The organism is Acidovorax sp. (assembly GCF_047607405.1).
In the GTDB taxonomy this organism is placed as follows: Bacteria; Pseudomonadota; Gammaproteobacteria; order Burkholderiales; family Burkholderiaceae_C; genus Acidovorax.
Genome location: NZ_JASGDA010000061.1, coordinates 1 through 42,311, shown reverse-complemented (window position 1 = coordinate 42,311; position 42,311 = coordinate 1). Strand labels below are relative to the sequence as shown.

Below are 42,311 nucleotides of genomic sequence, written 5' to 3'. Positions count from 1 at the left end.
GTCTTCATGGGCGTGCCCACGCTCTACGTGCGCATGCTGGCCGAGCCCGCGCTCACCAAAGCCGCCGCGAGCCACATGCGCCTGTTCATCGCCGGATCGGCGCCGCTGCTCATCGAGACCTTCAAGGAATGGCAGGACCGCACCGGCCACACCATCCTGGAGCGCTACGGCATGAGCGAAACCATCATGCTCACCAGCAACCCCTACGCGGCCGATGCGCGCTACGGCGGGCAGAGCGAGCGGCGCGGCAGCACCGTAGGCTTTCCGCTGCCGGGCGTGGGCCTGCGCGTGGTTCAGGATGAGGGCAAGGAAGTGCCCGCGGGCGAGATCGGCGGCATCCAGGTGCGCGGCCCCAACGTGTTCAAGGGCTACTGGCGCATGCCCGAGAAGACGGCAGAAGAATTTACCGCCGACGGCTGGTTCAAGACCGGCGACGTGGGCAAGATCGACGAGCGCGGCTACGTGAGCATCGTGGGCCGCAGCAAGGACCTCATCATCAGCGGCGGCTACAACGTCTATCCCGCCGAGATCGAGGGCTACATCAACGAGATGCCCGGCGTGGCCGAAAGCGCCCTGGTGGGAGTGCCCCACCCCGACTTCGGCGAGGTGGGCGTGGCCGTGGTCATCCCCAAGCCCGGCGCACAGATTGACGGCGACGCGATCGTCGCCACCCTCAAGAGCCAGCTTGCCAACTTCAAGATCCCCAAGCGCTGTTTCGTCACCGCCGAGCTGCCGCGCAACACCATGGGCAAGGTGCAGAAGAACCTGCTGCGGGATCAGTACAAGGGGTTGTTCACCGCTTGAAGCCAGCAGGGGCGCTTCATTGCTCCTGCGGTACGGGGTTGTTGCCCACCTTGTCCCACGCGGCCTGCGCCTTGGCCGGATCCGCCGTGGCGGCGCGGCGCTCGAAGAAAGCGGCGGTTTCCAGCGCGCTCACTTTTTCTGCGATGGCGGTGACGAAAAACTGGTTCATGGTGGTGCTGTCCTCGGCCGCCAACCGGCGCGCGGCTTCCTTCAGCGATTCGGGCAGGCGCAGGGCGTAGTGGCTCATGGGGTGCTCCTTTCAGGATTTGTGCGCGCGGATTCGTTCCAGCGCCTCGGGCGGCGCCAGCACCGGCAGGCCGAAGCGGGCGGCTGGCGAGAAGTCGCGCCGGTTGTAGGTAACCAGCGCATCGGCAGCGGCGTTGACGGCCGCTTCCAGCACCATTTCGTCGACCGGGTCGCTCAACTGGGGGCGCCAGCGGTAGTGCAGGTTGACGGGCTCCAGCAGCCCCGCCAGTTCAGCCAGCACGGCGTCCACGTCCGCCGCCGACCAGCCGGACACCGCCCGCTGCTCGGGGCGCTTGAGCACGGCTTCGTATTCCAGGAACAGCGGCGGGCTGCAGCACATGTGAGCCTGCCCTTGCCGAATGGCCTGCATCAGCGCAAAAGCGCTGCCGCCTCGGTTGCGCGAAGCCGCCACGAGCACGTTCGTGTCGAGAACGAAGCGCGGGATGTATCGCATATCACTGATGATATATCCATCCTCGCCATGGCGCAGCATGTGTGGATGGAAAAAGTTGGGGCGAAATCCGTATCCAGCGCTTGTCCAATCGGCGCAAATAGCTACATTTTTGATAGTTAATTTGCTTCCCGCGCCATCAACCACCGGCTCGCCACCCCCGCCAGCAGCGCTGCCGCTCCGGCGCACACAAACACCGCCTGCAGCCCGTGCGCCATCGCAGTGCGCACGGCGTCCGGCGCGCCGTGCCCGGCCAGGCCCGCCAGCTCGTCAGTCATGCGCTGCGCCAGCAGCGCCGCCATCAGCGCCACGCCCGCGCTGCCGCCCAGGCTGCGCAGCATGACGGGCGTGGCCGTGGCGATGCCCATGAGCTGCGGCGGCGCGGCGCGCTGCGACACCACGGTGACGATGGGGAACAGCAACCCCAGCCCCACGCCCGCGGGCAGCAGGCAGGCCGACAGCAGCACGGCCGAATCCGGCGCCCATGCCAGCACCATGCTCAGCGCCGCGAACGACAGCGCCAGCAGCCCGCTGCCCACGCCCGCCAGCCGCCGCGCGGGCACCTGCGCACGCAGCAGCTTGCCGCTGGCGATGGCTGCGAAGGTGATGCCCGCCATCAGCGGCAGCAGGTGCCAGGCCGATGCCGTGGGCGACAGGTGCAGCATGGTCTGCAGGTACTGCGGCACGAACACCACGGCCGCATACATCGCCACCCCCGAACACAGCCCGATGGTGGCCGCCGCCACGTAGGCCGGGTGGCCGAACAGGCGCGGCGGCACCAGCGGGTGCGCGGCGCGCAGCTGGCGCCAGACGAAGGCGATGGCCGCCTTGGCGGCGATGAGCAGCAGCATGCCCAGGGTGAGCGCGGCGGGCAGTTGCAGCTTGCCGTGCTGCGTGGCCAGCAGCGCGGCCACCAGCGCCACGGCCAGGGCCGCCGCGCCCCACCAGTCGATGGGCGCGGCCTGGCGCACCGGCAGCGGCAGCGTGCGCGCCAGTACGCCCCAGGCCAGCAGGGCCAGGGGCGCGTTGATCCAGAACGCCCAATGCCATGACAGGTGTTCCACCAGCCAGCCGCCCAGCAGCGGGCCGAACATGGTGGCGATGCCGTAGCTCGCGCCCAGCAGCGACTGGAAGCGGGGGCGCTGGGCTTGGGGGAACAGGCTGGCCACCGTCAGCATGGTCAGCGTCAGCAGCCCGCCGCCGCCCGCGCCCTGCAGTGCCCGGGCCATGACCAGTTGCGCCCGGCTCTGGCTCGCGCCGCAGGCCAGCGAGCCCAGCAGGAACAGGCCGATTGCCAGCAGCAGCATGGGCTTGCGGCCCCACACGTCGGCCAGGCGGCCGTAGAGCGCGACCACCACCGTGGCCGCCAGCAGGTAGGCCGAGAACACCCAGGCCAGCGGTGTGCCGCCTGGCAGGTCGTGCGCGATGGCGGGCAGGGCGGTGGACAGGATGGTCTGGTCCAGCGCGGCCAGCACCAGCATCAAGGCCAGCATGGCGAAGGCGTACAGGGGTTGGCGGGAAAAAGGGGAGGAGGGGGTTGAGGTGGTCATGTCCGGCAGTGTTGGCCGGACTTATCTATCTGTACAGTGCAATGTTTGGAAGCCAAACTTGCACGTGATGAAACAATACGACCTGAACCTGCTGCGCGCGCTGGATGCCTTGCTCGCCACCGGCAGCGTGACGGCAGCCGCCGAGCGCATGCACCTGAGCACGCCCGCCATGAGCCACACGCTGGCCCGCCTGCGCGAGGTGTTCGGCGACCCGCTGCTGGTGCGCGCGGGCCGCCGCCTGGCCGCCACGCCGCGTGCCCAAGAGCTGGCCGAGCCGGTGCGCCAGTTGCTGGCGCAGGCCGATGCGCTGCGTGCGCAGGCCGATCCGAACGACCTGACCGCCGTGCAGCGGCGCTTCGTGATCCGGGCGGCCGAGGGCGTGCTGCTGGGCTACGGCGTGGAGATTGCCAGGCAATTGGCGCAGCGCATGCCGCTGTCCAGCCTGCAAGTGCTGCCCGAGAACCACCATGACCCCGCGGGCCTGCGCGAAGGCCGCATCGACCTGGATCTGGGATCGGGGCACCGGCAGGACCCGGAGCTGGTGGTGCGTCCGCTCCCCGACCGCAATCTGCTGGGCGTGGTGGCGGCTGGCCATGCGCTGGCGCGCGGGCGGGTGACGGCGCAGCGCTTCGCCGCCGCCCGCCACGTGGAAGTGGCGACGCTGCCGGGCGAGGAACTGGCCGTGGACGCGGCGCTGGCGGCGCGCGGCCTGCGCCGCCACATCGCCCTGGTGGTGCCTAGCGCCGTCGCGGCGCTGCTGGTCTGCGCCCGCCTGGACCTGGTGGCCTGCGCGCCCGAGCGCACCGCGCGCGCCATGGGCGCCGCCCTGGGGCTGCACGTCTTCGCGCTACCGCTGCCCTTGCCCGCCGTGCCGCTGCGGCTGGCCTGGCACCCGCGCCAGGACGCCGACCCCGCGCACCGCTGGCTGCGCGAGACGCTGCTGGCGGTGATGGAGGAGCGCGGTTGAGGAATATGAGTCAAATTGGCCTTTAGCGCTTATTGGATAAGCGCTGATAGCTATCAAAACAAGAGTAATTGCAGCACCGGCACGGGCGCTTGATTTAGGTCAAGGCAGGGGGCGGTTTCGGGGAATAGGCTCGAACCATGTCAATGAACACCCCCGCCACGCTGCTGGACGACCCCGAGGAATGGCCGTCTTTTGGCCGCCCCTGCGGCGGCGCGGGCGCGCAGGCGGTGGCCTGGGACTCGCAGATCGTCCTGGAAGGCATGCACTGCGCGGCCTGCGCCCTCACCATCGAAGACGCCCTGCGCGCCGTACCCGGCGTGGAGCGGGCCGAGGTCAGCGCCGCCACGCGCCGCGCCCGCGTGGTGTGGCGCCCGGGCCAGGTGTACCCGTCGCAGTGGATGGACGCCGTGCGCCGCGCGGGCTACCGCGCCATGCCTGCGATGGACGCCCTGGCCCGCGCGCAGCGCCAGCGCGAGAGCCGCCGCGCCCTGTGGCGCTGGCTGGTGGCGGGCTTTTGCATGATGCAGGTGATGATGTACGCATGGCCCGCCTACGTGGCCCTGCCGGGCGACCTGAGCGGCGAGATGGAGCGGCTGCTGCGCTGGGCCTCGTGGGTCATCACGCTGCCGGTCATGATCTTCTCGTGCGGGCCGTTCTTCAGCAGCGCGCTGCGCGACGTGTACCTGGCCCGCGTCAGCATGGACCTGCCCGTGGCTCTGGGCATGGCGATCACCTTCGTGGTCAGCACGGCGGGCACCTTCGACCCCACGGGCATCTTCGGCAAGGAGGTCTATTACGACTCGCTGACCATGTTCGTGTTCTTTTTGCTCACCGGGCGCTGGCTGGAACTGCGCCTGCGCGACCGCACCGCAGGCGCGCTGGAAGCGGTGATGAACCGCCTGCCCGACAGCGTGGAGCGGCGCGGCGCCGATGGCCGCTTCACCCGCGTGGCGACGCGCCGCCTGGTGGCGGGCGACACCATCCGCGTGCTGCCGGGCGAGGCGTTCCCGGCGGACGGGCGCATCACCCAGGGCGGCACGCATGCCGACGAGGCGCTGCTCACCGGCGAATCCACCCCCGTGGCGCGCCCCGAGGGCAGCCGCGTCACGGCGGGCAGCTACAACCTGCAGTCGCCGGTGGAGGTGCAGGTGGAAGGCACGGGCGCCGAAACCCGCTTCGCGCAGATCGTCGCGCTGATGGAAAGCGCCTCGCTGCAAAAGCCCCGCCTCGCGCAACTGGCGGACCGCATGGCCCGGCCCTTCCTGGTGGCCGTGCTGCTGGCCGCCGTGCTGGCCGCCGCATGGTGGTGGCCCACCGACCCGGGGCACGCGCTGATGGTGGGCGTGGCCGTGCTCATCGTCACCTGCCCCTGCGCGCTGTCGCTGGCCACGCCCGTCGCCATGCTCACGGCTGCGGGCACGCTGGCGCGCCACGGCGTGCTGGTGCGCAACCTGCAGGGGCTGGAGGTGCTGGCCGCCGTGGACACGGTGGTGTTCGACAAGACCGGCACGCTGACGCGCGACGGCATGGCGCTGAAGGCCGTCCATGGGGCGGACAGGGACGCCTTGTCCCTCGCGGCGGCGCTGGCGCGCCATTCCATGCACCCCGCCTCGCGCGCGCTGGCGGCGGCCTATGCGGACGACGGGCGCTGGGCCGTGAGCGATCTGCGGGAGGAAGTCGGGCAGGGCCTGAGCGCCACCGCGCGGAAAGGCTGCGGCGCAGCGCGGCGCGTGCGCCTGGGCTCCGCCGCGCACGCGGGCGTGGCGGCGCCGAGCGGTGCCTCGGACGACGCGTCGGTATTGCAAGTGGCGCTGTCCGAGCAACTGCCCGGCGGGCGCAGCGTGGAGCTGGCCCGGTTCGACCTGACGGAAGACCTGCGCGCCGAGGCCCCGGCCACGGTGCGGGCGCTGCAGCGGCAGGGCGTGGCTGTGCAACTGCTCTCGGGCGACCGCACCGGCGCCGTGCGGCGCGTGGCCGCGCAGGCGGGCATTGCCGACGCGCGCGGCGAATGCACGCCCCAGGGCAAGCTGGCCGCGCTGCAGGCGCTGCAATCCACGGGGCGCCGCGTCGCCATGGTGGGCGACGGCCTGAACGACGGGCCGGTGCTGGCGGGCGCTCACGTGTCCTTCGCCTTGGGCCGCGCCGTGCCCCTGGCGCAGTCGCGCGCCGACTTCGTGGTGCTGGGCGACAGCCTGGCGCTGGTGCCGCAGACGCTGCTGCTGGCGCGCCGCACGCTGCGCGTGGTGCGCCAGAACCTCTGCTGGGCGGCGCTCTACAACGCGCTGTGCGTGCCGCTGGCCGTCGCGGGTTGGATGCCCGCCTGGCTGGCGGGGCTGGGCATGGCGCTCAGCTCGCTGCTGGTGGTGCTCAACGCCGCCCGGCTGGCGCGCGGCCTGCCCGCACCCGCTGCGGAGGCCGCCTGATGGACATCCTGTACCTGCTGATCCCGCTGTCCGTGGTGCTGGTGCTGATGATCCTGGCGGGCCTGTGGTGGGCCGTGTACAGCGGCCAGTTCGAGAGCGTCGAACAGGAAGGCGAGCGAATTCTCAGGGACGATTGACTTGCGTCAATGACCTGCACCGCGCCTTGAAACAAACTGCGCCCAGTCTATAAAAAGAGGTGCCCGATGGATTCTGCAAAAACAGTGGCTGCGCACTACAACGACACGGTGGTGCGGCAGTTTTCGATCATGGCCGTGGTCTGGGGGGTGGTTGGCATGCTGGTGGGTGTGTTCATCGCCGCCCAACTGGCGTGGCCCGAGCTGAACTTCGGCATTCCCTGGCTCGGCTACGGGCGCCTGCGGCCGCTGCACACCAACGCGGTGATCTTCGCCTTCGGCGGCTGCGCGCTGTTCGGCACCAGCTATTACGTGGTGCAGCGCACCTGCCAGACGCCCCTGTTCGCCGGGCCGCTGGCGGCGTTCACGTTCTGGGGCTGGCAGCTGGTCATCGTGGCGGCGGCCATCAGCCTGCCGCTGGGCTATACCTCTGGCAAGGAATACGCCGAGCTGGAATGGCCCATCGACATCCTGATCACGCTGGTATGGGTGTCCTACGCCGTCGTGTTCTTCGGCACCATAGCCCAGCGCAAGGTGCGGCACATCTATGTGGCCAACTGGTTCTTCGGCGCCTTCATCCTGGCCGTGGCGCTGCTGCACCTGGTCAACAGCGCGGCGGTTCCGGCGGGCCTGATGAAGAGCTATTCGGCCTACGCGGGCGTGCAGGACGCCATGGTGCAGTGGTGGTACGGCCACAACGCCGTGGGGTTCTTTTTGACGGCGGGCTTCCTGGGCATGATGTACTACTTCATCCCCAAGCAGGCAGGCCGCCCGGTCTATAGCTACCGCCTGTCCATCGTCCACTTCTGGGCGTTGATCTTCACGTACATGTGGGCGGGCCCGCACCACCTGCACTACACGGCGCTGCCCGACTGGACGCAGTCCGTGGGCATGGTGTTCTCGCTGATCCTGCTGGCGCCGAGCTGGGGCGGCATGATCAACGGCATCATGACCCTGTCGGGTGCATGGCACAAGCTGCGCGACGACCCCATCCTGCGCTTTTTGATCGTGTCGCTGTCGTTCTACGGCATGTCCACGTTCGAGGGTCCGATGATGTCCATCAAGACCGTCAACGCCCTGAGCCACTACACCGACTGGACCGTGGGCCACGTGCATTCGGGCGCCCTGGGCTGGGTGGGCCTGATCACCATGGGCTCGCTGTACTACCTGATCCCGCGCCTGTTCGACCGCGAAAAGATGCATTCGGTCAAGGCCATCGAGCTGCACTTCTGGCTCGCCACCCTTGGCATCGTGCTGTACATCGCCGCGATGTGGATTGCCGGGGTGATGCAGGGCCTGATGTGGCGCGCGGTCAACCCCGACGGAACGCTGACCTACACCTTCGCCGAGAGCGTGAAGGCGACCTACCCGTTCTACATGGTCCGCGTGGCGGGCGGACTGCTGTACCTGGGCGGCATGGTGCTGATGGCCTGGAACGTCTGGATGACCGCCATCGCGGGCCGCTCGATCAAGGTTCAGATCCCCGCCGCGCGTCCCGCACACGCCTGAGGTTCAAGGATTTTCCATGTCTGACCACAACACCACATCCACCGGTTTCACCCACGAGAAGGTGGAAACCAACAACTTCCTGATGATCGTGCTGATCGTGCTGGTCGTCGCCGTGGGCGGGCTGGCCGAGATCGTGCCGCTGTACTTCCAGCGCTCCACGACCGAGCCGGTCAAGGGCCTGCAGCCCTACACGGCGCTGCAATTGATGGGCCGCGACATCTATCTGCGCGAGGGCTGCTACGGCTGCCACTCGCAGATGATCCGCCCCTTCCGCGCCGAGACGCTGCGCTACGGCCACTACTCGGTGGCGGGCGAGTTCGTCTATGACCACCCCTTCCAGTGGGGCAGCAAGCGCACCGGCCCCGACCTGCACCGCGTGGGCGGCAAGTACAGCGACGAGTGGCACCGCATCCACCTGAACAACCCGCGCGACGTGGTGCCCGAGTCCAACATGCCCGCCTACCCCTGGCTGGAGAAGACCCCGGTGGACCCCGCCGACGTGGCGCCCCGCATGAAAGCCCTGCGCACCGTGGGCGTGCCCTACACCGAAGCGCAGATCGCGGGCGGGGCCGACGAGGTCAGGGGCAAGACCGAGATGGACGCCCTGGTCGCCTACCTGCAGGTCATGGGCCGCGCGCTCAAGTAAACGAGAGGAGCCGATCATGGACATCACCACCCTGCGCATCGCCGTCACGCTGCTGTCGATGGCGATCTTCGTGGGCATCTGCATCTGGGCCTGCGCGGGCCGCAACCAGCACCGCTTCGACGAGGCGGCCCGGCTGCCCTTCGAAGAAAACTGAACCCCACCACAACGAGAACAACCCATGAGTGATTTCACCAGCCAATTCTGGTCGCTCTACGTCATCGCCATCACCCTTGCGGGCATCGTCGGCTGCGCCGTCCTGCTGTGGGTGACGGCGCGCAAGAAAGTGGTGGCGACGAGCGAGAACACCACCGGCCACGTCTGGGACGAGGACCTGGTGGAGCTGAACAACCCCCTGCCGCGCTGGTGGATGTGGCTGTTCGTCATCACCCTCGTCTTCGCCCTGGGCTACCTGGCTGTGTATCCCGGCCTGGGGGCCTACCAGGGCAGGCTGGGCTGGTCGCAGCAAGCCGCCTACCAGGCCGAGGTGGCCAAGGCCCAGGCCGAGCTGGAGCCGCTGTACGCGCGTTTTGCCGCGATGACGGTGCAGCAGCGCGCCGCCGACCCGCAGGCCATGGCCATCGGCGAGCGCCTGTTCATGAACAACTGCGCGCAGTGCCACGGCTCCGACGCGCGCGGCAGCAAGGGCTTTCCCAACCTGGCCGACGGCGACTGGCTGCACGGCGGCACGCCCGAGAAGATCCACGAGACCATCGAGAAGGGCCGCATCGGCACCATGCCGCCCATGGCGGCGGCCGTGGGCTCGCCCGAGGACGTGCGCAACCTGTCGCACTACGTGCTGAGCCTGTCGGGCAGCCCGCACGACTCGCTGCGCGCGTCGCTGGGCAAGCCCAAGTTCGGTGCCTGCGCGGCCTGCCACGGCATGGACGGCAAGGGCAACCCGGCCCTGGGCGCGCCCAACCTGACGGACGACATCTGGCTGCATGGCTGGGGCGAGGCCGCCATCACCGCCATGATCAACAACGGCAAGACCAACGAAATGCCGGCCCAGTCCGAGAAGCTGACCGAGGCGCAGATCGGCGTGCTGACGGCCTACGTCTGGGGCCTGTCACAGCCCCGAGGGGCCCAGTAGCGCCGCAGATGGAGCCTCGCCATGCAGCCACGCGCAGAGATGCCCGCCAACAAAGTCATCCCGATCGCCCCGGTCGGGGAGACCTCGCAGGGCGAAATCGTCTCGATGTACGAGGCGCACAAAAAGATTTATCCGCGCTCCATCAGCGGTGTTTTCGCGCGCTGGCGCTGGGGGATGGTGGCCTTCACGCAACTGGTGTTCTACGGCCTGCCCTGGCTGGAATGGGGCCAGCGCCAGGCGCTGCTGTTCGACCTGGACGCGCGGCGCTTCTACATCTTCGGGCTGGTGCTGTACCCGCAGGACTTCATCTACCTCACGGGGCTGCTCATCGTCTCGGCCATGTCGCTGTTCCTGTTCACGGCGGTGGCGGGGCGGCTGTGGTGCGGGTTCTCGTGCCCGCAGACGGTCTATACCGAGATCTTCATGTGGATCGAGCACAGGATCGAGGGCGAGCGCAGCGCCCGCATCCGCCTGGACAAAGGGCCCTGGACGTTCGAGAAGCTCCGCAAGAAGTCGCTCAAGCAGCTCGTGTGGATAGCGGTCGCGCTGTGGACGGGCTTCACCTTCGTGGGCTACTTCGTGCCGATCCGCACGCTGGGCGGCGAGCTGCTGGCGCTGCACGGCGGCTGGCAGATTTTCTGGGTGCTGTTCTACGGCTTGGCCACCTACGGCAACGCGGGCTACATGCGCGAGCAGGTGTGCCTGCACATGTGCCCCTATGCGCGCTTCCAGAGCGCGATGTTCGACAGGGACACGCTCATCGTCACCTACGACCCCGAGCGCGGCGAGCAGCGCGGCCCGCGCAAGAAAGGCGTGGACTACAAGGCCGACGGCCTGGGCGACTGCATCGACTGCGGCCTGTGTGTGCAGGTCTGCCCCACGGGCATCGACATACGCGACGGCCTGCAGTACCAGTGCATAGGCTGCGGCCTGTGCGTGGACGCCTGCAACACCGTCATGGACAAGATGAAGTACCCCCGGGGGCTGATTCGTTTTTCCACCCAGAACGCGGTGGCCCGGCACTGGTCGCCCGCGCAGATGATGCGCCGCGTGGCGCGAGCGCGCGTGCTCATCTACGGCGCCGTGCTGGTGGCGCTGGCCGCCGCCATGGGGGCCAGCCTGTTCCTGCGCACGCCGTTCAAGGTGGACGTGGTGCGCGACCGCGCGGCACTCTCGCGCATCGTGGCCGGCGGCAGGCTGGAGAACGTCTATCGCCTGCAGATCATGAACGCCACCGAGTCCACCCAGCACTACCGCATCTCCGCCGAGGGTCTGGACGGGCTGGAGGTCGCGTCCGAGCCCGGCGTGGAGATCGGCGCGACCGACGCCCGCTGGGTGGCCGTGCGCCTGCAGATCCCCTATGGCTCCAGCCCGCCCGGCTCGCATGCGGTGCAGTTCCGCATCCAGTCGCTCGACCAGGGCAGCGAGGTGCGCGAGAAGTCCGTGTTCCTCGTGCCGCGCTGAACCATCCACGACCTGCCTTCCATCCAAGGAGCAAGAACCATGTCCTCTCCCGCCCCGGCCCCAGATGCCATTCGCCCCACACCCTGGTGGAAATTCGGCCACGTGTGGCTGGTGATCGCCGGGCCGGTCATCGTCATCGTCGCGGGGTTCGTGACCTTCGCCATTGCGGCACGCCAGAGCGACCCGGTGATCGCGCAAGACTATTACCGCCAGGGCATGGAGATCAACCAGAGCCTGCAGCACGCGCAACGCGGCATGGCGCCTGCGCTCAAGGCGCGCAACCACGCCGCCACGCCCGCCGGGGACCAGCCCCGTTGAACCAGACGGCAACAACAGGAAAGAAGACAGGAGACCCGCGATGTGGACCCGACGCCTGATGTGGATTGCCTGGCCCGCCTTTCTGGCAGCGGGCGTCATGGAGATGCTGGTTTTCGCCCTGGTGGACCCGCAGGACCTGCACTGGTTCGGCCAGCCGCTGGCGCTGTCGCGCAAAGGCGTCTATACGCTGGCGTTCTTCGCGTTCTGGGGCGTCACCATGGCGTCGAGCGCGCTGACCACGCTGCTGTCGCTGTCGCCGTTCGAGCTGAACCGCTGCCCCGTACACGAGGACGAGCTCGGCGGCTGCCGCAAGACCACGTGCTGCTGAAGGAGCGGGCTCAGTGGCACTGCTGGCTGTTGACGATGCGCTTGAGCGCGTCGGTATCGAGGATGCGCACGTGGCGCTGCCTGACCTCGACGATGCCGTCCTCGACGAACTTCGAGAACGTGCGGCTCACCGTTTCGAGCTTGAGGCCCAGGTAGCTGCCGATCTCCTCGCGCGTCATGCGCAGCACCAGCTCGGACTGCGAGAAGCCCCGCGCATGCAGGCGCTGCACCAGGTTCAGCAGGAAGGCGGCCAGGCGCTCCTCGGCGCGCATGCTGCCCAGCAGCAGCATCACGCCGTGCTCGCGCACGATCTCGCGGCTCATGATCTTGTGGACGTGGTGCTGCAGCGCGGTCACCTCGCGCGACAGCTCCTCGATGCGGTCGAAGGGCATGACGCAGACCTCGGCGTCCTCCAGCGCCACGGCGTCGCAGGTGTGGTGGTCGTTGACGATGCCGTCCAGGCCGATGATCTCGCCCGCCATCTGAAAGCCCGTGACCTGGTCGCGCCCGTCCTCGGTCGCCACGCAGGTCTTGAAGAAGCCCGTGCGGATGGCGTAGAGCGAGGTGAACGTCTCGCCGTTGCGAAACAGCGCGCCGCCGCGCTGGACCTTGCGGCGCGTGGCCACCACGTCGTCGATGCGCTGCAACTGCTCCGCATTCAGGCCGACGGGCATGCACAGCTCCCGCAGGTTGCAGTTGGAGCAGGCGACTTTCATGGTGAGCGGGTTCATAGGCATTCGAGGTAGGTGAGGGGCCATGCGGCTGACATGCGTCAAATTGTCGCTGCCCGGCCCGTTTCATTGCTTGACGTAGATCAAGGACGCGGGCGGCGGCCTGCGGCAAAGTCTAGACGCAAGCACCTGCCCCGCCCACCATGACCGCTGTTTCACCCGAGCTTCTGCGCCGTTTCGACGTGCCGGGGCCCCGCTATACCTCCTACCCCACGGCAGACCGCTTCGTCGAAGCCTTTGGCCTTGAAGACTACGTCCTCGCCCTGCAGCAGCGCCGCAGGGGCGCGGCTTTCAGGGCGCTGCCCCTTTCGCTGTACGTACACGTGCCGTTCTGTGCGTCGCTGTGCTACTACTGTGCCTGCAACAAGATCATCACCCGGCACCACGACAAGGCCGACACCTACCTGCGCTACCTCCAACGCGAGATCGACCTGCACACAGCCCACTGCGGTACCGGCCAGGTGGTGAGCCAGCTGCACCTGGGCGGCGGCACGCCCACCTTTCTGTCGGACGAGGGCCTGCGCGCGCTGATGGCGATGCTCAAGCGCAGCTTCACGCTGGCGCCGGGCGGCGAATACTCCATCGAGGTGGACCCGCGCACCGTCACGCCCGAACGCCTGGCCGTGCTGGCCGAGCTGGGCTTCAACCGCCTGAGCTTCGGCGTGCAGGACTTCGATGCCGAGGTGCAGAAGGCCGTACACCGCATCCAGCCCGCAAACCAAGTGTTCGCGCTGGTCGAAGCGGCCCGCGCCTTGGGCTTCGAGTCGGTCAACGTGGACCTGATCTACGGCCTGCCGCGCCAGACGCCCGAGTCCTTCGACCGCACGCTGGCCCAGGTGGCCGCGCTGCGGCCCGACCGCATCGCGCTGTACGCCTACGCCCATCTGCCCGAGCGCTTCAAGCCCCAGCGCCGCATCGCCGCCGCCGAGCTGCCGGGTGCCAGCGCCAAGCTGGCGATGCTCTCGCGCTCGCTGGACGCCTTCATGGGCGCGGGCTACGTCTATGTGGGCATGGACCACTTCGCCCTGCCCGGCGACGCCCTTGCCGTTGCCAAGCGCCAGGGGCGGCTGCACCGCAACTTCCAGGGCTACAGCACGCAGCCCGACTGCGACCTGATCGGCCTGGGCGTGTCGGCCATAGGCCGCGTGGGCGCCACCTACAGCCAGAACGCCAAGACGCTGGACGAGTACTACGACCTCCTGGACCAGGGCCGCCTGCCCGTGGTGCGGGGGCTGGCGCTCACGCGCGACGACCTCGTGCGCCGCGCTGCCATCATGGCGCTGATGTGCCAGGGCGAACTGCTGTTCGAGCCCATGGAGCAAGCCTGGCTGATCGACTTTCGGCACTACTTCGCGGCCGAGATCGGGCAGCTCGAAGGCATGGCCGCGCAGGGCCTGGTGCGCATGCGGCCCGACGGCATCGAGGTCACCGCCAGCGGCTGGTTCTTCGTGCGTGGCATTGCCATGGTGTTCGACCGGTACCTGCAGGCCGACCGCAACCGGGCGCGCTTCTCGCGCATCATTTGATGTATGCTATTAGAAATATAGCTGCTCGTGCTTGATGGATAAGCGCTGGAGGCCAATTTGATGCTTGTTTCTGATGCTTGACGCCACGTCCCTCGCCGTCGCCTGGAGCGCCTTGCTGATGGGCCTTGCGGGCGGCGCCCATTGCCTGGCCATGTGTGCCGCGCCCTGTGGCGCGCTGGTGGGGCAGGGTGGCGGCGAGGGTGGCGGGGTGCAGCCCGTACGCTGGGCGCCCCGGGGCGGCGTCGCGCGGCGTGCAGTGGCCTTTCATGCGGGGCGGCTCGGGGGCTATTCGGCGGCGGGCGCCTTGGCGGCCATCGCCATGGACGGCCTGGCCTGGCTCACCCGGCAGGCCACGGCACTGCACCCGGTCTGGACGCTGATGCACGTGGCCGTCATGGCCTGGGGGCTGATGCTGCTGGTGCAGGCGCGCCAGCCCGCCTGGGTGGAAGGCGCGGGCCGCGCCGTGTGGGGCCGCGTGCGCCCGCTGGTGGGCGCGCCGGGCGGGGTGCTGGCGGCGGGATTCCTGTGGGCGCTGATGCCCTGCGGCCTGCTGTACTCGGCCCTGCTCGTGGCGGCCTTGAGCGGCGGGCCGCTGCAGGGCGCGCTGGCCATGGCCCTGTTCGGCATCGGCAGCGGCACGTGGCTGGTGGGCGGGCGCTGGGCCTGGAGCCGCATCCGCCGTCGCCTCGACGGCTGGCGCGCCGAATGGGGTACCCGCGTGGCGGGCGGCCTGCTGTGCGGCGTGGCCGTGTGGGCGCTGTGGGTGGACCTCATCTACAAGCCCTCGCTCTGGTGCCGCTGAAGCACTTGCAGCGCCCGGCGATAATCTGCGGCATCGGCGCGTCCGCATTGCCCGCATCCTGAACGTGACCTCCTCCATCCTCATCGACATCAGCCAACTGCGGGTCGGCATGTACATCCAGCTCGACGTGGGCTGGATGCGCCACCCGTTTCCGGTGAGCAGCTTCCGTGTGGCGTCTGCGGAGCAGATCGCCACGCTGCGCCAACTGGGGCTGACCGAGGTGCGTTACGTCCCCCACAAAAGCGACCCCGGCCAGCGTGAGCTGGTCCCGTCCGCCTGGAGCGTGCCCGCGATGGAATCGGCCCCGTCCAACGGGCTGGACGCGGGCGGCGCCCTGCCGTCGGCAGACAGGGCCGCCCAGCGCCGCCGCGAATTGCTGGAGATGCAGAACCGCACCCTGGCCGTCTGCAACCAGCGCTTTGGCGAGGCCACGCGGCAGTACCAGTCGCTGGAGCGGGTGGTGTCCGACAACCCGCTGCAGGCGCGCGCCACCAGCGAGGAACTGGTCAACGGCTGTGTCGATGAGCTGCTGGAGAACGGCGACTCCGTCATCCGCCTGCTGTCCGAGGGCGTGGGCGAGCGCAACGCGCAGCACCCGGTCAACGTCATGGTGATCTCCCTGCTGCTGGGCCGCACGCTGGGCATGAAGAGCACCGAACTGCACGACCTGGGCGTGGCCGCGCTGCTGCACGACCTGGGCAAGATCAAGCTGCCGCCCAACCTGCGCCAGCCCACGCCGTCCCTGATCCCCATGGAGCGCACGCGCTACGAAAGCCACGTGGCCGAGTCCGTCGCCCTGGCAAAGCGCATGGAGCTGCCCGAGGCCGTGGTCACCGCCATCGCGCGCCACCACGAGATGGCCGACGGCAGCGGCTTCCCGCTGCGCCTGTACGGCCCCGACCTGGACCGGGCGAGCCAGGTGCTGGCCCTGGTCAACCACTACGACCGCATGTGCAACCCCGCCGCCGGGGTGGACGCGCTCACCCCGCACGAGGCGCTGTCCATCATCTTCGCGCAGCTCAAGGCGCGCTTCGGTTCGGTGGTGCTGGGCGCCTTCATCCGCATGATGGGCGTCTATCCGCCGGGCTCCGTCGTCCAACTGGTCAACGACCGCTACGCCATCGTCGCGTCGGTCAACTCGTCCCGCCCGCTGCGGCCCAAGGTCATCGTGTACGACCCGAGCGTGCCCAAGGACGAGGCCCCGATCCTCGACCTGGAGGCGGTGCCCGAGCTGGGCATACGGCGCTGCATCAAGCCCGCGCAACTGCCGCGCGACGCGCTGGACTACCTGTCGCCCCGGCAGCGCATCTGCTACTTCTTCGAACGTGCGGTCAGCCCCGACCCCGACGACGCCGACGAGGCCGACGCGTGACGGCGCCGCCATCCCACGGCTGGCTCGACGCCCTGCAGGAAGCCGTCTGGCTGGTCGATGAAACCACCCTGCTGATCCTGCACGCCAACGCCGCTGCCGAGCGGCTCGCGGGCATGCCCGCAGCCGCCATGGTGGGCACGCCCGTGCTGCGCCTGGCCAGCACGCCGCAGGACATCGCCTTCTGGGGCGAGTCCGCGCAGGCCGTGGCGGACGGCATCCATTCGCACACCCATTTGCTGCGCGCCGACGGTAGCCTGGTACACGTGGAGCGCAAGGTGGCGCGCGTGCCCTGGGGCGCCGAGGGCGGCACCGCCATCATGGTGACCATGCTCGACCGCAGCGGGCAGGAGGCCACCGAGCGCGAGCTGGAGACCCTGCTGTCCGAGCTGCGCGCCACGCTGGACTCGGCCGCCGACGGCATGCTGGTATGCAGCCTGGACGGGCGGGTGCGCGCCTTCAACCAGCGCCTGGCCCAGCTCTGGAACATTCCGCGCGAGCTGCTGCTCACGCGCAACGACGCTGCCCTGCAGGCCCACATGGCCGCCCAGGTGCAGGACGGCGCCGCCTACGCCGCGCGCCTGGCCGCCATCGCCCGCGAGCCGCTGCAGGAGAGCACCGACATCATCCGGCTGCGCAGCGGCGCGGTGCTGGAGCAGCGCTCCACCCCGCAGCTCAGCCAGGGGCGCGCGGCGGGCCGCGTCTTTTCGTACCGCGACATCACGCAACTGACCGAGAACCAGGCCAACCAGCGCCTGGCGGCCCGGGCGTTCGAGTCCAGCCTGGACGCCATCTTCATCGCCGACAGCCAGCACCGCATCCTGCGCATGAACCCAGGCTGTGCGCGCCTTCTGGGGCCGTCGGTCAGCACGTTCCAGGGCAGCATGGTGGCCTCGTTGTTCGGCAGCGGGGCCGCACCGGCCTTGATGGAGCAGGTGCAGCAGGCGTGGGACGCAGAAGGCTTCTGGGAAGGCGAGCTTTGGCTGCCCCGCGACGGCGGCGCCTACTGCGCCGTGCAGCTGTCATGGGTGGCGCTGCGCGACGATGAGGGGCGGCTGGTGCAGAGCATAGGCTTCATGCGCGACCTGACCGAGCAGCACGCGGCGCAAAAGCGCATCGAGGAGCTGGCCTACAGCGACGTGCTCACGGGGCTGCCCAACCGCCTGCTGCTGTCGCAGCGCGTGGACACGGCCATTCAGGGCGCTCTCCAGAGCGGCACGGGCTTTGCCATCCTGTTCCTGGACCTGGACCGTTTCAAGATCATCAACGACTCGCTGGGCCATGCCTTCGGCGACCGTGTGCTGCAGCTCGTGGCCGAGCGCCTGCAGGCCTGCCTGCGCCAGACCGACATGCTGTGCCGCCTGGGCGGCGACGAGTTCGTCATCTACCTGCACGGCGGCGACGTCACGGTGGCCGAGAGCGTCGCGCGGCGCATCCTGGACGACATGCGGGGCGCCTTCATGCTCGACGGCGTGGGCTTTTCCATCCAGTGCAGCATCGGCATGGCGCTGTACCCGCAGGACGGCGCCACGCTGGACGACCTGATCAAGCAGGCCGACACCGCCATGTACCGTGTCAAGGAGCGGGGCCGGGGCAGCTACGGCTTCTACCAGCCGCAGATGAACGCCGACCTGCTCTCGCGCATGCGGCTGGAGCATGCTATGCGGCAGGCGCTGGGCCTGCAGCGCATGGAGGTGCATTACCAGCCGCAGGTCAACATGGCGACGGGGCGCATCACCGGCGCCGAGGCCCTCATCCGTTGGACGGACCCGGAGTTCGGCGCCGTTGCGCCCTCGCAGTTCATCCCGCTGGCCGAGGAGTCTGGCTACATCGTCACGCTGGGCGCCTGGGTGATGGAGCAGGCAGTGCGCGAGGCGGCGGCGTGGATGCACGGCGGCACGCCGGTCATGATCTCGGTGAACGTGTCGGCGCTGGAGTTCCGCCAGCCCGACTTCGTGGACCGCATCACGCGCCTGCTGGCGGTACACCAGCTGCCGCCCACCCTGCTGGAGCTGGAGCTGACCGAAACCATCCTGCTGCAGGACGCGCCGGAGATGGAGCAGCGCCTGCGCGAGCTGGCCGACCTGGGGCTGGGCCTGGCGATCGATGACTTCGGCACCGGCTATTCCAGCCTGGCCTACCTCAAGAAGCTGCCGATCCACAAGCTCAAGATCGACCAGTCCTTCGTGCGCGGGCTGCCCGACGACGATGGCGACCGGGCCATCGTGGGCGCCATCATCAGCATGGGCCGCGCCCTGCACATCGACGTGGTGGCGGAGGGCGTGGAGACCGAGACCCAGCAGGCCGTGCTGCAGCAGATGCAGTGCGACCACTACCAGGGCTTTCTCTGCGCGCCGGGCCTGCCCGCGCACGAGTTCCGCGCCCTGCTGGCGCGGCCCCAGCATCAGGCCATCAGGCCCTTCCACAGCATATAGGCCGCCAGCCCGAACAGCAGCGACGCGAACACGCGCTTGAGCTGCTTGACCGGCAGGCCGTGCGCCGCCTTGGCACCCAGCGGGGCCGTGAGAACGCTGCAGGTGGCGATCACCGCCAGCGCGGGCAGCCAGATGTAGCCCAGCGAGGCCGGGGGCAGGTTGGGTACGTTCTGCCCGCCGATGGCGTAGCCCACCACGTTGGCCAGCGCGATGGGGAAGCCCAGCGCGGCGCTGGTCGCCACCGCGTTGTGGATGGGTACGTTGCACCAGGTCATGAACGGTACGCTGACGAAGCCGCCGCCCGCGCCCACCAGGCCCGACAGGAAGCCGATCACGCCGCCCGCAGCCACCTGGCCCGCAGCGCCGGGCATCTGGCGCGACGGCGCGGGCTTCTTGTCCAGGAACATCTGCGTGGCCGAGAAGCTCACGAACAGCGCGAAGAAGATGGCCAGGAACGAACCCTTGAGCAGCGCGAACACGCCCAGGCTGGCCGCGAAGCCACCCAGCACGATGCCCGGTGCCAGGCGCTGGACGATGTCCCAGCGCACCGCGCCGCGCTGGTGGTGGGCGCGCACGCTGGAGACCGACGTGAACATGATGGTCGCCATCGACGTGGCGATGGCCATCTTCACCGCCAGGTCCGGCGCCACCTGCCGCGCGCCCAGGATGTAGGTCAGGAAGGGCACGAGCAGCATGCCGCCGCCAATGCCCAGCAGGCCCGCCAGAAAGCCGGTGGCCAGGCCCAGCACGCCAAGTTCAACGATCAGGAGAGGGTCCAGCATGGGCGAGAGAGCAGGGGGAGGGGGAAAAGAAAGAGGGTGTCTGCGATGGCCACCGGACCCTCATCCTGAACCGGGGGTTCAGGTGGGCGAGGGCAGCCAGGCGTTGGGTTCATCTGACGCGAGATGATCACGCTCACCGGGCGATGTACCAGGCCCGAGCTCGTTGAGCATTGGTTCAAGGAAATATAAAGCCCGGCGGCATCGCAGACAGGGCCGATTGTAGGCGCTTGGGCGCCCGCGTTCAGAGCAGGCGGCCGTCGCTGCCCAGGGTCTCGTCCAGGCGCTGCAGCAGCGCCGCGAGGCGCTCTTGCTCGCCTTCGGCCAGCGGGGCTGCGGCCTGCGCCGGGGCGGGTGCGGCGGGGCGCGCCAGGTCTGCCGCCTCGCGGTCGGCGATCTCGAAGGCCAGGTTCAGCGCGGCCAGCACCGCGATGCGCTCGCGGGCGCGCACCTTGCCCGCGTCGCGGATGCGGGTCATGGCCGTGTCCACACGCTCCACGGCGTCCAGCAGGCGGCTCTCGCGGCCCTCGGGGCAGGTCAGCAGGTAGCTTTGTTGCAGGATCTGCACCTCGATCTGCTTCATTCTTCGGACTCTTTCGTGGCGGGGGCCGCAGCGGGCAGGCGCTCCAGCAGGGCATCGACCCGGGCGCGCGCCGCAGAGAGGCGGGACTTGAGCGAATCGCGCTCCTGCGTGAGGGCGGCCACCTGTTCGGCGAGCAGGGCGTTGGTGCGCTGCAGCTCGGCGTGGCGCAGCAGCAGGCGTTCGACGCGCTCGGCGATCTGGTCGGTGGTGGACGGTGTGGCCATACGGACTTCGAGTGTAGCGTTGCAGTTTGTAAACGGTCGTAAAATCCCTGCCGTTGGTGCTCGCGGTGTGGTTCGCATGCCGCAGTTCAACGGGAAGCAGGGAGGTGTCCCGCCAGGGAAATGCACCGAGCCTGCGCTGCCCCCGCAACGGTCAGCGGACGAATCGTTTCCACGCGATTCCCTCTCCATCACCACGCCACTGCGCGCCTTGAACAAGCGCGTGGGAAGGCTTTGGAGAGCGCTCCGCCAGCCCGGATACCGGCCAACACGGTGGCTGCATGCCTGCCCTGGCGTACGGTCGTTTTCACCCATATGTCGGCGGGGAAGCCGATGCGGGTTGTTTGATGATGTTGAGTTCCCCATGAAAAACCGTACCTCCCGTGCGCGCCTGCGCCCCTGCGCATTTGCCGCCCTGTCCCTGGTTGCCGCGCTGGCGCATGCCCAGGCGCCCGCGCTGCAAGAGACCGTGGTCACCGCCACGCGCACCGCGCAGCCGCTGACCGACATCGTGGCCGACGTGTCCGTCGTGGACCGTGAAACCATCGAAGCCGCAGGCGCCAATGGCCTGGTGGACCTGCTGGCGCGCCTGCCCGGCGTCGAGATCACCCGCAACGGCGGCGTGGGCAACTCGTCCAACGTGTTCCTGCGCGGCGCCGAGGGGCGCTTCGCCGCCGTCTATATCGACGGCGTGCGCGTGGACTCGCAGTCCGTCGGCGGCGCGGTGTGGGAGCAGATCCCGCTGTCGCAGATCGACCGGATCGAAGTGCTGCGCGGCCCCGCCGCCGCCGTGTACGGCTCGGACGCCATCGGCGGCGTGATCCAGCTCTTCACCAAAAAGGGCGAGGGCACAGCGGCGCCGTACGTGGGCGTCGGCCTGGGCACGCACAATCTGCGCAGGATCGAGGCGGGCGTGAGCGGCGCGTCGGGCGCATTCGACTATGCCCTGGGCCTGGCCCGCGAGCAGAGCGACGGTTACGACATCCGCGACAGCGCGGGCCACAACCCCGACAGGGACGGCTACCGCTCCACCGCAGGCAATGCGCGCCTGGGGCTGCAGATCAACGCCGCCCACCGGCTCGATGCCACGCTGCTGGCCAACCAGATGGAGTCGGGCTACGACGGCTTCACCTACACCCCAGCCAGCCCCGAGAACGACCAGAACGACAACCGCATGCACACGGCGGGCCTCACCTGGTCGGCCAAATGGACGGATGCCTTCAGCTCGCGCGTCTCGGTTACCGATTCGGTCAGCCGCTACGAAACCACGCCCTCGTACTACCTCACACGCACGCACCTGCGCGGCTACCTGTGGCAGAACGAATACCGCCTGGGCGCGCACCTGTTCACCGCCGCGCTGGAGCGCCGCGAGGACGGGTTGACCAACGCCCCCATCGACCGCGAACGCTCGCAGGACGCGCTGGCGCTGGGCTGGGGCTACCACGCGAACGGCCACACGCTGCAGGTCAACCTGCGCCACGACTCCGACAGCGAGTTCGGCGGCAAGGACACGGGCAGCATCGCCTACGGCTACGCCCTCACGCCCACGCTGCGCGCCACGGCATCGGCGGGCACGGCCTTTCGCGCGCCCACGCTGTACCAGCGCTTCAGCGCCTACGGCGACGCCAGCCTGAAGCCCGAGGAAGGCCGCAACGTCGAAGTGGGCCTGCGCTACGCCAGCGGCGCCACCACTGCCAGCGTGGTGGCCTACCGCAACCGCGTGAACAACCTCATCATCTTCGACGGCACCGCCACGGCCTGCGGCGCGCTGTACGGCTGCTACAACAGCGTGGGCCGGGCCGAGTACAAGGGCGTGACGCTGGCAGCGGGCCACCGCATCGCGGGCGTCACGCTGCGCGGCTCCATCGACTTCCAGAACCCCAGGGACCTGACCACGGGCAAGCTGCTGCAGCGCCGCGCCAGGCGGCATGCCAGCTTTGGCGCCGACACGGTGCTGGCGGGCTGGACGCTGGGCGCCGAGGTGCAGGCGTCGGGCCGCCGCTTCGAGAACGCCGCCAACACGCAGGTGCTGAGCGGCTACGCCCTCGTCAACCTCTACGCCAGCACGCGCATCGCGCGCGACTTCACGCTGCTGGCGCGCGTGGACAACCTGAGCGACAAGGACTACCAGGTGGCGCGCACCTACGTGGCGCCGGGGCGCACGCTCTACGTCGGCCTGAAGTGGGCGCCGCGCTGAACGGCGCACGCTGCCCCGCCGTGCTCGTCACGGCGGCGGCGTCCGGCCAGGGCAAGACCACCGTCACCGCCGCCCTGGCCCGCCTGCATGCGCGCCAGGGTCGGCGCGTGTACGTGTTCAAGTGCGGGCCGGACTTCCTCGACCCGCAGTGGCACCAGATTGCCAGCGGCACGCCTGCGCACCCGCTCGACCTGTGGATGACCGGCGAGCAGGACACCCGCGCGCGCCTGCATGCCGCAGCACTTGAGGCCGACCTGATCCTCGTCGAAGGCGCCATGGGCCTGTTCGACGGCACGCCCAGCGCCGCCGACCTGGCCGAGCGGCTGGGCCTGCCCGTGCTGGCCGTCGTGGACGCATCGGCCATGGCGGCCACCTTTGGCGCGCTGGCGCTGGGCCTGCAGCACTACCGGCCCGGCCTGCGCTGGGCGGGCGTGCTGGCGAACCGCGTGGCGAGCGAGCGGCACGCGCAACTGCTGCAGGGCGGCCTGCGCACGCCGGAGCACTGGCTGGGTGCAATCCACCGCGTTTCGGTGCGTGTCGGCGATCAGAGTTTGCTGCCCGAGCGCCACCTGGGCCTCGTCAGCGCGCCGGAGCTGGCCGACCGCATGCAGCGCCTGGACGCCGCCGCCGATGCGCTGGCCGCCACGCCGCTGGGCCGGATGACGCTGCAGGACTGGCAGCGCTGGGCCGTGGACTTTGCGCCGCCCGATGCCGAACAAGAGACCCCGCCGCTGCTCGCGGGCCGTACCGTGGCCGTGGCGCGGGATGCCGCCTTTTGCTTTATCTACCAGGCCAACATCGACTGCCTGCGCCGCCTGGGCGCGCAGGTGGTGTTCTTCTCGCCACTGCAGGATGCCGCGCTGCCGCCCTGCGACGCGCTGTGGCTGCCCGGCGGCTATCCCGAGCTGCACGCCGAGCGCCTGGCCGCCAACCAGGCGCTGCGCGACAGCCTCGCCGCCCACGTCGCGCAGGGCAGGCCCGTGTGGGCCGAGTGCGGCGGCATGATGGCCCTGTGCGATGCGATCACGCTCGCCGACGGCACGCGCCACGCCGCCTGGGGCCTGCTGCCGGGCGCGGTGCGCATGCAGCGGCGCCTGGCGGCGCTGGGGCCGCAGCAGCTCGACCTGGACGGCGACGTTCTGCGCGGCCACACCTTCCACTACTCCACGCTGGAGAGCAGTGCCCCCATCCTCACCCGCACCACGCGCCCGGCGGGCGTACACGGCGCGGGCGAGGCCGTGTATCGCCACGGTAGCATCCACGCCAGCTACTTCCACGCCTGGTTCCCCTCCAGCCCCGCCGCCATCGCCCGCCTGCTGACATGACCCTTGTCCTTGCCAAGAGCGAACTCATCCTGGGCGGCCAGAAAAGCGGCAAGTCCCGCCGGGCCGAACTGCTGGCCCGCGACTGGCTGGCCCAGTCCCCCGCGCACCGCGCCCTGCTCATCGCCACCGGCGAGCCGCACGACGACGAGATGCGCGCGCGCATCGCCCGCCACCAGCGCGAGCGCGCCGAGCGCGTGCCGGGCCTGGCCACCGTGGAAGAGCCGCGCGACCTGGCGGCGGCCATCACCCGGCATGGGGCGGAACATACCCTGATCGTGGTGGACTGCCTCACGCTCTGGCTCACCAACCTGCTGATGCCGAAATATGAGCCAAATCGGCCTCCAGTGCTTGACTGGCAAGCACATGCAGCTATTGTTTTAAGAGCAATTCAGCAATCTCCGGGGCCGGTTGTCCTGGTGGGCAACGAAATCGGCCTGGGGGTCATTCCGATGGGGCGCGAGGTGCGCGCCTTCGTCGATGCGTTGGGCGCGCTCAACCAGCAGGCCGCGCAAGTTTGCGAGCGCGTGACCCTGATGGCAGCCGGCCTGCCGCTGTTCCTGAAAAACCCATGAAACCCACCCCCATCCGCCGCATCCTCTGGGTGCTTGCCATCGTCGCCTTGCTGGGCCTGCTCATGGCGGGGCTGGCCCGCGCCGAGGCTGTGCAGATCACCGATGGCCGGGGCCGCGTGGTCACCATCGCCCAGCCGCCGCAGCGCATCGCCAGCCTGCTGCCCTCGCTGACGGAGAGCGTCTGCGCCCTGGGCGAATGCCACCGCATCGTGGGGGTGGACCGCTTCTCCAACTGGCCCGAATCGGTCAAGAAACTGCCCCAGCTGGGCGGCTACATCGACCCCAGCGTCGAGGCCGTGGTGGCCCTGAAGCCCGACCTGGTGCTGGTGGCCAGCAGCACCCGTGCCAGCGAACGGCTGGAGGCGCTGGGCCTCACGGTGCTGGCGCTGGAGCCCAAGACGCATGCCGACGTGCGCCGCGTGCTGCGCGACGTGGCGCGTGCGCTGCATCTGTCCGACCCGCAGGCCGCCGCCGACAGGCTCTGGCGCGAGATCGACGCGGGCGTGCAGGCGGCGGTGCAGTCGCTGCCGCCCAAGGCGCGCGGCGCGCGGGTCTATTTCGAGGTGAGCCGGGGGCCGTATGCGGCGGGCACGGCGTCCTTCATCGGCGAAACACTCGCCAGGCTGGGCGCGGTGAACGTGGTCACTGCCGACCTGGGCCCCTTCCCGCGCCTGAACCCCGAGTACGTGGTGCGCGCCAACCCCAGCGTCATCATGGTCGGCAACCGCAGCATGCAGCCCATGGTGATGTATCCGGGCTGGCAGGGCATAGCCGCAGTGCGCGAGCAGCGCGTGTGCGTGTTCGGCCCCGGCGAATCCGACGTGGTGGTGCGCCCCGGCCCGCGCATGGCCGAGGCCGCGCGCATCATGGCGCAGTGCCTGGCGGAGAAGGCGCGATGAAGCGCTCCGCCCTGTCTTCACACCCTCTCCCTCTGGGAGAGGGCAGGGGTGAGGGCCAGCGCCGCGCCCTGTGGTGCGCCCTGTGGCTGCTGCTCGCCAGTGCCGCGCTGCTGCTCACCGGCGTGGGCGTGGGCAGCACCGGCTTCGAGAGCGTGCTGCGCATGTGGGATGAACCCGTGGCCCGCCAGATCGTGTGGGACATCCGCCTGCCGCGCACGCTGGGCGCGTGGCTGGCGGGCGCGCTGCTGGGCCTGGCGGGCGCGGTGGCGCAGGGCCTGTTCCGCAACCCGCTGGCCGACCCGTACCTGCTGGGCAGCGCCTCGGGCGCGGCGCTGGGCGGGGCGGTGGCGATGGCGCTGTTCGGCACCTCGCCGCTGGCCACGCAATGGTTCACGCGTCTGGGCGTCACGGGCATGGCCTTCATCGGCGCGGCGGGCGCCGTGGTGCTGACGCTGGCGCTGGCGCGCGGCGTGCAGCACACGCTGCGCCTGCTGCTGGCGGGCGTGATCGTGGGCGTGGTGCTGGGCGCGCTGCGCGACCTGGTGGAACTGGCATCGCCCGACATCCTGCAGTCCATGCAGTCCTTCACCCTGGGCACCACCAGCTTCGTCGGCTGGCTGGCCTGCGCGCTGATGGCCGGTGCGCTGGCCCTGTGTGTGCTGCTGGCCTGGGTGCTGGCGCGCGCGCTCGACGGCCTCACGCTGGGCGAGGCCACCGCCGCCAGCCTGGGCCTGCCGCTCGCGCCCATGCGCGCGGGGCTGGTGGCCGCGCTGGCCTTGGCAACGGGCACGGCTGTGGCGCAAACGGGCCTGATCGCCTTCGTCGGCCTGGCCGCGCCGCACCTGGTGCGCTCCATCGTGCGCGTGACGCACGAGCGGCACATCGTGCTGTCGGCCCTCATGGGCGCCACGCTGCTGCTGGCCGCCGACATCCTGGCGCGCTGGCTGCTCGCGCCGCACGAGCTGCCCGTGGGCGTGCTCACCGCCGCCTTGGGCGGCAGCTACCTGCTGTGGCTGATGCACCGGCGCACCTCGCAGGGCGCTGCACTATGAAATCCATAGCTGTAAGCGCCCGTCAGATAAGCGCCGGCATCGGAAAACGCTTGATATTGCAGGGCATAACCCTGCAACTGCCGGAGGGCCGCTGGACCAGCATCGTCGGCCCCAACGGCGCGGGCAAATCCACCTTGCTGAAAGTGCTGGCGGGCCTGCTGCCCGCGCAGGGCGATGTTGCGCTGCTGGGCCGCTCCCTGCATGCCATCCCCTCGCGCGAACGCGCCCGCCTGCTGGCCTGGCTGGGGCAGAACGAAGGCTCCGCCGAAGACCTGACCAGCTACGACGTGGCCATGCTGGGCCGCCTGCCGCACCAGCCCTGGCTGGCCCCGCCCGCCGCCGCCGACCACGCCGCCGTCGAACAGGCCCTGCGCACCACGCAGGCGTGGGACTGGCGCGACCGGCCCCTGGCGCAACTGTCGGGCGGCGAGCGCCAGCGCGTGCTGCTGGCCCGCGCCCTGGCCGTGCAGGCGCGCGTGCTGCTGATGGACGAGCCGCTCGCCAACCTCGACCCACCGCACCAGACCGACTGGCTGCACACCGTGCGCGCCCTCGTCGCGGGCGGCGGCACGGTGGTCAGCGTGTTGCATGAAGTGTCGATAGCGCTGCAGGCTGACGACATGGTCATCATGGCCGCGGGCCGCGTGGTGTGGCACGGTGCCTGCGCCGACCCGGCCACGCACGCCGCGCTGGAGCAAGTGTTCGATCACCGCATCCGCGTGCGCGAACTCGACGGCGCGTGGATCGCATTACCCTCCCTCTAGAGCGTGTTATGCACTTTTACGTACCCACGTTGGGCCAAAAGGCCAGTGATCGCAAGGCGCAGGCCGCCGCCAAGGCCGGGGCCTTGGCAAGGGCTGCAACGCCGCGAGCGCTGGCCTTTTGGCCCAACCCTTCGGGAAAGCCGGGGAAAGGCCCGGCCACGTCGTTGCAGGCCGCTTGCGGTATCCATACCGCGGCGCGTCCTGCGCCTAGTTGCCGGGCCTTTCCCCGGCTTTCGTGGGCACGTAAAAGTGCATAACACGCTCTAGCCATGCAAATCGAAACCCCACCCACCGAAAAGCCCTACGACAAACCCGAGGGCGAGCGCCGCGGCCTCGTCATCGTCCACACCGGCGACGGCAAGGGCAAAAGCACGGCAGCCTTCGGCCTCGCCCTGCGCGCGCACGGCCGCGGCAAGGCCGTCAAGATCTTCCAGTTCATGAAAGTGCCCAGCGCCCGCTTTGGCGAGCACCGCATGTTCGAGCACCTCGGCATCCCCATCGAAGGGCTGGGCGACGGCTTCAGCTGGAAAAGCAAGGACCTGGACCACTCCGCCCAGCTCGCCCGCGACGGCTGGGACAAGGCCCGCGCCGCCATCCTCTCGGGCGACAACTTCCTGGTCGTGCTCGACGAAATCACGTACCCGCTGATCTACGGCTGGCTGCCGCTCGACGGCCTGTTGCAAACCCTGCGCACGCGCCCCAGCCATGTTCACGTCTGCCTCACGGGCCGCCGCTGCCCGCCCGAGATCATCGAACTGGCCGACACCGTGACCGAGATGACGCTCGTCAAGCACGCCTTCAAGGCAGGCATCCCCGCGCAGCGCGGCATCGAGGACTAGCCGTGCTGTGGTCGCGCCGCCTGCCCACGCCGCTGGGCGACATGCTGGCCGTCGCCTCGCCCCAGGGCCTGTGCCTGCTCGGATTCATCGGCCAGAAGGGCGTGGAGCGCGAACTCACCCAGGTCGAAGCCGCACGCGGCGGCCTTGCGCAAGTGGGCACCAGCCCCATCACCGAACAGCTCGCCCACGAACTGCCCGAATACTTCGCAGGCCGCCTCACCGCGTTCACCGTGCCGCTTGACCTGGTAGGCACCCCCTTCCAGATCGACGCCTGGCACGCCCTCATCGCCATCCCCTACGGCCAAACCCGCAGCTACGCCGAACAGGCCCGCACCATAGGCCGCCCCACGGCCACGCGCGCCGTGGCGGCGGCGAATGGGCAGAACAAGATTTCCATCGTCGTGCCCTGCCACCGCGTGATCGGCAGCAACGGCAGCCTCACCGGCTTTGGCGGTGGGTTGCCGCGCAAGCGGGCGTTGCTGGAGCTGGAGGGCGGCGGGGTGCAAGGCCGTTTGCTGGGCTAAGGGTACGCTCGGGGTAATGAACTGGACTGTGGAATCCGTGGGGCATGCGCTGCTGGTGATTAGCGCGCTGGCCTGTGTGCCGCCCCTGGCCCTTGCCATCGACCACTGGCTGGGCGAGCCCCCCGCGCCCGCGCACCCTGTCGTGTGGATGGGCCGCGCGCTCGGCTGGTGCGGCGAGCGGCTGGCGCCGCTGTCGCCCAAGGCCAGGGATTACAAGGGTTTTTGGCTTGCAGCGCTTGTCTGGTGTGTGCTTGCCGCTCTTGTTTTGATAGTAAGCGGCGGCCTGCAGCACGCGGCGTTGATGCTGCCCGCGCCGTTGGCTGCCGTGGTGCTGGCGCTGCTGCTCAAGCCGCTGCTGGCCTGGCGCATGCTGCGCGAGGAGGTGCTGGCGGTGGAGGATGCGCTGGCCCGGTCGCTGCCCGAAGGGCGTGAGCGGCTGGCGCGGCTGGTGAGCCGTGACGTGGAGCAGCTCAATGCGCTGCAGGTGCGCGAGTCGGCCATCGAATCGCTGGCCGAGAACCTGAACGACTCGGTGGTCGCGCCGCTGTTCTGGTTTGCGCTGCTGGGCCTGCCGGGCGCGGCGCTGTACCGCTTTGCCAATACCGCCGATGCCATGTGGGGCTACCCCGGCATGCGCGGCGGGCGCTACTGGCAGTGGGTGGGCAAGTGGGCGGCGCGGGCGGACGACGTGCTGTCGTGGCTGCCCGCGCGCATCACCGCGCTGCTGCTGGCGGCGGCGGGGCGCGGCCTGCGGTGGCACAAGCTGCGGCGCGAGGCGGGCAAGACGCCTTCGCCCAACAGCGGCTGGCCCATGGCGGCCATGGCGCTGGCGCTGGGTGTGCGGCTGGGCAAGCCGGGGGTTTACACGCTCAACCCCAAGGGGCGGCGCGCCGGGCCGCTGCAGACGCGGCGCGCGGCCAGGCTGGGCGGGCATGCGGTGATGTTGATTACACCCGTGGTTGCAGTTCTGGCAGGGCTGCGGGGCTGGGCAGGGGCATGAACATGGTGCATGGCGGGCCGGATGCGCTGGGCATTCCGGTACATGACTTCTCCACCAATGCCAACGCCTGCGGGCCGTGCCCGGATGTGCTGGCTGCCGTTCTGCACGCCGACCGCAGCCGCTACCCCGACCCGGCCTATACGGCGCTGCGTGCGCGGCTGGCGGCGTTCCACGGTGTGGCCGTGGGGCGCATCGTGGTCGCGGCCAGCGCCAGCGAGTTCATCCACCGCATCACCGCCTTCGCCGTGCGCAGCGGCCTGCGCCATGCCACGCTGCCCGCGCACGGCTATGGCGACTATGCGCGGGCGGCAGCCGTCTGGGGCCTGACGGAGGCTGCGGGCCAGCCCGCGCTGCATTGGGCCTGCGATCCTGCAAGCCCGTTGGGCACGGCGGACGCCAGCCTTGCAGAGCCCTTGCTGCCGGGCAGCCTGCGCGTGATCGACTGCGCCTATGCGCCGCTGCGGCTGGAGGGTGAAGCCGCGCCGCTGCCCCCGGACGCCTGGCAGCTCTGGACGCCCAACAAGGCCCTGGGTCTGACGGGCGTGCGCGCCGCCTATGCCATCGCGCCCGATGCGGCGCAGGCCGAGGCGGTGCAGGCGCTGGCCCCGTCCTGGCCGCTCGGGGCCGATGGCGTGGCGATGCTCGGCGCGTGGGTGGATGCGCAGGCGTGGCTGGCGGGTTCGCTCGCCACGCTGCGGGATTGGAAGGCGCAACAGATCGCGCTGTGTACGTCGCTCGGGTGGAGCGTGGTGCCGGGCAGCCTGGCCAACTACTTCACCGCAAGGCTGCCAGTGGCGAACGTGTTCGACTCGCTGCGCGCCCACGGCATCAAGCTGCGCGACTGCGCCTCGTTCGGCCTGCCGGGCCACGTGCGCGTGGGCGTGCTGCCGCCCGCGTCGCAGCAGGCGCTGCGCGCGGCGTGGGGGCGTGTTGTATGAAGCGGGCGCAGTCTCAGGCCAGCGGACGCCGTGGAACGGGCTTGGCCCGGCCACCGGCGTCGTCCCCCTGCCCGCATTGCGCAGCAATGCGAGAGCGGGGGGAAGCCGCGCAGCGGCTCAGGGGGGTGTTTCCTCAAGCCAGGGCGCGGTACGCCGCGTGCCTGAACTCGAAGGTGTACGGGTTGCCAAAGCCGAAGTAGCGCTGCGTCATCAGCACGCCCGCGATGTTCAGGCGCGGGTTGATCCACCACACGGTGCCCGCCAGGCCGCCCCAGCTCACCTCGTTGGTGGAATTGGGCGGGTCGAACTTGCCCGGCACGTCCAGCACGGACGAGCCCAGCCCGAACACGCGACCCGGGTTGGCGGGCATGTTGGGGAACTGCACGAACTGCCCCTGCGCGATGTGGCTGCGGCCCATGTCGGCAATGGTCTCGGGCTTGAGCAGCGTAGGGCCGCCGGGCATGAGCGACTGCACCAGCCGCACCTGGTCGCCCAGCGTGGACACCAGCCCGCCGCCGCCCGACTGGCGCAGGGCCGGGCTCAGGAAGGCGCCGGGAAAGGGCACGTTCTCCATGCGGTTCAGGCCGGGCTTGAGCGGGTCCATCAGGTCCACGCCGCTGTACAGCGCGGCCAGGCGGCCCAGCTTGTCCTGCGGCACGTGGAAGGCCGTGTCCACCATGCCCAGCGGGCCGAAGATGCGCGCCGCGAAGAAGTCGCCGAGGCGCTGGCCCGACACCACTTCGACCAGCACGCCCAGCACGTCGGTGGCCAGCGAGTATTCCCAGCGGTCGCCCGGCTGGAAGCCCAGCGGCAGCGCGGCCAGCTTGTCGATGAACTGCGTCTGCGACAGCAGCGGGTTGTGTACGGCCGCTTGCGTGTAGGCGTTGAAGAGCACCGTGCCGGGGTCGAACGCGCCGTAGCCCAGGCCGCTGGTGTGCGTCATCAGGTGCCGCACGGTGATGGGGCGCTGCGCGGGCTCCACGTCGCCGATGTGCGTGGCGCCGGGGCGCAGCACCTGGGGGCTGGCGAACTGGGGCAGGTAGCGCGCAATGGGGTCGTCCAGCGAGACCTTGCCGTCTTCCACCAGCAGCAGCACGGCGCAGGACGTGACGAGCTTGGTGTTGGAGAACGCGCGGAAGATGTGGTCCTCGCGCAGCGGCACCTTGGCCTCGATGTCGGCCTGGCCGCAGACGAAGGTGTCCACCACCTCGCGCCCGCGCAGCAGCGCCGTGGACACGCCGGACAGGAAGCCGCGGTCCACCTGCGACTGCAGGGCGGCGTGGAGGGCGTGGAAGGGAGAAGAGGGCGATGGCATGGGTTTGCTCCTGTGTTGTGCTGGCTGGCCGCAAGCATCGCGCAGCGCCGGGCCCGCGCGCCGTCCCGCAGGGGACAATACGGGGTTTTCCTGGCCCTGATGCACTCACCCACGCCATGCCCCAAGCCCTTCGACCCCCCGCCCGCTGCATCATGGTGCTGGGCACCACCAGCGGCGCGGGCAAGAGCTGGCTGGCCACCGCGCTGTGCCGCCACTACGCCAACCAGGGCCTGAAGGTCGCGCCCTTCAAGGCGCAGAACATGAGCAACAACGCTCGCGTGGTGCCCGGCCCGGGCGGGGTGATGGGCGAGATCGGCAGCGCCCAGTACTTCCAGGCCCTGGCCGCCCGCGCCGTGCCCGACGTGCGCATGAACCCGCTGCTGCTCAAGCCAGAGGGCGACACGCGCAGTCAAGTGGTGCTGATGGGTCAGGTCAGCGACGAACTCACGCGCCTGCCCTGGCGCGGCCGCAGCGAGAAGGTGTGGCCGCACATAGCCGCCGCACTCGACGCACTGCGCGCCGAGAACGACGTGGTCGTCATCGAAGGCGCGGGCTCGCCCGCCGAGATCAACCTGCACGCCAGCGACATCGTGAACATGCGCGTCGCCCGCCACGCCGGGGCGCGCTGCCTGCTCGTCACCGACATCGACCGGGGCGGCGCCTTCGCCCACCTGTACGGCACCTGGGCGCTGCTGCCCGAAGACGAGCGCGCGCTGATCGCGGGCTTCGTGCTCAACAAGTTCCGGGGCGACGCGGCGCTGCTCGCCCCCGCGCCCGAGATGCTGCGCGAGAAGACCGGCGTACACATCGTGGCGACCATCCCCATGCAATGGAAGCACGGCTTGCCCGAAGAGGATGGCGTATTCGACAGTCGCAGCACCACGGCGGGCGAGGTACACACGACCGTGGCCGTCATCGCCTACCCGCGCATCAGCAACCTCGACGAGTTTCAGCCGCTCAAGAACGTACACGGCGTGCGCCTGCTGTGGGCGCGCAGCCCGGCGGACGTGGCGGGCGCCGACTGGATCATCCTGCCCGGCAGCAAGGCCACGGCAGCCGACCTGGCCTGGCTGCGCGCGCAAGGGCTGGACCGCGCCATTGCCGTACACGCGGGCCGGGGCGGCGCCGTGCTGGGCGTGTGCGGCGGGCTGCAGATGCTGGGCGAGGCGCTGATCGACACCGCAGGCATCGACGGCAACGCCCCCGGCCTGGGACTGCTGCCGCTGGTCACCACCTTCGCGCCCGCCAAGACCGTGCGGCGCACCCAGGCGCGCCTGGGCGACGTGCGGGGCCGCTGGGCCGCGCTGGCGGGTGTGGAAGTGGCGGGCTACGAGATCCACCACGGCCAGACCGCCCAGCACCCCGCCATGGCCGCCCGGGGCGACGTGGCGCGCGAGGTGGCGCCCGGCCTGGCCTGGCAGAACGGCGCAGGCAACGTGCTGGGGCTGTACCTGCACGGCCTGTTCGAGGACGAGGCCGCGCTGCACGCGCTGTTCGGCGCTCAGGCCGATGCGCAGGTGCCCACGCTGGACAGCGTGTTCGACCGCCTGGCCGCAGGGGTGGCCGAATGGTTTGTGCCCAGTGCCCTTAGAATCTGAGTCAAATTGGCCTCCAGCGCTTATCCAGCAAGCACAGTAAGCTATTGTTTTGAGAGTATTTACGCATGATTCCCCGCATCGAATCCATTGAAGACCCCGCCCTGGCCGCACGCCTGCAAGCGTGCATCGACGGCAAGACCAAGCCCCTGGGCGCGCTCGGCAGGCTCGAATCGCTGGCCCTGCGCATCGGCCAGATCCTCGGCACCGAAACCCCCGCCCTGCACGCGCCGCAAATGCTGGTGTGCGCGGCAGACCATGGGCTGGCGGCACGCGGCGTCTCGGCCTTCCCGAGCGACGTGACCTGGCAGATGGTGGAGAACTTCCTGGCGGGCGGCGCGGCCGTGAGCGTGCTGGCGCGCCAGCACGGGCTGGCGCTCACGGTGGTGGACTGTGGCGTGCGGCATGACTTTGCCCCACGCCCCGGCCTGCTGGTGCGCAAGGTGGCAGCGGGTACGCAAGACGCATCGCAAGGCCCCGCCATGACCGCCGCGCAGTGCGCACAGGCCGTGGCCCACGGCGTGGACGTGGTGCGCGGCCTGCCGGGCAATGTGCTGCTGCTGGGCGAGATGGGCATCGGCAACACCTCGGTGGCATCGCTGCTGCTGGCGCGGCTGGCCGGTCTGCCGCTGGACGAAGTGACGGGCGCGGGCACCGGCCTGGACGCCGCAGGCATCGCCCGCAAGCGCGCCGTGCTGCAGCAGGCGCTGGATGCCAATGCGGGCGTCGTGGAGCCGCTCGCCGCGCTGGCCGCCCTGGGCGGCTACGAGGTCGCCACGCTGGTCGGCGCGGTGCTGCAGGCCGCCAGCGAGCGCCGCGTGATCGTGGTCGATGGTTTCATCACCGGCGCCGCCGTGCTGGTCGCCAGCCGCATCGCGCCCCACGTGCTGCAGCGCTGCGTGTTCGCCCACCGCTCCGGCGAGCGCGGCCACGGCCTCATGCTGGCGCAGATGCAGGCCGAGCCGCTGCTGGACCTGGGCCTGCGCCTGGGCGAGGGCTCGGGCGCGGCGCTGGCCTGGCCGCTGCTGCAGTCCGCCTGCGCCATCCTGCGCGAGATGGCGAGCTTCGAGTCGGCGGGCGTCGCCAACCGGGCGGGTTGATCAGGTCAGGCGCCTCGCGGGCGGCGGGCCACCAGGTTGCGCTGCAGCATCTGGTCGAAGCCGATCAGCACGGCCATGCCGACGGCCGCGAGCGGGGTGAGCACGGCCAGGTCCATGGCGCTGATGACGCCGAAGCCCGTGGGCGTGCTAAAGCGCAGCGTGTCCGACGTGGTGCAGATGAAGTCCGCCGCCGCCATGCCGGTGTAGTGCATGGCGCACACGGCCACGCCCATCACGGCGGCGGCCAGGGCGCGCAGCGCCAGCGTGCGGGTGCGGAAGGCCAGCCACAGCGCGGCGCTGGCGGCGGCCATGGCGATCAGCACCGATACGGCCACCACGGTCCAGTCCCACGCGATGTAGCCCGGAAACCGCATGCCCACCATGCCCAGGTAGTGCATGAAGGCCACGCCCAGGCCCAGCAGGCAGCCCGCGACCAGCACGCGCGCGGTGCTCTTGGGGTTGCGCGCCACGAAGGCCAGCGCGCCCGAGGTGGCGGCCACGGCGGCCACCAGCGAGATCAGGGTTTCAGCCATGGAATAGCCCGAGCCCATGCCTAGCCTGAGCGCCAGCATGCCCGTGAAGTGCATGGACCACACGCCGATGCCGCCCAGCGCCGTGCCCGCCGCCAGCAGGTTCAGCCAGTCGATGCCTTCGCCGTCGCGCACCCGGCGGGCCGCCGACAGCGCCACGAAGGAGCCCAGCACGGCGATGGCATAGGACAGGGCCACCAGGCCCATTTCGTAGGATGTCTGGGCCGCCTGGCCCGCAGAAGCGATTTCGTTCATGTTCAAGAGGCGTTCACAAAAGGCACCCGAAGCAACGGGCTGCGGGCGGATGAGAGGGTGTAAGCAATTGTAGAGATTGGTGGCGGCTGAAATGTCATGAATCGTCAACTAATCAGGCGCGCCAGCACGGCCTGCACGAGCGCGGCCACGGCATCGGGCTGGTCGCAGGCGATCACGTGGCGCTGGGGCATGCTGCGCAGCCAGGTGATCTGGCGCTTGGCAAGCTGGCGCGTGGCGGCGATGCCGCGGTCGTGCAGGGTGCTCATGGGGTGCAGGCCGTCCAGGCTTTCCCACGCCTGGCGGTAGCCCACGCAGCGCATGCTGGGCAGGTCTGGGTGCAGGTCGCCGCGCGCGCGCAGGTGCTGCACTTCGTCGATGAAGCCCGCAGCCAGCATGGCGTCGAAGCGCTGGGCGATGCGCTGGTGCAGCCAGGCGCGATCCTGAGGTTCCAAGGAAAAAAGAGCTGTGGCGCTTGCTGCGTCTGCGCTAGAAGCTCCTGTTTTTGTAGTATGAAAGCTCGACAAGGGGCGGCCTGACACGTGCCACACCTCCAGCGCGCGCTGTATGCGCTGGCTGTCGCCGGGCGCCAGGCGGGCTGCGGTGGCGGGGTCCACGCGGGCCAGTTCGGCGTGCAGGGCGGGCCAGCCTTGTTCCGATGCCTGCGCTTCCAGCCGGGCGCGCACGGCGGGGTTGGCGGCGGGCATGTCGTCGATGCCGTCGAACAGGGCCTTGAAGTACAGCATGGTGCCGCCCACCAGCAGCGGCAGGGCGCCGCGCGCGCGGATGTCGGCGATGAGGCGCCGCGCGTCCTGCACGAACTCGGCGGCGCTGTACGCCTGCTGCGGGTCGCGGATGTCGATGAGGTGGTGCGGCGCGGCGGCGCGCTCGCCGGGCGTGGGCTTGGCGGTGCCGATGTCCATGCCGCGATAGACGAGGGCGGAGTCCACGCTGATGATCTCCACCGGCACGCCCTGCCTGCCCAGCACGGCGGCCAGCGCCAGCGCGCCAGCGGTCTTGCCCGAGGCGGTGGGGCCAGCGAGGGCAATGGCGGTGGCGGTGCTAGGCGTGGTCACGCGCGGCACCGAACTTCTGCACCAGCGTCCACGCGATGAGCGCCAGCGCCGCCGACCAGAACCACACGCCGTTGACCAGCGGCCACACCGTGCCGTCCAGCCGCGCGCCCAGCCAGCCGCCGATGGCAAACGCGGCCAGCATCGTCATGAAGCCGTTGAGCGCCGATGCCACGCCCGCCGCCTGCGGGAACGGCCCCACGGCGCCGCTCTGCCCGCAGGGCTGGTGGATGCCGTGCGCCAGCATGAACAGGTAGAAAGGCAGCATCAGCACCCAGGGCTGGTGCCAGCCCAGCAGCGCCACGGTCGCCATCAGCGTGCCGCCGATCACGCTCAACGCCCCGGCGACCGCCACCGTGCGCAGCAGCCCGAAGCGCGCCAGCAGGCTGCGGCACAAAAAGGTGCCCGCAAAATAGGCCACGCAGGACGACGCCATGACCCCGCCATACTGCGTGCGCGTGAGGCCCAGCACGTCGATGAAGACGAACGACGACGACGCGAGAAAGGTGAACAGCCCCCCGTAGGTGGCCGTGGTCAGCAGCGAGAACGCCCAGAACGTGGGGTTGCGCAGCACCAGCGCCCAGGTACCCAGCAGCACGCGCGGCTGCAGCGCCTGCGGGTTGCGGTGCGCCAGCGTCTCGGGCAGGGCCACCGCGACCAGGGCCAGGGTGGCGGCGGCATACACCGTGAGCGCCAGCAGCGCCACGCGCCAGCCCAGCCAGTCGCTCAACAGCCCGCCCAGCGGCGCGCAGATGCAGGCCACGATGCCCAGCCCCGTGAGCGCCTTGGACATGGCGCGCGCGCCCGCCAACGGCTCGTACAGGTCGCGCACGATGGCGCGCGCGCACATCACCACCGCGCCCATGGCCGCGCCCTGGGCGATGCGCCACACGATCAATAGCGACATGCCGGGCGCGAACGCGCTGCCCAGCGATGCCACGGTGTAGATGCCAAGGCCCGCCAGCAGGATGGGGCGGCGGCCAAACCGGTCCGACAGCGGCCCCCACACCAGTTGCGAGCAGCCAAACGCCAGCAGCAGCGCGCTGAGCGTGAGCTGCGCCGCCGCCAGCGGCGCGCCCAGGTCGCGCGTGAGCGCGGGCAGCGCGGGCAGGTACAGGTCGGTGGTGACGGGCTGTATGGACAGCAGCAGCGCCAGCACCAGGATGGCCAGGCTGGAGGCCATGGCGGGCGGCGGGGCGGTGGCGGGTGCGGGCATATCTTGGGTCGAGCGCAGGCGTTGTGGGCAGGTCGGCGGGTTGCAGGGTGCGCTGCGGCTACCTGCCGCGCAAGAACAGCGCATCCAGCTCCTTCATCGACAACTGCCGCCACGTGGGCCGCCCGTGGTTGCACTGGTCGCTGCGCTCGGTGGTTTCCATCTGGCGCAGCAGGGCGTTCATCTCGTCCAGGGTGAGCTTGCGGTTGGCGCGCACGGCGCCGTGGCAGGCCATGGTGCCCAGGATTTCGTTGCGGGCGCGCTGCACCACGGTGGTGGCGTCGTGCGCGGCCAGTTCGGCCAGCACGCTGCGGGCCAGTTCGACCGCGTTGCCCTGCGCCAGCGTGGTGGGCACGGCGCGCACGGCCAGGGTCTTGGGGGAGAAGGGCGCGATCTCCAGGCCCAGCGTGGACAGCACCTCGGCGGATTCCTCCGCCGTGGCCACTTCTTGCGGCGTGGCGGCGAAGGTGGCGGGGATCAAGAGCGGCTGGCTGGCGATGCGCGCGCCGCTGTCCGCCTGGGCCTTCAGGCGTTCATAGACGATGCGCTCGTGCGCGGCGTGCATGTCCACGATGACCAGGCCCTGGGCGTTTTCGGCCAGGATATAGACGCCGTGGATTTGCGCCACCGCGCGGCCCAGCGGCCAAGCGGGTTCTTCGGCAGCGGGCGCGGGCGGCGCGGGCGCCCAGTCGATGGGGGCGGGTTCTGCGACGGTTGGCGGGTTTGCAGGCTGCCACAGCGCTCCCAGGTCGCTCACCTTGTGGCCGATGGGATTTTCAAATTTGATAGCTGCTTGCGCTTGCCACGCCTGGGCTAGAGGCCGATTTGGCTTGAAATCTTCCACCTCGGCCTGCACCGGGGCGGCAGCGGCCAGCGCGGCGGCGCGCGGGGCGGCCAGGGCGTTCTCCACCGCGTGGCGCACGGCCTGGTGCACCTCGCGGCTGTCGCGAAAGCGCACCTCGATCTTGGTGGGGTGGACGTTCACGTCCACCCGCGCCGGGTCGATCTCCACGTACAGCGCGTACACGGGCTGCCGGTGGCCGTGCAGCACGTCCTCGTACGCGCTGCGCGCCGCGTGGGTCAGCACCTTGTCGCGCACGAAGCGGCCATTCACGTAGCAGTACTGGTGGTCGGCGCGCGAGCGGGCGGCGTCGGGCAGCCCGGCGCGGCCCGTGACGGTGACGGGGCCTGCGCGGTGGTGCACGGCGACGGACTGCGCCACGAAGTCCTCGCCCAGCACGTCCGACAGGCGGCGGGCCAGCGCGTCCTGCGCGTCGTCGCCTTCGCCGGGCACGAAGGTGGCGCGCCACTGCTCCACCAGCTTGCCCTCGTGCCAGATGGCAAAGCCCACGTCGGGCCGCGCCAGCGCGTGGCGGCGCACGGACTCGATGCAGTGCGCGAGTTCGGTCGCGTCGCTTTTCAGGAACTTGCGGCGCGCGGGTGTGCTGAAGAACAGCTCCTTGACCTCCACCGTGGTGCCGGTGGCGCGCGCCGCCGGGCGCAGCTCGCCGCTGCGGGCGTCCAGCAAGAAGGCGCTGGCCTGTGCGGCGGGGCGCGAGAGCAGGGACATCTCCGACACGGACGCAATGGCCGCCAGCGCCTCGCCGCGAAATCCCATGGTGGCCACCGTCTCCAGGTCGTTCAGGCTGGTGATCTTGCTGGTGGCGTGGCGGCGCAGGGCAATGGGCAACTCCTCCTGCGGGATGCCGCCGCCGTCGTCCTCCACGGTGATGAGCCGCACGCCGCCCGCCGACAGGCGCACGGTGACCTGCGTGGCGCCCGCGTCCAGCGCGTTGTCCACCAGCTCGCGCACGACGGAGGCGGGGCGCTCCACCACCTCGCCGGCGGCGATCTGGCTGATGAGTTCGTCGGGAAGATCGCGGATGGGGCGGCGGATATCGGTCACGCCGTGATTGTAGGTAGGGATAATCCGCCCCCTATGGAACTGGCAACTTACCTGATCGACTTCATCCTGCACGTGGACAAATACCTGGAGGCGTTCGTGCAGAACTACGGCCCCTGGGTCTATGCGCTGCTGTTCCTCATCGTGTTCGTGGAGACGGGACTGGTCGTCATGCCCTTTTTGCCGGGCGATTCGCTGCTGTTCATCGTGGGCGCGCTCTGCGGCGCGGGGCTGATGAACTTTGCGCTGGCCTGTGCCGTGCTGGTCGCGGCGGCCATTTTGGGCGACCAGTGCAACTACGCGATAGGCCGGTACTTTGGCCCCAAGGTGTTCCAGTGGGAGAACTCGCGCTGGTTCAACCGGCGGGCCTTTGACCAGGCGCATGGCTTTTACGAGCGCTACGGCGGCATCACCATCGTGCTGGCGCGCTTCATGCCGTTCATCCGCACCTTCGCGCCCTTCGTGGCGGGCGTGGCCGCCATGGGCCGCGCCAAGTTCACGGCCTTCAATGTGGGCGGGGCGCTGCTGTGGGTGCTGGGCCTGTGTACGGCGGGCTACTTCTTCGGCAACTTCGCGTGGGTGAAGGAGAACCTGGACAAGATCATCTGGGCGATGATCTTCGTCCCCGGCCTGATCGCCATCTTCGGCGCATGGCGGGCGGGGCGGCAGGCTCGCAGCGCGGTGCTATAAAAAAAGAAGCTTCCAGCGCTTGCTGCATAAGCGCTGGCAGCCATTTTGGCTTAAATTTTTGACAACCTATCAGCGGCGGCGCTGGTCGCGGTCTTCGCCGATTTCATGGCCCACCAGGGCCCCGGCCGCAGCGCCGCCGATGGTGCCCACGGGCCCGCCGAAGATCGCATTGCCCGCCAGGCCGCCGACCACGGCGCCTACGCCGGTGCCGACCTGGGCATTGGTGGGGTTGGATGCACAGCCGCCCAGCGCCAGGGCCGCGGCGATGGAGGCTGCGAGAAACAGGTGACGATGAGGTGCAGTCATGGCGATGTCCTTATTTCAAGTGAAAGGGCAGGCCCCCGTGGACCTGTGCCTCTACTATGGACAACGCCGGGCGGCGTGGCTGTAGGCAGCCGGGGACGGTACACGTAGGACGGTGCCGGACAGCCCCACGGCCTGGCTTACGCCGCCGTGCTGCGGTAGGCCACGGGCGTTTCGGGCACCGGGTAGCCTGCGGTGCCGAAGGTCTCGACGATGGCCTTGTGCGTGTCGAAATAGACCTGCCAGTAGTGGTCGGTGTGGGTGTAGGGGCGCACGCAGAGCTTGGGGCCTTCGGGTGTGAACTCCAGGATTTCGATGTCGGGCGCGGGGCTGGCCGCCACGTTGGGGATGGCGGCGATCACGGGCTTGAGGCGCGCGATGGCGTCCAGCGGGCTCACGCTGTTGGCCACCTTGGCCACGCAGTCCACGCGGCGCACGGGCAGGGCGCTGAAGTTCTGGATGTTGTCGCCAAAGATCTTGCCGTTGCCCACCACGGTCATCACGTTGTCGGGCGTGGTCAGGGTGGTGGCGAACAGGCCCAGCTCGGTGACGGTGCCGACCACGCCGCCCGCGCTGATGAAGTCGCCCACCTTGTAGGGCCGCAGCACCTGCATGAACACGCCTGCGGCAAAGTTGCCCAGCATGCCGCTCCAGGCGGCGCCGATGGCCAGGCCCGCGCCCGCCAGCAGCGCGGCGAACGAGGTGGTCTTGACGCCGAAGATGTCCAGGATCGCCAGGATCAGGATGATGTTGAGCACCACCGAGGTGATGGACTTGAGGTAGTGCGCCAGCGTGGCGTCGATCTTGCCGCCGCGCGCCATCACCTTGCCCATGAGGCCCACGGCCAGCGCGATCAGCCAGCGGCCCACGATCCATGCGGCGATGGCCGTCAGCAGCTTGATGCCGAACTCCGTGCCCTGGGTGGTCAGAAAGTGCCAGATGTCCTGGGTGTTCATTGTGTGCTCCCGTTGAAAAACGCCGAGTTTATGCAGGCGGCGTGGCCGCAAATGTGAACCAGTGTCAGATCGTAAACACGTTCTCAGACCGACCGGCTGCGCGCCAGCAGCGGGTTTCTGGCGAAGTAGCGCGTGATGCCGCGCATCAGCGCGTCGGCCAGCTGCTCCTGGTAGGCGCTGCTGCGCAGGCGGCGCTCTTCCTCGGGGTTGCTGATGAAGGCCGTCTCGACCAGCACGCTGGGAATGTCGGGCGCCTTGAGCACCGCGAAGCCCGCCTGCTCCACGCGCGGCTTGTGCAGCTTGCCGACGTTGCCGATCTCGCCCAGCAGCACGGAGCCGAGCTTGAGGCTGTCGTTGATCTGCGCGGTGGTGCTCATGTCCAGCAGCGCGCGCTGCACGTGCTGGTCCTTGGACTGCACGTTGATGCCGCCCACCAGGTCGGCCTGGTTCTCCTTGTTGGCCAGCCAGCGCGCGGCCGCGCTGGACGCGCCGCCCTGGCTCAGGGCGAACACGCTGGCGCCGCGCGCCGCCGGGGTGGTGAAAGCGTCGGCGTGGATGCTGACGAACAGGTCGGCCTGCACGCGCCGCGCCTTCTGCACGCGCGTGCCCAGCGGCACGAAGTAGTCGCCGTCGCGCGTGAGGAAGGCGCGCATGGGGTTGCCGCCCACGGTGGCGGCGTTGATGCGGTCGCGCAGCAGGTGGGCCACGCGCAGCACCACGTCCTTCTCGCGTGTGCCGCCGGGGCCGATGGCGCCGGGGTCTTCGCCGCCATGGCCGGGGTCGAGCGCGACGATGATGATGCGGTCGGTTTGCCGGGGGGTGGCGCGGTTGGCGGGCTGGGGCGCTTGCGCGGGGGCTGGCGCGGGCGTGACGGCCTCGGCGGGCGGCGGCGGGGC

43 protein-coding genes and 1 riboswitch are annotated in these 42,311 nt (G+C 69.9%); of the genes, 28 read left to right on the top strand and 15 right to left on the bottom strand.

Annotated features, from left to right (window positions below):
* Nucleotides 1-804: AMP-binding protein (locus tag QM569_RS07370; RefSeq protein ID WP_414986582.1), on the top strand; the 804-nt coding region annotated here is incomplete at its 5' end.
* A gap of 16 nt (nt 805-820) precedes the next feature.
* On the opposite strand, the gene QM569_RS07365 is transcribed toward QM569_RS07370, so the two are convergent.
* The 3 genes from QM569_RS07365 to QM569_RS07355 form a co-directional block, all read right to left on the bottom strand.
* Nucleotides 821-1,051 (bottom strand): pilus assembly protein HicB, encoded by a 231-nt coding sequence (locus QM569_RS07365; RefSeq protein ID WP_414986581.1) that lies wholly within the window; start codon nt 1,049-1,051, stop codon nt 821-823.
* 12 nt (nt 1,052-1,063) lie between these two features.
* A complete protein-coding gene (locus tag QM569_RS07360) occupies nt 1,064-1,504 on the bottom strand; it encodes a putative toxin-antitoxin system toxin component, PIN family (RefSeq protein ID WP_414986580.1) in 441 nt (146 codons plus the stop codon).
* A gap of 116 nt (nt 1,505-1,620) precedes the next feature.
* Entirely contained in the window at nt 1,621-3,051 is a 1,431-nt protein-coding gene (locus QM569_RS07355) for an MFS transporter (protein ID WP_414986579.1), read from the bottom strand.
* A gap of 67 nt (nt 3,052-3,118) precedes the next feature.
* On the opposite strand from QM569_RS07355, the gene QM569_RS07350 reads away from it, so the two are divergent.
* From QM569_RS07350 to QM569_RS07305, 10 genes are all read left to right on the top strand, one after another.
* Nucleotides 3,119-4,018: a LysR family transcriptional regulator gene (locus tag QM569_RS07350; RefSeq protein WP_414986578.1), complete on the top strand. Its 900-nt coding sequence runs from the start codon at nt 3,119-3,121 to the stop codon at nt 4,016-4,018.
* A 137-nt stretch (nt 4,019-4,155) separates the two neighbouring features.
* Complete coding sequence (locus QM569_RS07345) at nt 4,156-6,441, top strand: heavy metal translocating P-type ATPase (RefSeq protein ID WP_414986577.1); 2,286 nt, start codon at nt 4,156-4,158, stop codon at nt 6,439-6,441.
* On the top strand, nt 6,441-6,578 hold the full coding sequence (gene ccoS / locus QM569_RS07340; protein WP_414986576.1) for a cbb3-type cytochrome oxidase assembly protein CcoS: 138 nt from the start codon (nt 6,441-6,443) through the stop codon (nt 6,576-6,578). Before QM569_RS07345 ends, ccoS begins: the two co-directional genes overlap by 1 nt.
* Before the next feature lie 66 nt (nt 6,579-6,644).
* Nucleotides 6,645-8,084 carry a cytochrome-c oxidase, cbb3-type subunit I gene (ccoN, locus tag QM569_RS07335; RefSeq protein WP_414986575.1) on the top strand — a complete coding sequence of 480 codons (1,440 nt, stop codon included), beginning with the start codon at nt 6,645-6,647 and terminating at the stop codon, nt 8,082-8,084.
* A 16-nt stretch (nt 8,085-8,100) separates the two neighbouring features.
* Nucleotides 8,101-8,730, top strand: a complete 630-nt coding sequence (ccoO, locus tag QM569_RS07330) for a cytochrome-c oxidase, cbb3-type subunit II (protein ID WP_414986574.1) — start codon at nt 8,101-8,103, stop codon at nt 8,728-8,730.
* Between the two features lie 16 nt (nt 8,731-8,746).
* On the top strand, nt 8,747-8,884 hold the full coding sequence (locus tag QM569_RS07325) for a cbb3-type cytochrome oxidase subunit 3 (protein ID WP_414986573.1): 138 nt from the start codon (nt 8,747-8,749) through the stop codon (nt 8,882-8,884).
* 24 nt (nt 8,885-8,908) lie between these two features.
* Nucleotides 8,909-9,820: a cytochrome-c oxidase, cbb3-type subunit III gene (ccoP, locus tag QM569_RS07320; protein WP_414986572.1), complete on the top strand. Its 912-nt coding sequence runs from the start codon at nt 8,909-8,911 to the stop codon at nt 9,818-9,820.
* Nucleotides 9,821-9,841: 21 nt separating this feature from the next.
* Nucleotides 9,842-11,284 (top strand): cytochrome c oxidase accessory protein CcoG, encoded by a 1,443-nt coding sequence (gene ccoG, locus QM569_RS07315; RefSeq protein WP_414986571.1) that lies wholly within the window; start codon nt 9,842-9,844, stop codon nt 11,282-11,284.
* Between the two features lie 39 nt (nt 11,285-11,323).
* Nucleotides 11,324-11,602, top strand: coding sequence for a FixH family protein (locus tag QM569_RS07310; protein WP_414986570.1), 279 nt, complete (start codon nt 11,324-11,326; stop codon nt 11,600-11,602).
* Nucleotides 11,603-11,642: 40 nt separating this feature from the next.
* Nucleotides 11,643-11,930, top strand: a complete 288-nt coding sequence (locus QM569_RS07305; protein ID WP_414986569.1) for a hypothetical protein — start codon at nt 11,643-11,645, stop codon at nt 11,928-11,930.
* A gap of 10 nt (nt 11,931-11,940) precedes the next feature.
* Here QM569_RS07305 and fnr read toward each other — a convergent pair whose 3' ends face one another.
* Nucleotides 11,941-12,660: a fumarate/nitrate reduction transcriptional regulator Fnr gene (gene fnr, locus QM569_RS07300; protein ID WP_414986568.1), complete on the bottom strand. Its 720-nt coding sequence runs from the start codon at nt 12,658-12,660 to the stop codon at nt 11,941-11,943.
* 143 nt (nt 12,661-12,803) lie between these two features.
* Here fnr and hemN point away from each other — a divergent pair, with 143 nt between their 5' ends.
* The 4 genes from hemN to QM569_RS07280 all read left to right on the top strand — a co-directional run bounded on the left by hemN (nt 12,804) and on the right by QM569_RS07280 (nt 18,792).
* The gene (hemN, locus tag QM569_RS07295) at nt 12,804-14,186 is read left to right on the top strand and encodes an oxygen-independent coproporphyrinogen III oxidase (protein ID WP_414986567.1); all 1,383 of its coding nucleotides are present in this window, start codon (nt 12,804-12,806) and stop codon (nt 14,184-14,186) included.
* A gap of 73 nt (nt 14,187-14,259) precedes the next feature.
* Entirely contained in the window at nt 14,260-14,988 is a 729-nt protein-coding gene (locus QM569_RS07290; RefSeq protein WP_414986566.1) for a sulfite exporter TauE/SafE family protein, read from the top strand.
* A gap of 64 nt (nt 14,989-15,052) precedes the next feature.
* On the top strand, nt 15,053-16,360 hold the full coding sequence (locus tag QM569_RS07285) for an HD-GYP domain-containing protein (protein ID WP_414986565.1): 1,308 nt from the start codon (nt 15,053-15,055) through the stop codon (nt 16,358-16,360).
* Nucleotides 16,357-18,792 carry an EAL and GGDEF domain-containing protein gene (locus QM569_RS07280; RefSeq protein WP_414986564.1) on the top strand — a complete coding sequence of 812 codons (2,436 nt, stop codon included), beginning with the start codon at nt 16,357-16,359 and terminating at the stop codon, nt 18,790-18,792. Before QM569_RS07285 ends, QM569_RS07280 begins: the two co-directional genes overlap by 4 nt.
* Here QM569_RS07280 and QM569_RS07275 read toward each other — a convergent pair.
* The 3 genes from QM569_RS07275 to QM569_RS07265 form a co-directional block, all read right to left on the bottom strand.
* Nucleotides 18,762-19,574, bottom strand: a complete 813-nt coding sequence (locus QM569_RS07275; RefSeq protein WP_414986563.1) for a sulfite exporter TauE/SafE family protein — start codon at nt 19,572-19,574, stop codon at nt 18,762-18,764. The genes QM569_RS07280 and QM569_RS07275 overlap by 31 nt on opposite strands.
* Nucleotides 19,575-19,815: 241 nt before the next feature.
* Nucleotides 19,816-20,154 carry a cell division protein ZapA gene (locus QM569_RS07270; RefSeq protein ID WP_414986562.1) on the bottom strand — a complete coding sequence of 113 codons (339 nt, stop codon included), beginning with the start codon at nt 20,152-20,154 and terminating at the stop codon, nt 19,816-19,818.
* Nucleotides 20,151-20,378, bottom strand: coding sequence for a DUF904 domain-containing protein (locus tag QM569_RS07265; RefSeq protein WP_414986561.1), 228 nt, complete (start codon nt 20,376-20,378; stop codon nt 20,151-20,153). Before QM569_RS07265 ends, QM569_RS07270 begins: the two co-directional genes overlap by 4 nt.
* Before the next feature lie 37 nt (nt 20,379-20,415).
* Nucleotides 20,416-20,660: riboswitch (cobalamin riboswitch) on the top strand.
* A 79-nt stretch (nt 20,661-20,739) separates the two neighbouring features.
* Between QM569_RS07265 and QM569_RS07260 the strand changes: the two genes are divergently transcribed.
* The 10 genes from QM569_RS07260 to QM569_RS07215 all read left to right on the top strand — a co-directional run bounded on the left by QM569_RS07260 (nt 20,740) and on the right by QM569_RS07215 (nt 30,485).
* A complete protein-coding gene (locus tag QM569_RS07260) occupies nt 20,740-22,572 on the top strand; it encodes a TonB-dependent receptor domain-containing protein (protein ID WP_414986560.1) in 1,833 nt (610 codons plus the stop codon).
* Nucleotides 22,557-23,897 carry a cobyrinate a,c-diamide synthase gene (locus QM569_RS07255; protein WP_414986559.1) on the top strand — a complete coding sequence of 447 codons (1,341 nt, stop codon included), beginning with the start codon at nt 22,557-22,559 and terminating at the stop codon, nt 23,895-23,897. The genes QM569_RS07260 and QM569_RS07255 overlap by 16 nt, the downstream gene beginning before the upstream one ends.
* Nucleotides 23,894-24,469 (top strand): bifunctional adenosylcobinamide kinase/adenosylcobinamide-phosphate guanylyltransferase, encoded by a 576-nt coding sequence (locus tag QM569_RS07250; protein WP_414986558.1) that lies wholly within the window; start codon nt 23,894-23,896, stop codon nt 24,467-24,469. Before QM569_RS07255 ends, QM569_RS07250 begins: the two co-directional genes overlap by 4 nt.
* Nucleotides 24,466-25,368, top strand: coding sequence for an ABC transporter substrate-binding protein (locus QM569_RS07245; RefSeq protein ID WP_414986557.1), 903 nt, complete (start codon nt 24,466-24,468; stop codon nt 25,366-25,368). The genes QM569_RS07250 and QM569_RS07245 overlap by 4 nt, the downstream gene beginning before the upstream one ends.
* The gene (locus QM569_RS07240; RefSeq protein ID WP_414986556.1) at nt 25,365-26,420 is read left to right on the top strand and encodes a FecCD family ABC transporter permease; all 1,056 of its coding nucleotides are present in this window, start codon (nt 25,365-25,367) and stop codon (nt 26,418-26,420) included. Before QM569_RS07245 ends, QM569_RS07240 begins: the two co-directional genes overlap by 4 nt.
* Nucleotides 26,417-27,184 (top strand): ABC transporter ATP-binding protein, encoded by a 768-nt coding sequence (locus QM569_RS07235; RefSeq protein ID WP_414986555.1) that lies wholly within the window; start codon nt 26,417-26,419, stop codon nt 27,182-27,184. Before QM569_RS07240 ends, QM569_RS07235 begins: the two co-directional genes overlap by 4 nt.
* 269 nt (nt 27,185-27,453) lie before the next feature.
* The gene (gene cobO, locus QM569_RS07230) at nt 27,454-28,023 is read left to right on the top strand and encodes a cob(I)yrinic acid a,c-diamide adenosyltransferase (protein WP_414986554.1); all 570 of its coding nucleotides are present in this window, start codon (nt 27,454-27,456) and stop codon (nt 28,021-28,023) included.
* Nucleotides 28,024-28,025: 2 nt separating this feature from the next.
* Entirely contained in the window at nt 28,026-28,547 is a 522-nt protein-coding gene (locus tag QM569_RS07225) for a methylated-DNA--[protein]-cysteine S-methyltransferase (RefSeq protein ID WP_414986553.1), read from the top strand.
* A gap of 16 nt (nt 28,548-28,563) precedes the next feature.
* Nucleotides 28,564-29,547: an adenosylcobinamide-phosphate synthase CbiB gene (gene cbiB, locus QM569_RS07220; RefSeq protein WP_414986552.1), complete on the top strand. Its 984-nt coding sequence runs from the start codon at nt 28,564-28,566 to the stop codon at nt 29,545-29,547.
* Nucleotides 29,544-30,485 (top strand): aminotransferase class I/II-fold pyridoxal phosphate-dependent enzyme, encoded by a 942-nt coding sequence (locus QM569_RS07215; RefSeq protein WP_414986551.1) that lies wholly within the window; start codon nt 29,544-29,546, stop codon nt 30,483-30,485. The genes cbiB and QM569_RS07215 overlap by 4 nt, the downstream gene beginning before the upstream one ends.
* Nucleotides 30,486-30,618: 133 nt before the next feature.
* On the opposite strand, the gene QM569_RS07210 is transcribed toward QM569_RS07215, so the two are convergent.
* A complete protein-coding gene (locus QM569_RS07210; RefSeq protein WP_414986550.1) occupies nt 30,619-31,800 on the bottom strand; it encodes a serine hydrolase domain-containing protein in 1,182 nt (393 codons plus the stop codon).
* 116 nt (nt 31,801-31,916) lie between these two features.
* Here QM569_RS07210 and QM569_RS07205 point away from each other — a divergent pair, with 116 nt between their 5' ends.
* Nucleotides 31,917-33,398, top strand: coding sequence for a cobyric acid synthase (locus tag QM569_RS07205; protein ID WP_414986549.1), 1,482 nt, complete (start codon nt 31,917-31,919; stop codon nt 33,396-33,398).
* A gap of 65 nt (nt 33,399-33,463) precedes the next feature.
* Nucleotides 33,464-34,495 carry a nicotinate-nucleotide--dimethylbenzimidazole phosphoribosyltransferase gene (gene cobT / locus QM569_RS07200; protein ID WP_414986548.1) on the top strand — a complete coding sequence of 344 codons (1,032 nt, stop codon included), beginning with the start codon at nt 33,464-33,466 and terminating at the stop codon, nt 34,493-34,495.
* Between the two features lie 5 nt (nt 34,496-34,500).
* Here cobT and QM569_RS07195 read toward each other — a convergent pair whose 3' ends face one another.
* The 4 genes from QM569_RS07195 to mutL all read right to left on the bottom strand — a co-directional run bounded on the left by QM569_RS07195 (nt 34,501) and on the right by mutL (nt 39,469).
* Entirely contained in the window at nt 34,501-35,280 is a 780-nt protein-coding gene (locus QM569_RS07195; RefSeq protein ID WP_414986547.1) for an MHYT domain-containing protein, read from the bottom strand.
* Between the two features lie 104 nt (nt 35,281-35,384).
* On the bottom strand, nt 35,385-36,353 hold the full coding sequence (miaA, locus tag QM569_RS07190) for a tRNA (adenosine(37)-N6)-dimethylallyltransferase MiaA (protein ID WP_414986546.1): 969 nt from the start codon (nt 36,351-36,353) through the stop codon (nt 35,385-35,387).
* The gene (locus QM569_RS07185) at nt 36,340-37,566 is read right to left on the bottom strand and encodes a multidrug effflux MFS transporter (protein ID WP_414986545.1); all 1,227 of its coding nucleotides are present in this window, start codon (nt 37,564-37,566) and stop codon (nt 36,340-36,342) included. Before QM569_RS07185 ends, miaA begins: the two co-directional genes overlap by 14 nt.
* Before the next feature lie 58 nt (nt 37,567-37,624).
* Nucleotides 37,625-39,469, bottom strand: coding sequence for a DNA mismatch repair endonuclease MutL (gene mutL / locus QM569_RS07180; protein WP_414986544.1), 1,845 nt, complete (start codon nt 39,467-39,469; stop codon nt 37,625-37,627).
* Nucleotides 39,470-39,502: 33 nt separating this feature from the next.
* On the opposite strand from mutL, the gene QM569_RS07175 reads away from it, so the two are divergent.
* The gene (locus QM569_RS07175) at nt 39,503-40,156 is read left to right on the top strand and encodes a DedA family protein (protein WP_414986543.1); all 654 of its coding nucleotides are present in this window, start codon (nt 39,503-39,505) and stop codon (nt 40,154-40,156) included.
* Nucleotides 40,157-40,225: 69 nt separating this feature from the next.
* On the opposite strand, the gene QM569_RS07170 is transcribed toward QM569_RS07175, so the two are convergent.
* From QM569_RS07170 to QM569_RS07160, 3 genes are all read right to left on the bottom strand, one after another.
* Nucleotides 40,226-40,462, bottom strand: coding sequence for a glycine zipper 2TM domain-containing protein (locus QM569_RS07170; protein WP_414986542.1), 237 nt, complete (start codon nt 40,460-40,462; stop codon nt 40,226-40,228).
* 137 nt (nt 40,463-40,599) lie between these two features.
* Nucleotides 40,600-41,415 carry a mechanosensitive ion channel family protein gene (locus QM569_RS07165; RefSeq protein WP_414986541.1) on the bottom strand — a complete coding sequence of 272 codons (816 nt, stop codon included), beginning with the start codon at nt 41,413-41,415 and terminating at the stop codon, nt 40,600-40,602.
* Nucleotides 41,416-41,498: 83 nt separating this feature from the next.
* Nucleotides 41,499-42,311, bottom strand: an 813-nt coding sequence (locus QM569_RS07160) for an N-acetylmuramoyl-L-alanine amidase (protein ID WP_414986540.1), incomplete at its 5' end; no start/stop codon positions are given.

Excerpts from the sequence above, each read along its gene's own strand:
- ccoP (WP_414986572.1), top strand. The coding sequence starts at position 8,909 with ATGAGTGATTTCACCAGCCAATTCTGGTCGCTCTACGTCATCGCCATC.
- QM569_RS07365 (WP_414986581.1), bottom strand. The coding sequence starts at position 1,051 with ATGAGCCACTACGCCCTGCGCCTGCCCGAATCGCTGAAGGAAGCCGCG.
- cobO (WP_414986554.1), top strand. The coding sequence starts at position 27,454 with ATGCAAATCGAAACCCCACCCACCGAAAAGCCCTACGACAAACCCGAG.
- QM569_RS07165 (WP_414986541.1), bottom strand. The coding sequence starts at position 41,415 with ATGAACACCCAGGACATCTGGCACTTTCTGACCACCCAGGGCACGGAG.
- ccoO (WP_414986574.1), top strand. The coding sequence starts at position 8,101 with ATGTCTGACCACAACACCACATCCACCGGTTTCACCCACGAGAAGGTG.
- fnr (WP_414986568.1), bottom strand. The coding sequence starts at position 12,660 with ATGAACCCGCTCACCATGAAAGTCGCCTGCTCCAACTGCAACCTGCGG.
- ccoG (WP_414986571.1), top strand. The coding sequence starts at position 9,842 with ATGCAGCCACGCGCAGAGATGCCCGCCAACAAAGTCATCCCGATCGCC.
- QM569_RS07260 (WP_414986560.1), top strand. The coding sequence starts at position 20,740 with ATGAAAAACCGTACCTCCCGTGCGCGCCTGCGCCCCTGCGCATTTGCC.
- QM569_RS07305 (WP_414986569.1), top strand. The coding sequence starts at position 11,643 with ATGTGGACCCGACGCCTGATGTGGATTGCCTGGCCCGCCTTTCTGGCA.
- ccoN (WP_414986575.1), top strand. The coding sequence starts at position 6,645 with ATGGATTCTGCAAAAACAGTGGCTGCGCACTACAACGACACGGTGGTG.
- QM569_RS07235 (WP_414986555.1), top strand. The coding sequence starts at position 26,417 with ATGAAATCCATAGCTGTAAGCGCCCGTCAGATAAGCGCCGGCATCGGA.
- cbiB (WP_414986552.1), top strand. The coding sequence starts at position 28,564 with ATGAACTGGACTGTGGAATCCGTGGGGCATGCGCTGCTGGTGATTAGC.
- hemN (WP_414986567.1), top strand. The coding sequence starts at position 12,804 with ATGACCGCTGTTTCACCCGAGCTTCTGCGCCGTTTCGACGTGCCGGGG.
- cobT (WP_414986548.1), top strand. The coding sequence starts at position 33,464 with ATGATTCCCCGCATCGAATCCATTGAAGACCCCGCCCTGGCCGCACGC.
- QM569_RS07250 (WP_414986558.1), top strand. The coding sequence starts at position 23,894 with ATGACCCTTGTCCTTGCCAAGAGCGAACTCATCCTGGGCGGCCAGAAA.
- QM569_RS07310 (WP_414986570.1), top strand. The coding sequence starts at position 11,324 with ATGTCCTCTCCCGCCCCGGCCCCAGATGCCATTCGCCCCACACCCTGG.
- QM569_RS07355 (WP_414986579.1), bottom strand. The coding sequence starts at position 3,051 with ATGACCACCTCAACCCCCTCCTCCCCTTTTTCCCGCCAACCCCTGTAC.
- QM569_RS07185 (WP_414986545.1), bottom strand. The coding sequence starts at position 37,566 with ATGCCCGCACCCGCCACCGCCCCGCCGCCCGCCATGGCCTCCAGCCTG.
- QM569_RS07205 (WP_414986549.1), top strand. The coding sequence starts at position 31,917 with ATGCCCCAAGCCCTTCGACCCCCCGCCCGCTGCATCATGGTGCTGGGC.
- QM569_RS07195 (WP_414986547.1), bottom strand. The coding sequence starts at position 35,280 with ATGAACGAAATCGCTTCTGCGGGCCAGGCGGCCCAGACATCCTACGAA.
- QM569_RS07325 (WP_414986573.1), top strand. The coding sequence starts at position 8,747 with ATGGACATCACCACCCTGCGCATCGCCGTCACGCTGCTGTCGATGGCG.
- QM569_RS07240 (WP_414986556.1), top strand. The coding sequence starts at position 25,365 with ATGAAGCGCTCCGCCCTGTCTTCACACCCTCTCCCTCTGGGAGAGGGC.
- QM569_RS07290 (WP_414986566.1), top strand. The coding sequence starts at position 14,260 with ATGCTTGACGCCACGTCCCTCGCCGTCGCCTGGAGCGCCTTGCTGATG.
- QM569_RS07350 (WP_414986578.1), top strand. The coding sequence starts at position 3,119 with ATGAAACAATACGACCTGAACCTGCTGCGCGCGCTGGATGCCTTGCTC.
- ccoS (WP_414986576.1), top strand. The coding sequence starts at position 6,441 with ATGGACATCCTGTACCTGCTGATCCCGCTGTCCGTGGTGCTGGTGCTG.
- QM569_RS07270 (WP_414986562.1), bottom strand. The coding sequence starts at position 20,154 with ATGAAGCAGATCGAGGTGCAGATCCTGCAACAAAGCTACCTGCTGACC.
- QM569_RS07275 (WP_414986563.1), bottom strand. The coding sequence starts at position 19,574 with ATGCTGGACCCTCTCCTGATCGTTGAACTTGGCGTGCTGGGCCTGGCC.
- QM569_RS07345 (WP_414986577.1), top strand. The coding sequence starts at position 4,156 with ATGTCAATGAACACCCCCGCCACGCTGCTGGACGACCCCGAGGAATGG.
- QM569_RS07175 (WP_414986543.1), top strand. The coding sequence starts at position 39,503 with ATGGAACTGGCAACTTACCTGATCGACTTCATCCTGCACGTGGACAAA.
- QM569_RS07245 (WP_414986557.1), top strand. The coding sequence starts at position 24,466 with ATGAAACCCACCCCCATCCGCCGCATCCTCTGGGTGCTTGCCATCGTC.
- QM569_RS07210 (WP_414986550.1), bottom strand. The coding sequence starts at position 31,800 with ATGCCATCGCCCTCTTCTCCCTTCCACGCCCTCCACGCCGCCCTGCAG.
- QM569_RS07170 (WP_414986542.1), bottom strand. The coding sequence starts at position 40,462 with ATGACTGCACCTCATCGTCACCTGTTTCTCGCAGCCTCCATCGCCGCG.
- QM569_RS07360 (WP_414986580.1), bottom strand. The coding sequence starts at position 1,504 with ATGCGATACATCCCGCGCTTCGTTCTCGACACGAACGTGCTCGTGGCG.
- QM569_RS07215 (WP_414986551.1), top strand. The coding sequence starts at position 29,544 with ATGAACATGGTGCATGGCGGGCCGGATGCGCTGGGCATTCCGGTACAT.
- QM569_RS07265 (WP_414986561.1), bottom strand. The coding sequence starts at position 20,378 with ATGGCCACACCGTCCACCACCGACCAGATCGCCGAGCGCGTCGAACGC.